The sequence below is a fragment of the Sphingomonas jinjuensis genome (genome assembly GCF_014197105.1).
GTDB classification, from domain to species: domain Bacteria; phylum Pseudomonadota; class Alphaproteobacteria; order Sphingomonadales; family Sphingomonadaceae; genus Sphingomonas; species Sphingomonas jinjuensis.
In genome coordinates, this window is record NZ_JACIEV010000002.1 from 388,154 (window position 1) to 444,924 (window position 56,771).

54 protein-coding genes and 2 tRNA genes (1 of these 56 cut by a window edge) are annotated in these 56,771 nt (G+C 67.9%); 25 read left to right on the plus strand and 31 right to left on the minus strand.

The window, feature by feature from the left end:
• The first annotated feature begins 105 nt into the window (after positions 1-105).
• A complete protein-coding gene (locus GGQ80_RS05255) occupies positions 106-927 on the plus strand; it encodes a class I SAM-dependent methyltransferase (RefSeq protein WP_183982822.1) in 822 nt (273 codons plus the stop codon).
• 60 nt (positions 928-987) lie between these two features.
• Here GGQ80_RS05255 and fabG read toward each other — a convergent pair whose 3' ends face one another.
• Genes fabG through fabD form a run of 3 tightly spaced genes read right to left on the minus strand, consistent with a single transcriptional unit; the run spans position 988 to position 3,154 of the window.
• Positions 988-1,728, minus strand: a complete 741-nt coding sequence (fabG, locus tag GGQ80_RS05260) for a 3-oxoacyl-[acyl-carrier-protein] reductase (protein WP_183982823.1) — start codon at positions 1,726-1,728, stop codon at positions 988-990.
• Positions 1,729-1,746: 18 nt separating this feature from the next.
• Positions 1,747-2,163, minus strand: coding sequence for a GxxExxY protein (locus GGQ80_RS05265; RefSeq protein WP_183982824.1), 417 nt, complete (start codon positions 2,161-2,163; stop codon positions 1,747-1,749).
• Between the two features lie 31 nt (positions 2,164-2,194).
• Complete coding sequence (gene fabD, locus GGQ80_RS05270; RefSeq protein ID WP_183982825.1) at positions 2,195-3,154, minus strand: ACP S-malonyltransferase; 960 nt, start codon at positions 3,152-3,154, stop codon at positions 2,195-2,197.
• A gap of 192 nt (positions 3,155-3,346) precedes the next feature.
• On the opposite strand from fabD, the gene GGQ80_RS05275 reads away from it, so the two are divergent.
• From GGQ80_RS05275 to GGQ80_RS05300, 6 genes are all read left to right on the plus strand, one after another.
• On the plus strand, positions 3,347-3,694 hold the full coding sequence (locus GGQ80_RS05275) for an RcnB family protein (protein ID WP_183982826.1): 348 nt from the start codon (positions 3,347-3,349) through the stop codon (positions 3,692-3,694).
• A gap of 146 nt (positions 3,695-3,840) precedes the next feature.
• Positions 3,841-4,209 (plus strand): 30S ribosomal protein S6, encoded by a 369-nt coding sequence (rpsF, locus tag GGQ80_RS05280; protein ID WP_183982827.1) that lies wholly within the window; start codon positions 3,841-3,843, stop codon positions 4,207-4,209.
• Entirely contained in the window at positions 4,209-4,433 is a 225-nt protein-coding gene (gene rpsR / locus GGQ80_RS05285; RefSeq protein ID WP_007403456.1) for a 30S ribosomal protein S18, read from the plus strand. The genes rpsF and rpsR overlap by 1 nt, the downstream gene beginning before the upstream one ends.
• A 12-nt stretch (positions 4,434-4,445) precedes the next feature.
• Positions 4,446-5,042, plus strand: coding sequence for a 50S ribosomal protein L9 (rplI, locus tag GGQ80_RS05290; protein WP_183982828.1), 597 nt, complete (start codon positions 4,446-4,448; stop codon positions 5,040-5,042).
• 361 nt (positions 5,043-5,403) lie between these two features.
• Positions 5,404-5,895: a hypothetical protein gene (locus GGQ80_RS05295; RefSeq protein WP_183982829.1), complete on the plus strand. Its 492-nt coding sequence runs from the start codon at positions 5,404-5,406 to the stop codon at positions 5,893-5,895.
• Complete coding sequence (locus GGQ80_RS05300) at positions 5,892-6,086, plus strand: helix-turn-helix transcriptional regulator (protein WP_343050867.1); 195 nt, start codon at positions 5,892-5,894, stop codon at positions 6,084-6,086. The genes GGQ80_RS05295 and GGQ80_RS05300 overlap by 4 nt, the downstream gene beginning before the upstream one ends.
• A gap of 91 nt (positions 6,087-6,177) precedes the next feature.
• Here the strand turns inward: GGQ80_RS05300 and GGQ80_RS05305 are convergent, their stop codons facing one another.
• Both GGQ80_RS05305 and mutL read right to left on the minus strand, forming a co-directional pair.
• Positions 6,178-6,930, minus strand: coding sequence for an SIMPL domain-containing protein (locus GGQ80_RS05305; protein WP_183982831.1), 753 nt, complete (start codon positions 6,928-6,930; stop codon positions 6,178-6,180).
• A gap of 11 nt (positions 6,931-6,941) precedes the next feature.
• On the minus strand, positions 6,942-8,828 hold the full coding sequence (gene mutL, locus GGQ80_RS05310; RefSeq protein ID WP_183982832.1) for a DNA mismatch repair endonuclease MutL: 1,887 nt from the start codon (positions 8,826-8,828) through the stop codon (positions 6,942-6,944).
• Between the two features lie 121 nt (positions 8,829-8,949).
• Here mutL and GGQ80_RS05315 point away from each other — a divergent pair, with 121 nt between their 5' ends.
• The 8 genes from GGQ80_RS05315 to GGQ80_RS05350 all read left to right on the plus strand — a co-directional run bounded on the left by GGQ80_RS05315 (position 8,950) and on the right by GGQ80_RS05350 (position 16,281).
• Positions 8,950-9,987, plus strand: a complete 1,038-nt coding sequence (locus tag GGQ80_RS05315) for a rod shape-determining protein (RefSeq protein WP_183982833.1) — start codon at positions 8,950-8,952, stop codon at positions 9,985-9,987.
• 21 nt (positions 9,988-10,008) lie between these two features.
• Positions 10,009-10,890, plus strand: coding sequence for a rod shape-determining protein MreC (locus tag GGQ80_RS05320; protein WP_183982834.1), 882 nt, complete (start codon positions 10,009-10,011; stop codon positions 10,888-10,890).
• Complete coding sequence (gene mreD / locus GGQ80_RS05325; protein ID WP_183982835.1) at positions 10,890-11,408, plus strand: rod shape-determining protein MreD; 519 nt, start codon at positions 10,890-10,892, stop codon at positions 11,406-11,408. Before GGQ80_RS05320 ends, mreD begins: the two co-directional genes overlap by 1 nt.
• Positions 11,405-13,486, plus strand: a complete 2,082-nt coding sequence (mrdA, locus tag GGQ80_RS05330) for a penicillin-binding protein 2 (protein ID WP_183982836.1) — start codon at positions 11,405-11,407, stop codon at positions 13,484-13,486. Before mreD ends, mrdA begins: the two co-directional genes overlap by 4 nt.
• Complete coding sequence (gene rodA, locus GGQ80_RS05335) at positions 13,483-14,595, plus strand: rod shape-determining protein RodA (protein WP_183982837.1); 1,113 nt, start codon at positions 13,483-13,485, stop codon at positions 14,593-14,595. The genes mrdA and rodA overlap by 4 nt, the downstream gene beginning before the upstream one ends.
• An 81-nt stretch (positions 14,596-14,676) precedes the next feature.
• A tRNA-Lys gene (locus GGQ80_RS05340) sits at positions 14,677-14,752 on the plus strand.
• Positions 14,753-14,855: 103 nt separating this feature from the next.
• A complete protein-coding gene (locus GGQ80_RS05345) occupies positions 14,856-15,695 on the plus strand; it encodes a D-alanyl-D-alanine carboxypeptidase family protein (protein WP_183982838.1) in 840 nt (279 codons plus the stop codon).
• A 61-nt stretch (positions 15,696-15,756) separates the two neighbouring features.
• Positions 15,757-16,281: a gamma carbonic anhydrase family protein gene (locus tag GGQ80_RS05350; protein ID WP_183982839.1), complete on the plus strand. Its 525-nt coding sequence runs from the start codon at positions 15,757-15,759 to the stop codon at positions 16,279-16,281.
• A gap of 146 nt (positions 16,282-16,427) precedes the next feature.
• On the opposite strand, the gene GGQ80_RS05355 is transcribed toward GGQ80_RS05350, so the two are convergent.
• From GGQ80_RS05355 to GGQ80_RS05375, 5 genes are all read right to left on the minus strand, one after another.
• A complete protein-coding gene (locus GGQ80_RS05355; RefSeq protein ID WP_183982840.1) occupies positions 16,428-19,016 on the minus strand; it encodes a M1 family metallopeptidase in 2,589 nt (862 codons plus the stop codon).
• Between the two features lie 135 nt (positions 19,017-19,151).
• A tRNA-Val gene (locus tag GGQ80_RS05360) sits at positions 19,152-19,226 on the minus strand.
• Positions 19,227-19,515: 289 nt separating this feature from the next.
• Positions 19,516-19,788 carry an HU family DNA-binding protein gene (locus tag GGQ80_RS05365; RefSeq protein WP_183982841.1) on the minus strand — a complete coding sequence of 91 codons (273 nt, stop codon included), beginning with the start codon at positions 19,786-19,788 and terminating at the stop codon, positions 19,516-19,518.
• A gap of 123 nt (positions 19,789-19,911) precedes the next feature.
• Positions 19,912-22,305 (minus strand): endopeptidase La, encoded by a 2,394-nt coding sequence (lon, locus tag GGQ80_RS05370; RefSeq protein WP_183982842.1) that lies wholly within the window; start codon positions 22,303-22,305, stop codon positions 19,912-19,914.
• Between the two features lie 136 nt (positions 22,306-22,441).
• Positions 22,442-22,963, minus strand: coding sequence for a GAF domain-containing protein (locus tag GGQ80_RS05375; RefSeq protein ID WP_183982843.1), 522 nt, complete (start codon positions 22,961-22,963; stop codon positions 22,442-22,444).
• Between the two features lie 192 nt (positions 22,964-23,155).
• Here GGQ80_RS05375 and gorA point away from each other — a divergent pair, with 192 nt between their 5' ends.
• A complete protein-coding gene (gene gorA, locus GGQ80_RS05380) occupies positions 23,156-24,505 on the plus strand; it encodes a glutathione-disulfide reductase (RefSeq protein ID WP_183982844.1) in 1,350 nt (449 codons plus the stop codon).
• Between the two features lie 33 nt (positions 24,506-24,538).
• Here gorA and GGQ80_RS05385 read toward each other — a convergent pair whose 3' ends face one another.
• A complete protein-coding gene (locus GGQ80_RS05385; RefSeq protein WP_343050868.1) occupies positions 24,539-25,294 on the minus strand; it encodes an enoyl-CoA hydratase/isomerase family protein in 756 nt (251 codons plus the stop codon).
• A 101-nt stretch (positions 25,295-25,395) separates the two neighbouring features.
• Here GGQ80_RS05385 and GGQ80_RS05390 point away from each other — a divergent pair, with 101 nt between their 5' ends.
• Positions 25,396-26,592 carry an acetyl-CoA C-acyltransferase gene (locus GGQ80_RS05390; protein ID WP_183982845.1) on the plus strand — a complete coding sequence of 399 codons (1,197 nt, stop codon included), beginning with the start codon at positions 25,396-25,398 and terminating at the stop codon, positions 26,590-26,592.
• 57 nt (positions 26,593-26,649) lie between these two features.
• On the opposite strand, the gene rarD is transcribed toward GGQ80_RS05390, so the two are convergent.
• The 5 genes from rarD to GGQ80_RS05415 form a co-directional block, all read right to left on the minus strand.
• Entirely contained in the window at positions 26,650-27,543 is an 894-nt protein-coding gene (rarD, locus tag GGQ80_RS05395) for an EamA family transporter RarD (RefSeq protein ID WP_183982846.1), read from the minus strand.
• Between the two features lie 76 nt (positions 27,544-27,619).
• Positions 27,620-28,978: a dihydrolipoamide acetyltransferase family protein gene (locus tag GGQ80_RS05400; protein WP_183982847.1), complete on the minus strand. Its 1,359-nt coding sequence runs from the start codon at positions 28,976-28,978 to the stop codon at positions 27,620-27,622.
• Positions 28,978-29,985, minus strand: coding sequence for an alpha-ketoacid dehydrogenase subunit beta (locus GGQ80_RS05405; protein ID WP_183982967.1), 1,008 nt, complete (start codon positions 29,983-29,985; stop codon positions 28,978-28,980). The genes GGQ80_RS05400 and GGQ80_RS05405 overlap by 1 nt, the downstream gene beginning before the upstream one ends.
• 59 nt (positions 29,986-30,044) lie before the next feature.
• Positions 30,045-31,331 carry a thiamine pyrophosphate-dependent enzyme gene (locus tag GGQ80_RS05410; RefSeq protein WP_183982848.1) on the minus strand — a complete coding sequence of 429 codons (1,287 nt, stop codon included), beginning with the start codon at positions 31,329-31,331 and terminating at the stop codon, positions 30,045-30,047.
• A gap of 147 nt (positions 31,332-31,478) precedes the next feature.
• A complete protein-coding gene (locus GGQ80_RS05415; protein WP_183982849.1) occupies positions 31,479-32,480 on the minus strand; it encodes a fumarylacetoacetate hydrolase family protein in 1,002 nt (333 codons plus the stop codon).
• A gap of 115 nt (positions 32,481-32,595) precedes the next feature.
• Between GGQ80_RS05415 and recJ the strand changes: the two genes are divergently transcribed.
• Positions 32,596-34,365 carry a single-stranded-DNA-specific exonuclease RecJ gene (gene recJ, locus GGQ80_RS05420; protein WP_221364196.1) on the plus strand — a complete coding sequence of 590 codons (1,770 nt, stop codon included), beginning with the start codon at positions 32,596-32,598 and terminating at the stop codon, positions 34,363-34,365.
• A gap of 37 nt (positions 34,366-34,402) precedes the next feature.
• On the opposite strand, the gene mobA is transcribed toward recJ, so the two are convergent.
• The gene (gene mobA, locus GGQ80_RS05425) at positions 34,403-34,960 is read right to left on the minus strand and encodes a molybdenum cofactor guanylyltransferase (RefSeq protein ID WP_183982851.1); all 558 of its coding nucleotides are present in this window, start codon (positions 34,958-34,960) and stop codon (positions 34,403-34,405) included.
• The gene (gene fdhD / locus GGQ80_RS05430; protein WP_183982852.1) at positions 34,957-35,730 is read right to left on the minus strand and encodes a formate dehydrogenase accessory sulfurtransferase FdhD; all 774 of its coding nucleotides are present in this window, start codon (positions 35,728-35,730) and stop codon (positions 34,957-34,959) included. The genes mobA and fdhD overlap by 4 nt, the downstream gene beginning before the upstream one ends.
• 128 nt (positions 35,731-35,858) lie before the next feature.
• Between fdhD and GGQ80_RS05435 the strand changes: the two genes are divergently transcribed.
• The 4 genes from GGQ80_RS05435 to GGQ80_RS05450 are packed head-to-tail and all read left to right on the plus strand — an operon-like array spanning position 35,859 to position 39,881.
• The gene (locus GGQ80_RS05435) at positions 35,859-37,352 is read left to right on the plus strand and encodes a circularly permuted type 2 ATP-grasp protein (RefSeq protein ID WP_183982853.1); all 1,494 of its coding nucleotides are present in this window, start codon (positions 35,859-35,861) and stop codon (positions 37,350-37,352) included.
• Positions 37,352-38,290, plus strand: a complete 939-nt coding sequence (locus tag GGQ80_RS05440; protein ID WP_183982854.1) for an alpha-E domain-containing protein — start codon at positions 37,352-37,354, stop codon at positions 38,288-38,290. The genes GGQ80_RS05435 and GGQ80_RS05440 overlap by 1 nt, the downstream gene beginning before the upstream one ends.
• Positions 38,290-39,114 carry a transglutaminase family protein gene (locus GGQ80_RS05445; protein WP_183982855.1) on the plus strand — a complete coding sequence of 275 codons (825 nt, stop codon included), beginning with the start codon at positions 38,290-38,292 and terminating at the stop codon, positions 39,112-39,114. Before GGQ80_RS05440 ends, GGQ80_RS05445 begins: the two co-directional genes overlap by 1 nt.
• 14 nt (positions 39,115-39,128) lie before the next feature.
• Positions 39,129-39,881, plus strand: coding sequence for a peptidase (locus tag GGQ80_RS05450; protein ID WP_183982856.1), 753 nt, complete (start codon positions 39,129-39,131; stop codon positions 39,879-39,881).
• Positions 39,882-39,911: 30 nt separating this feature from the next.
• On the opposite strand, the gene GGQ80_RS05455 is transcribed toward GGQ80_RS05450, so the two are convergent.
• The 4 genes from GGQ80_RS05455 to dgoD are packed head-to-tail and all read right to left on the minus strand — an operon-like array spanning position 39,912 to position 43,838.
• Positions 39,912-40,493 (minus strand): ClpP family protease, encoded by a 582-nt coding sequence (locus GGQ80_RS05455; RefSeq protein ID WP_183982857.1) that lies wholly within the window; start codon positions 40,491-40,493, stop codon positions 39,912-39,914.
• Between the two features lie 42 nt (positions 40,494-40,535).
• Complete coding sequence (locus GGQ80_RS05460; RefSeq protein ID WP_343050871.1) at positions 40,536-42,005, minus strand: sugar porter family MFS transporter; 1,470 nt, start codon at positions 42,003-42,005, stop codon at positions 40,536-40,538.
• Positions 41,962-42,669 (minus strand): SDR family NAD(P)-dependent oxidoreductase, encoded by a 708-nt coding sequence (locus GGQ80_RS05465; RefSeq protein WP_343050872.1) that lies wholly within the window; start codon positions 42,667-42,669, stop codon positions 41,962-41,964. The genes GGQ80_RS05460 and GGQ80_RS05465 overlap by 44 nt, the downstream gene beginning before the upstream one ends.
• A gap of 11 nt (positions 42,670-42,680) precedes the next feature.
• On the minus strand, positions 42,681-43,838 hold the full coding sequence (gene dgoD / locus GGQ80_RS05470) for a galactonate dehydratase (RefSeq protein ID WP_183982859.1): 1,158 nt from the start codon (positions 43,836-43,838) through the stop codon (positions 42,681-42,683).
• A 165-nt stretch (positions 43,839-44,003) separates the two neighbouring features.
• On the opposite strand from dgoD, the gene GGQ80_RS05475 reads away from it, so the two are divergent.
• The 3 genes from GGQ80_RS05475 to GGQ80_RS05485 all read left to right on the plus strand — a co-directional run bounded on the left by GGQ80_RS05475 (position 44,004) and on the right by GGQ80_RS05485 (position 46,383).
• Positions 44,004-44,759: a FadR/GntR family transcriptional regulator gene (locus tag GGQ80_RS05475; RefSeq protein WP_183982860.1), complete on the plus strand. Its 756-nt coding sequence runs from the start codon at positions 44,004-44,006 to the stop codon at positions 44,757-44,759.
• A 146-nt stretch (positions 44,760-44,905) separates the two neighbouring features.
• Positions 44,906-46,114, plus strand: a complete 1,209-nt coding sequence (locus GGQ80_RS05480) for a M24 family metallopeptidase (RefSeq protein WP_183982861.1) — start codon at positions 44,906-44,908, stop codon at positions 46,112-46,114.
• A complete protein-coding gene (locus tag GGQ80_RS05485) occupies positions 46,114-46,383 on the plus strand; it encodes a hypothetical protein (RefSeq protein WP_183982862.1) in 270 nt (89 codons plus the stop codon). Before GGQ80_RS05480 ends, GGQ80_RS05485 begins: the two co-directional genes overlap by 1 nt.
• 7 nt (positions 46,384-46,390) lie before the next feature.
• Here the strand turns inward: GGQ80_RS05485 and GGQ80_RS05490 are convergent, their stop codons facing one another.
• From GGQ80_RS05490 to GGQ80_RS05530, 9 genes are all read right to left on the minus strand, one after another.
• Positions 46,391-48,085 (minus strand): hypothetical protein, encoded by a 1,695-nt coding sequence (locus tag GGQ80_RS05490; RefSeq protein ID WP_183982863.1) that lies wholly within the window; start codon positions 48,083-48,085, stop codon positions 46,391-46,393.
• 19 nt (positions 48,086-48,104) lie between these two features.
• Positions 48,105-49,181, minus strand: a complete 1,077-nt coding sequence (locus GGQ80_RS05495) for a protein-glutamate methylesterase/protein-glutamine glutaminase (protein ID WP_183982864.1) — start codon at positions 49,179-49,181, stop codon at positions 48,105-48,107.
• A gap of 3 nt (positions 49,182-49,184) precedes the next feature.
• Positions 49,185-50,036, minus strand: coding sequence for a CheR family methyltransferase (locus tag GGQ80_RS05500; RefSeq protein ID WP_183982865.1), 852 nt, complete (start codon positions 50,034-50,036; stop codon positions 49,185-49,187).
• An 85-nt stretch (positions 50,037-50,121) separates the two neighbouring features.
• Complete coding sequence (locus tag GGQ80_RS05505) at positions 50,122-50,616, minus strand: chemotaxis protein CheW (RefSeq protein WP_183982866.1); 495 nt, start codon at positions 50,614-50,616, stop codon at positions 50,122-50,124.
• Positions 50,613-52,421: a methyl-accepting chemotaxis protein gene (locus tag GGQ80_RS05510; RefSeq protein WP_183982867.1), complete on the minus strand. Its 1,809-nt coding sequence runs from the start codon at positions 52,419-52,421 to the stop codon at positions 50,613-50,615. The genes GGQ80_RS05505 and GGQ80_RS05510 overlap by 4 nt, the downstream gene beginning before the upstream one ends.
• 17 nt (positions 52,422-52,438) lie before the next feature.
• Entirely contained in the window at positions 52,439-53,272 is an 834-nt protein-coding gene (locus GGQ80_RS05515) for a transporter (protein ID WP_183982868.1), read from the minus strand.
• On the minus strand, positions 53,269-55,200 hold the full coding sequence (locus GGQ80_RS05520) for a methyl-accepting chemotaxis protein (RefSeq protein ID WP_183982869.1): 1,932 nt from the start codon (positions 55,198-55,200) through the stop codon (positions 53,269-53,271). Before GGQ80_RS05520 ends, GGQ80_RS05515 begins: the two co-directional genes overlap by 4 nt.
• Positions 55,201-55,234: 34 nt before the next feature.
• Positions 55,235-55,738, minus strand: coding sequence for a chemotaxis protein CheW (locus tag GGQ80_RS05525; RefSeq protein WP_183982870.1), 504 nt, complete (start codon positions 55,736-55,738; stop codon positions 55,235-55,237).
• A 4-nt stretch (positions 55,739-55,742) separates the two neighbouring features.
• Positions 55,743-56,771, minus strand: the 3' portion of a protein-coding gene (locus tag GGQ80_RS05530) for a chemotaxis protein CheA (protein WP_183982871.1). 930 nt of this gene lie beyond the right edge of the window; 1,029 of the gene's 1,959 nt are visible here — the last part of the coding sequence; the start codon falls outside the window, past its right edge — the gene reads right to left on this strand; the stop codon is at positions 55,743-55,745.

The following is a 56,771-nucleotide window of genomic DNA, read 5'->3' on the forward strand; positions in this document are numbered from 1 at the left end:
CGTCCCTCTGCTTGGGTATTGCTGATTGATGAACGCCCGTAGAACGCCCTTTGCCTCGGCGCAAGCGGGGGTGACGAACGTTTCGCCGCCGATTATGGGCAGGCCATGACTTCCAGCAACCCCGTTTCGCTCGATGCGCTGCCGCCCTCCATGTTCTGGACGCCAGAGGATTTTCGCCCGTCCAGCTGGCTCGGCCACATCCCCTTCGCCTTCTGGATCGTCGACGCGCTGCGCCCGCGCTCGATCGTCGAACTGGGGACGTGGCACGGAATGAGCTATCTCGCCTTTTGCCAGGCGGTGAAGACTCTGGGGCTCGACACCTGGACGGTCGCGGTCGACACCTGGCAGGGCGATCACCAGGCCGGCTCGCTCGACCCGGAGGCCTACACGTCGCTGCGGGCCGCGCACGATCCCAAATACTCCGCTTTCTCGCGCCTGCTGCGCTGCACCTTCGACGAGGCGCTGAACCAGGTCGAGGACGGGTCGGTCGACCTGCTTCATATCGACGGGCTCCACACCTATGACGCGGTGAAGCACGATTTCGAAAGCTGGTTTCCCAAGCTGTCGGACCGGGCGGTGGTGCTGTTCCACGACACCTACGAAACCCATGCCGACTTCGGCGTGCATCGGTTCTGGGCAGAGGTGGCGGCGAGCTATCCCCACCTAGAATTCCATCACGAGCATGGGCTGGGCGTGCTCGGCGTCGGCGCCAACCTGCCTGACACGGTGCGCTCGCTGCTGACCGACGCGACGCGGCAGGATGCGGCGCGGGCTGCGTTCAGCCGGCTGGGCGAAGGGTTCGAGCGCCGCCAGGTCGAGAACGAGCTGCGCGGCAAGCTGCGCTACATCCGTAACCGCCGACTGATGCGCTGGGGCCGCACCGTGCGTGAAAAGGTGCTGCGGCGTCCCAGCACCGCGATGGAATGAGGCGATCAAGACGGGGTGCGGCACCATTTAGCGCCGCGCCCTCGTTCCGATGGCGACGGATCAGATCATCGCCATGCCGCCGTTGACATGAATCGTCTGGCCGGTGACGTAACCTGCCTCCTTCGACGCGAGATACACGACCGCGGCGCCGATATCCTCGCCCGTGCCCAGGTCGCCGGCAGGGATCCGCCCAAGCAGCGCGGCCTTCTGTGCATCGGGCAGCACGTCGGTCATCGCCGAGCGGATGAAGCCCGGCGCGACGCAATTTACCGTGATGTTGCGGCTGGCCAGTTCCTGCGCCAGCGCCTTCGACATGCCGACCAGTCCCGCCTTCGACGCGGCGTAATTCGCCTGCCCCGGGTTGCCCGTCTGGCCGACGACCGAGGTGACCGAGACGACACGGCCAAAGCGCTGCTTCATCATCGGCTTCGCTGCCGCGCGGACCAGCCGGAACGCCGCCTCCAGATTGACGCGGATCACCTGATCCCACTCGTCGTCCTTCATCCGCATCGCCAGATTGTCGCGCGTCACCCCGGCGTTGTTGACGAGGATGTCGAGCCGCCCGCCCAGCGCCTCGACGGCCGCAGGCACCAGCCCGTCGACCGAGGCGCCGTCCGACAGGTTCGCGACGACCGCGACGTGATCCCCGCCCAGCTCGTGGCGAAACGCCTCCAGCTTCTCGGCATTCGACCCCGACACCGCCAGCCGAGCCCCCTGCCCCGCCAACGCCTTCGCGATCGCCGATCCGATCCCCCCCGAGGCCCCGGTGACGAGGGCGGTCATGCCTGTAAGGTCGAACATCATTCTAGCTCCAAAGATTTATAATTCGCGCAGAGGCGCGAAGGACGCAGAGGGCTTATAGTTGTTGACGAGCCGACGAACGCCCTCTCTGAGCGTTTCACCGCCAAAGTTGATAAGCAACCCTAAGGGTTGCTTGGTCAGGCGCAGATAGGTGAGCAGCTGCTTGGCATGAATCGGCATGATCCTCTCAACGGATTTGATTTCCACGAGGAGGCGCTCATCCACCAGCAGATCGATCCGAAATGCGTTATCGATCTCGATGCCGTCGAAGCGCAGCGTGACCGCGCGCTGGCGCGCGATCCGGTATCCCATCTTCTCCAATCGCGCCGCAAGCAGCTGCTCATAAACGCTTTCGAGCAATCCAGGGCCGAGCTCGCGATGAAGGCGAAGCGCCACATCGATGACGTCTCCACTGATCGCATCGAGATCCCGCATCTCTGCGCTCTCTGCGCCTCTGCGCGAAAAATCAAAGCGTCTTCGCCAAAGCCTCGATATCGTCCATCGACACCACGCTGGTCACCGTTGCGTCGGGCGCGATGCGCTTGACCATCGGGCCGAGCACCTTGCCGCCGAATTCGACGAACTCGCTCACCCCCTCGGCCGCCATCGCCGCGACCGATTCGCGCCAACGGACCATCCCCGTCACCTGCGCCACCAGCGAGGTGCGGATCGCGCCGGGATCGCTTAGCGGTGCGGCATCGACGTTGGCGTAGACGGGTACCAACGGCGCACGCAGATCGGTGTCGACCAGCGCGTTGTCCATCGCATCGGCGGCGTCCTGCATCAGCGGGCAGTGGAACGGCGCCGACACCGGCAGCAGCACCGCGCGCTTCGCCCCCAGCTCCTTCGCCAGCGCCACCGCCCGTTCGATCGCCAGGCGATGGCCGGAGATCACCACCTGCGACGGATCATTGTCGTTGGCGACGGTGCACACCAACGGCTGCCCGCCCTCCGCCAGGATCGAATCGACCGCGGCACCCGCGATCGTCTGCGCCAGCGCCAGGTCGGCGCCCAGCAGCGCCGCCATCGCGCCCTCACCCACCGGCACCGCCGCCTGCATCGCCTGCCCGCGCAGCTTCAGCAGCCGCGCCGTCGTCGCCAGGTCCAGTGCCTCCGCCGCGCACAGCGCGCTATACTCGCCCAGACTGTGCCCGGCGACGTAATCCGCCTTGTCCGCCAGCCGGATACCGCCCTCGCCCGACAGCACGCGCAGCACCGCGATCGAATTCGCCATGATCGCCGGCTGCGCATTCTCGGTCAGCGTCAGCGCATCCGCCGGCCCTTCCCACATGATCCGCGACAGCGACTGGCCGAGCGCTTCGTCGACTTCCTCGAACACCGCGCGGGCCGCCGGCGAGGCATCGGCCAGCGCCTTGCCCATGCCGACCGCTTGGCTGCCCTGGCCCGGAAAAATGAATGCGCGCATGGATCTCTCCTGTTGAATGGCGCGAGGGCCTAGGTGCGCCGCACCGTCAACGCAACCTGAACGAAGCCGCCCGCCGTGCGACAATATGCGACCATTTCGCCGCCGTCATGCAACGGGTCTGCGACATGTGGTTTCCATCTTCCTATCAGGACGCCGCTTTCTCAGGCGCCTGAAGATTAAGGGAGAAATGTGATGAAGACGCTCATTCTCGGAACGCTGGCCGCGCTGGTCGCCGCCGCCCCGATCGCCACCGCTGCCGATGCGCAGGCGCGCCAGACCACCACGACGACGGTCAAGCGCGGCCCCGGCGGGCGTGAGGTCGTGACCCAGCGCACCGTCACCCGCGGCAACGGCTATGCCTGGCGTACCGGCGAGCGCTTCGATCGCAAGCGCGCGCAAAACTATCGCCGCATCACCGAATATCGCACCTATCGCCTCGCCGCCCCGCAGCGTGGCTGGTACTGGGCGCGTTCGGGCCGCGACGCGGTGCTGGTCCGTCCGAACGGCACGATCGCTCAGGTCCGCCGCGGCGCGTTCTAAGCGACCTTGCAAAATCGACGCGTTCGGGTAAGAGCGCGTCCACCGGGGCGGTAGGGCATGTTCCTGCCGCCCCGCTCTTATTGGAACGACAGCCGGAGGGGCATGGCATGGGGCCATGTCAGCGATCGGCCAACGAAGGACAGGACATGGCTCATTACGAGCACGTGTTCCTTGCGCGCCAGGACCTGGCACAGGCGCAAGTGGACGCGCTGGCGGAAGCCGCCACCAAGATCGTCGAGGATCATCAGGGCAAGGTCACGAAGACCGAGACCTGGGGCCTGCGCAGCCTTGCGTATCGCATCTCGAAGAACCGCAAGGCTCACTATGTGATGCTCGAGATCGACGCACCCGGCGATACCGTCGCCGAGCTGGAGCGTCAGGCCGGCATCAACGAAGACATCATCCGCTACATGACCATCAAGGTCGACGAGGCCGAGGCCGGCCCGTCGGTGATGATGCGCAAGCAGGAGCGCGATCGCGAGCGCGGTCGTCGCCGTGAAGAGGAGAACGCATAATGGCTCGTCCCTTCTTCCGCCGCCGCAAGTCGTGCCCGTTCAGCGCCAAGGATGCGCCCCGGATCGACTACAAGGACGTCCGCCTGCTCCAGGGCTTCGTGTCCGAGCGTGGCAAGATCGTGCCGTCGCGCATCACCTCGGTGAGCGCCAAGAAGCAGCGCGAGCTGGCCCAGGCGATCAAGCGCGCCCGCCATCTCGGCCTGCTGCCCTACGTGGTGAAGTGAGGAGATAGGCAGATGGACGTCATTCTGCTTGAGCGCGTCGAGAAGCTCGGCGCCATCGGCGACGTGGTGAAGGTGAAGGATGGCTTCGCCCGCAACTACCTGCTGCCGAACAAGAAGGCGCTGCGCGCCAACGAAGCGAACCGCAAGGTATTCGAGGCGAACCGCGCCCGCATCGAGTCGGACAACGCCTCGCGTCGTTCGGACGCGGAGAAGGAAGCCGGCACGTTCAAGGACGCGCAGATCACGCTGATCCGCCAGGCCTCGAACACCGGCCAGCTCTATGGTTCGGTCGCCGTGCGCGACCTGGTCGAGGCGCTCGTCGCCGACGGCCACAAGGTCACCAAGAGCCAGGTCGTGCTCGATCGCCCGATCAAGTCGATCGGCCTGTACGAGGTGAAGGTTGCGCTTCACCCCGAGGTGTCGGTGACCGTCAAGGTTAACGTCGCCCGCTCGCCGGAAGAGGCTGAGATGCAGGCGCAGGGCGTCGACATCATGGCGCAGGTCTTCGAAGAAGGCCGCGACCAGGGTGGCTTCACCGAGGATTACGATCCCAACGCCGAGCCTGGCGCGACCGCCGAGGCCCAGGACGACGAGCAGGCGCAGGGTTAACCCCCAGCGCCGTTCGCCGGCCAACGAAAAAGGCCGCCCGGAGCGATCCGGGCGGCCTTTTTCGTGTCTCGCACCGATCGGCTCAGCGATCGATCACGGACAGCTGACGCAGGCCCCGATGACCGCCGCAAGCGGGATCAGCGCGAAGACGACGGGAAGAACATGTTTCATGCCAGCACCTTGCGTGATTTCAGTGGCGGTTCGAGACTTAAAATGCGCGAGCGTGGCGAAGGTTTCCCTCTGCTGAACGACCGCACATGACAGGTGTTTCGCCGCGAGACACACTCCAGCCCAAGACAAATATACTTGACCTGAAAAGTCGCGTATGTTTGACTTCGTCTCAGCAGGGAGGAGTGACGGCATGTATGAATTCACGATGGGCGGCGCCTGGTTCAAATGGTCGCTGCTGGACGCCGCGTCGAAGCGGCTGGCGGCGGGCAGCTTCGCCGCGGCCACGATCGCCGCGGTTCCGCTGGGCATCTACGTCAGCAACATCGGCCATGCGGTCGGCTATCGCCTCGGCGCGGCGGCGGCAGGCGCGCCCGTCGAGCGGGCGCCCGCCAGCGCGATGCTTGCCGGGGCCGAACCGTGGATGGCGTGGATCACCCTGATCTTCGGGATCGTCTCGGCGGTGCTCTGGTGGCGCTTCAGCCGCCGGCAGGACGAGATGTTCAACCGCGTCCAGAACTGGGCGCTCGGCATGGGCGGCGGCTGGACGATGGCGGCCTGCTTCGTCTGGATCGCGCTCGCATCGGCGGGCGCTGTGGCGATGCCGAGCACCATCGCAATCGCCGCATTGTTCTACGTGCTGCTCTTCGCCTTCTGGTTCGTCGCGGTCAAACGATGGGCGTGACGACGACGCTGCCCGCGCTGCGGGCGGCGGGCAAGCTGACCCAAGCCGATCTGGCGCGCGCGGTGGGGGTGTCGCGCCAGACGATCAACTCGATCGAAACCGGCCGCTTCGAACCCAGCCTCAGCCTGGCGCTGACGATCGCCCGCCATTTCGAACGCCCGCTGGAAGAGATTTTCGCGCTCGAGGGCTAACGATGTGGTGCCTCGACTTCGCTCGGCACGAACGGGAAGTGTAAGCCCCCCGTCCGTTCGCCCCGAGCGACGTCGAGGGACCTGCCGAAGCCTACCCCCCGATCGCATACCGCACATACACCCGCGCCTGCGTCTCGATCGGCTGCGGCTTGATGTCTATCGCCACCGGCGGCGGGGGTGGAGGCGGCGGTGGCGGTGCGGAGGCCGAAACCGTTATCGGGATGAACACGCGGCCGTCGTCGCCGCTCTGGTCGCCGATCGACAGGATCGACCCCAGCCGCACGCCAGCGCCATCGGCGGCGGCCTGCGCGCGCTGCTTGGCATCGGCAAGCGCCGCCGCGGTGGCCCGCTGCTGCGCTGCCGGTCGATCGACGAGCGCGAAGCCGTCGATCCGGGCATTGCGCGCGCCCAACCGCCCGGCCAGCCCCACGGCAGTTCCAGCCTTCTCGACCGCGCGGGTTCGCACCTGGCCATTCAGGCTGACGATATAGCCGGTGACGGCACAGGCGCCCTCGCTCAGCTGTGATTGGCCGTAATAATTGCCGTTGCCCTGGCATTCACGCGACCGGGTTTGCGTCATCGACACCTGCCCGCTGGTCGCCTGTGCATCGCGGCCGAGCAGCGCGACCAGCTGATCGACCAGCGCCCTATTCTTGGTCGCCAGCTGCTGGCTGGCCTCGTCGCTGGTTCGCCCCTCGCCGACAAGATCATAGCCGATCGTCGCCACGTCGGGCGGCGTCTTCACCGAGCCGACCCCGGTCACCGAAATCGACGGCCTGACATCGCGGCCCTCAGCCACCGCTGGCGCCGCCAGCACCGCAGCCATCAATATCGCAAATCGCATCGTCTCTCTCCTTAACGCCGCCCGAACAGACGCTCGATGTCGCCATGTGCCAGCTTCACCCAGGTCGGACGCCCATGGTTACACTGGCCCGAGTGCGGCGTCGCCTCCATCTCGCGGAGCAGCGCGTTCATCTCGACGACCGACAGGATGCGGCCGGCGCGCACCGAGCCGTGGCACGCCATCGTCCCCGCCACCGCGTCGAGCCGTTCGCGCAAGCTCAGCGCCTCGTCGAAGGCGGCGATCTCGTCGGCGAGATCGGTCACCAACCCCTTGGGGTCCGCCGTCCCCAGCAGCGCGGGCGTCGTGCGCACCAGCATCGCCCGCGGCCCGAAGCGTTCCAGGTCCAGCCCGAACTCCGCCAGCTCACCGGCCCGCGCCTCGAGCCGGTCGCAGGCAGGCTCGTCCAGCTCGACCACCTCGGGGATCAGCAGCGCCTGCGCGGCGACCCGGCCGCCCGCCAGCGCCCGCCGCATCCGCTCGAGCACCAGCCGCTCGTGCGCCGCATGCTGGTCGACCAGCACCAGCCCATCCGCCGCCTCGGCGACGATATAGGTCTTCGCCACCTGCCCCCGCGCCACGCCGAGCGGATGCTCCGCGGTGTCGGGCGGCGGCGCCCACGCCGGCTCCGCGCGCGCGGCCGGCGGCGGCGTGAAGAAGGTGGTGCGGCGATCGTGCACCGCGCGTCCGTAAAGCCCCTCCCCTTCAGGGGACGGGTTGGGGGTGGGGGAGGTCTCACCGAGAGCAGCGCCCGCAGAAAGGCCCCACCCCAACCCAGCATCGGGTCGGTCAGGCTCCCAGCCTGACCTGAACTGCCCGGGGGGCAGTTCACCCGACGCTCCTGAAGGGGAGGGGCTTAAGCTCGGTTCCGGCCGCCACATCGCCATCGCGTCGGCCGCCGGCCGCTGCACGCTCCTGAACCCCGCCTCGTCGAGCGCCCGCCTCAGCCCCGACACCACCATCCCGCGCACCAGCGCCGGATCGCGGAATCGAACCTCGGTCTTGGCCGGATGGACGTTCACGTCGACCTCGCTCGGCGGCACGTCGAGGAACAGCGCCACCACCGCATGGCGGTCGCGCGGCATCATCTCGGCATAGGCGCCGCGGATCGCGCCGATCAGCAGCCGGTCCTTTACCGGCCGGCCATTGACGAACAGATACTGGTGATCCGCCACGCCGCGGTTGAACGTCGGCAGCCCGGCGACCCCGCCCAGCACCAACCCCTCGCGTTCCAGGTCGATCGTCACCGCATTGTCGGCGAGCGCGCGGTCGGTCAGCGCCGCGACCCGCGCCGGGCGTCCTTCGGCGCTGGTCACGACGAGCGCGCGCCGCCCGTCATGTTCCAGCGTGAAAGCGACGTCGGGCCGCGCCATCGCCAGCCGCCGCACCGCATCCAGGCAGGCGGCATATTCAGCGCGTGGGCTACGCAGGAACTTGCGCCGCGCCGGCACCCGCGCAAACAATTGCTCGACCACGACACGCGTACCGGGCGGCAGCGCGGCGGGCCCCTCACGCTCCAGCCGGCCATTGTCGACCGTCCGCGCCCAGCCCTCGGCGCCCCTCACCCGGCTCTCGATCGCGACCCGTGCGACGCTGGCGATCGACGGCAGCGCCTCGCCGCGAAAGCCCATCGTCACGACGTTCTCGATCGCCTCATCCGGCAGCTTCGACGTCGCATGCCGTTCCAGCGCCAGCGCGATCTCGTCCGCCGCCATGCCGCAACCGTCGTCGCTCACCTCGATCCGGGCGAGGCCGCCGTCCGACAGGGCGATGCCGATCCGAGTCGCCCCGGCGTCGAGCGCGTTCTCCACCAGCTCCTTTAACGCGCTGGCGGGCCTTTCCACCACTTCACCGGCGGCGATGCGATTGACCAGATGCTCGGGCAGGCGACGTATTGACACCGGCGCAGCCCTAGACCAAGCGACGGCCTCCCGCGACCCCTGCAAGACGGCGACGGACCGCATCCGGCACCGGACGGACGGGTGGCTGGGTGACACACGTCAGCACCGGAAACCGTTCTCGATGTTCTCCCGCTTCTTCAAGTTGATGTCGCACGACATGGCGATCGATCTCGGCACGGCCAATACGCTGGTCTATGTCCGGGGTCGCGGCATCGTCCTCAACGAGCCGTCGGTCGTCGCCGTGGAGACGATCAACGGCGTCAAGCGGGTGAAGGCGGTCGGCGACGACGCCAAGCTGATGATGGGCAAGACCCCCGGCTCGATCGAGGCGATCCGCCCCCTTCGCGACGGTGTCATCGCCGACATCGACGTCGCGGAGGAGATGATCAAGCACTTCATCCGCAAGGTCCACGGCACCCGCAAGTTCGCGCGCTGGCCGGAAATCGTGATCTGCGTGCCCTCGGGCTCGACCAAGGTCGAACGTCGCGCGATCCGCGACGCCGCGTCTAACGCCGGCGCCAGCCAGGTCTTCCTGATCGAAGAGCCGATGGCCGCCGCGATCGGTGCCGACATGCCCGTGACCGAGCCGATCGGATCAATGGTCGTCGACATCGGCGGCGGCACGACCGAGGTCGCGGTGCTGTCGCTGCGCGGCCTTGCCTACACCACCTCGGTCCGCGTCGGCGGCGACAAGATGGACGAGGCGATCGTCAGCTACGTCCGCCGCAATCACAACCTGCTGATCGGCGAAGCGACGGCGGAGCGGATCAAGCAGGAGGTCGGCATCGCCAAGCCGCCCGCCGACGGCATCGGTACGGTCATCCACATCAAGGGCCGCGACCTCGTCAACGGCGTGCCCAAGGAAATCCAGATCAATCAAGGCCAGATCGCCGAAGCGCTGTCGGAGCCGGTCGCGACGATCGTCGAGGGCGTCCGCGTCGCGCTGGAGAATACCGCGCCCGAGCTCGCCGCCGACATCGTCGACCAGGGCATCGTCCTGACCGGCGGCGGCGCGCTGCTCCAGGGGCTGGACGAAGTGCTGCGCGACGAGACCGGCCTGCCCGTTACCGTCGCCGAGGATCCACTGACCTGCGTTGCGCTTGGCACCGGCCGCGCTCTTGAAGACCCCCTCTTCCGCGGCGTACTGCAAAACGGTTGATCTAGCTTAAGGGAGCGGCGCATGGCGCCTGCCCGCGACCGCCGCACCGGGTTCTCGCGGCGGCGTCAATATGGAGCTTTCCTGGGCTACGTCCTGATGGTCGCTGGCACGTTGGTCGGCGCCGTGTTGCTCGTCGTGTCGACATTCGACCCGCCGTTGTTCGCCGCGATGCGGATGGCGGCGGCATCGATCACCGCGCCGGTGTCGTCGGTACTCGATGCGGGGGTCCGGGGCGTTGCATCGGTTCCCGAGGCGATCGGCACCTGGTTTCGCGTCCATGGCGAGAATGCCGAGCTGCGCGCCCAGCTGAAACGCCAGCAGGCGCTGCTGACCCGCGCCCGGATCATCGCCTATGACAATTGGCGGCTGCGCGGCCTGCTCCAACTCCGCGATCGCGGCGCCGAGCCGGTCGTGACCGCGCGACTGGTCAGCTCCACCGCGTCGAGCGGACGCCGTTTCGCGATCCTCAACGCCGGCCGTTTCCAGGGGGTGTTGCCCGGCATGCCGGTGATCGGCCCCACCGGCATCGTTGGACGGGTGCTGGAAACCGGGCCCATTGCCGCCCGCGTCCTGCTCGTCACCGATCCCGAAAGCCTGATCCCGGTCCGCCGCACGCGCGACGGCCTGCCCGCCATCGCAGCCGGGCGCGGCGACGGCAGTGTCGACATCCGCTCGGTCAATGCCACCAACGTCCGCTTCGCGATCGGCGACATGTTCGTGACCTCGGGCACCGGCGGCCTCTATCCGCCGGGCGTTCCCGTCGCGCGGGTCAGCGCCAACGGCATCGAGAGCGCTACCGCCATCCCCTTCGCCGCGCCCGATTCGCTCGACTTCGCGCTGGTCGAGAAGCCGTTCATGCCGGTCCCCGCCCGCCCGCCCGCCGCAGCGACCGCGCGTCCGTGATGGTCGAAACCGTCAGCTATCGCCCCTTCGCCAAGGCGCTGCCCCCCGGCCGCGCCCGCGCGCTGCCGTGGGCGACGGTGATCGCCGGATCGATGGTCACTGCCGTGCCCGTCGTCGCCAGCCTGCCGCTGCTGCCGCCGTTCGGGCTGCTGATGCTGCTCACCTGGCGTCTCCTCGCCCGCTTCGCGCTGCGCCCCTGGGCGGCGGCGCCGCTCGGGCTGGTCGACGATCTCGTCAGCGGCCAGCCGCTCGGCAGCGCGATGCTGCTCTGGTCGGCGTGCTTTCTCGTCATCGACCTGATCGAGCAGCGGCTGGTGTTCCGCGACTTCTGGCAGGACTGGCTGATCGCCGCCGGCGCGCTCGCCTTCTGCCTCGTCGTCGGTCGCCTGATCGCGGTGCCGATCGGCGCGCACGTCGACTGGGCGATCCTGGCGCAGGTCGGCATTTCGATCCTGCTCTTCCCCACCTCGGCGCGGCTCGTCGCCTGGATCGATCGCAAGCGGGGCACCCCGGCATGAGGCGGCCGCCCAAGGTCGTTACCGAGGCGATGCAGGCGTACAGCTTCTCGCGCCGGGCCTGGCTACTCGGCTCGGCGCAGCTCGGCGTCGGCGCGCTGCTGGCGGGGCGGATGGCGTGGCTGTCGATCGCGCAGAACGAGAAATACAACACGCTGTCCGAATCGAACCGGGTCAACACCACGCCGATCCCGCCGCGCCGCGGATGGATCGTCGATCGCCACGGCGCGCCGCTGGCGGACAACCGCACCGACTTTCGCATCGACATCATCCCCGACCGGCTGGAGGATGAGGAACGCGTCCTCGCCCTGCTCCAGCGCCTCCTGTCGCTGCCGCCCGAGGAAATGGAGCGTATCCGCCTCGACCTGAAGGACGCACCCGGGTTCCAGCCCGTCCAGGTCGCCGAGAACATCGATTGGGACCGCTTCGCCGCGGTCAGCCTGCGCCAGCCCGAACTGCCTGGCGTCGCCCCCACCCGCGGTTTCGCGCGCAACTATCCCGCCGGCGCCGCGGTCGCTCACCTGACCGGCTATGTCGGCGCCCCCACCGCCGAACAGTATAAGGCGACACGCGACCCGCTGCTCGTCACCCCCGGCTTCAAGATCGGCAAGGACGGCCTCGAAAAGTCGCTCGAGCCCGTACTGCGTGGCCAACCCGGCGCCAAGCGGGTCGAGGTGACCGCGCGCGGCAAACTCGTCGCCGAACTCGCCACCCGCCCAGACGTGCCGGGGCGCAACCAGCGGCTGACGATCGACACCGGCCTGCAGGAATATGCCGCCCGGCGGCTCGGCACCAATTCGGGCTCGGCGGTGGTGTTCGACGTTCGCACCGGCGAGATGCTGGCGATGGTGTCGATGCCCGCCTACGACCCCAACAGCTTCTCCGACGGGATCAGCCATTGGGAATGGCAGATGCTGTCGGACAACGACCACGTGCCGCTGATGAACAAGGTGACGCAGGGCCTCTACCCGCCCGGCTCCACCGTGAAGCCGATGAACGCACTGGCGCTGCTCCACGCCGGGGTCAGCCCGTCGGAACGCATCTTCTGCTCAGGCGCGCTGCGCGTCGGCAACGGCATCTTCCACTGTCACGCGCGGCGCGGCCATGGCCCGCTCGATATGAAGAACGCGGTGATGCAGAGCTGCGACATCTATTTCTACGAGATGGCGCGCCGGCTCGGCTATGACGCAATCGCCCCGACCGCGAAGCTGCTCGGGCTGGGGCAGAAGTTCGAGCTGCCGTTCGGGTCGCAACGCTACGGCACCGTTCCCGACAGCGCGTGGAAGCTGCGCAAGTACAAGACGAAATGGACCGTCGCCGATTCGCTCAACGCGTCGATCGGCCAGGGCTATGTCCTCGCCAATCCGCTCCAGCTGGCGGTGATGGCCGCGCGCATCGCCTCGGGCCGCGACCTTCAGCCGAGCCTGCTGGCCGACCGCGTCCACCTCGACAGCCCCGCCCTGCCCTTCCAGTCCGAGCATCTCCAGATCGTGCGCGAGGCGATGTTCGGCGTCGTCAACGCCGGCGGCACCGGCGGCGCTGCGCGCATGTACGTCCCCAACGTCGCGCTCGCCGCCAAGACCGGCACCGCGCAGGTCCGCCGCATCACCATGGCGGAGCGGCGCGGCGGCGTGCTCAGCAACGGCCAGCTGCCCTTCAAACTGCGCGATCACGCGCTGTTCGTCTGCTTCGCGCCGGCCGACAATCCGCGCTATGCCGCCGCTATCGTGCTCGAGCATAACGGCCACACCGTCCGCAACCTCGACACGCCGATGATCGGCCGCGACATCATGACCTATCTGTTCGACCGCGACCGCGCGATGACGTCGCTGGCCGAGGTGGAGCCGACCTGGGGCGGCGACATCCGCACCCGCATGGCCGCCGAAGCCGCCGCTTATCAAGCCGCCCGCGCCGCCCCGCCCCAGGCGGTGGCGACCAAGACCGACGCCGTCGTCCCCAGCGATTCGGCCTCGGTCGAGCGCGCCACCGACCTGGCCAACGCCACCCAGGCGGCGGTGCAGGGCAGCGAGGCCAACGGCACCACGATCGCCGAGGAAGGTACGACGGAGCGCAATCCATGAGCCGCCGCTTGCCTGTCCCCGAACCCATCGCGCGGCTGCCGTGGAAGGTGCTGTTCCTCGTCGTCGCGATCGCCACCTTCGGGCAGGTCGTGCTCTACTCCGCAGCTGGTGGCAGTCTGAAGCCCTGGGCATTCTCGCAGGGCTTGCGCTTCTACGTCTTCTTCGTCGGCGCGATCGTGCTGTCCTATGTGCCGACGCGCTGGTGGCGGGACATGGCGTTGCCTGCCTATGCGGTCATCACGCTGGCGCTGGTCGCGGTGGAATTGATCGGCGCCGTTCGCGGTGGGTCGCAGCGCTGGCTCGATCTCGGCTTCATCCGCCTTCAGCCGTCCGAATTCATGAAGCCGTGCATCGTCCTCGCCTGCGCGCGCTTCTACGACATGCTGCCGCCCGGTGAGACGCGGCGCTTTTCCGCGATCTGGCCAGCGGCGCTGCTGATCGGCATTCCCGGCGCGATCGTGATGAAGCAGCCCGATCTCGGCACCGCCCTGATGATCTGCGCAGGCGGCGCGACCGTCATGTTCCTGGCCGGTATTCCCCTGCGGCTGTTCGTCGGCGGGGCGCTCGCCGCCGCGGTCGCGATACCGCTGGCGATCAACTACGCGCTTCACGATTATCAGAAGAACCGCATCCTCATCTTCCTCGATCCCGAAAGCGATCCGCTCGGCACCGGCTATCACATCAGCCAGTCGAAGATCGCGATCGGATCGGGCGGCATTACCGGCAAGGGCTTCCTTCAAGGCACGCAAAGCCACCTCGACTATCTGCCCGAGGGCCAGACCGACTTCGTCTTCGCGACCATGGCCGAGGAATGGGGCCTGATCGGCGGCTGCCTGCTGATCCTCGCCTTCCTGCTCGTCATCCGCTGGGGCATCAACGTCGGCCAGGCCGCCTCTACCCGGTTCGAGCGCCTGACCGCCGCCGGGCTCGCCACGACGATCTTCTTCTACGTCGCGATCAACCTGATGATGGTGATGGGCCTCGCCCCCGTCGTCGGCATCCCCCTGCCGCTCGTCAGCTTCGGCAGCTCGGCGCAGATGACGGTGCTGCTGTGCCTGGGCATCCTCATGTCGATCGATCGCCAGAACCGGCGATCGGCACGTTGGTGAAAAAAGCGGTTGCATCGTGCGATCGGGATGCTAACAGCCCGGCTCCCGATCGGGAGCGGCTTCGCCGCCAACCGCCGGAATGGACGCATAGCTCAGTTGGTAGAGCAGCTGACTCTTAATCAGCGGGTCCTTGGTTCGAGCCCAAGTGCGTCCACCACCCTCTCCCATCGCAGGTTCCCTTACGCCCTGCACGCGAGCGGCGGCGTGATGGTCGATCCACGGCTGGCTGTCATCCGATCCCCACCCTATACGCGCCCGCGATGAGTATCTGGCGTCGACCGACCACGCTCCTGCTGGCCCTGCTGGCGGCAATCACCCCGACCGTGCCGGCGATGGCGGCGACGAAGCCGGTGTCGGAGATCGTCGTCGATGCCGGCACCGGCCGCGTCTTCTACGCCGCGCAGGCCGACCGGCGGCGGCCGCCGGCGTCGCTGGCCAAGATGATGACGCTGCTGCTCGCCTTCGAGGCGCTCGATGCCGGCAAGCTCAGGCTCGATCGCTCCATCCCCGTCAGCCGCCGTGCCGCACGCCAGGCGCCGTCGAAGCTTGGCGTGGCACCCGGGCGCTCGATCACCGTCCGCGCCGCGATCCGCGCGGTCGCGATCATCTCCGCCAACGACATCGCGGTCGCGCTCGCCGAGAAGCTGGCGGGCAGCGAATCGTCATTCGTGGCCCGGATGAACCGCCGCGCCGCGCAGCTCGGCATGACGGCGACCCGCTTCAACAACGCCAGCGGCCTGGCGCCGGCCGGCGGCACGACCAGCGCGCGCGACATGGCGACGCTGGCACGCTACATCATCCGCCGCCATCCCGATCGCTACAGGCTCTTTTCCCGCCGCTCGCTGCGCTGGAAGGGCGTAACCCGGCCGAACCACAACCGGCTGCTCGGCCATGTTCGCGGCGTCGATGGCGTCAAGACCGGCTATACTGTGCCCGCCGGCTTCAACCTCGCCGCTTCGGCAATGCGCGGGGGCAAGCGGGTGATCGTCGTCGTGCTGGGCGCGCGGACGGGGGCGGCACGCGATCTGCTGGTGGCGAACCTGTTGGAAAGCGGCTTCTCGTCGCCGCGCGCCCGCCCGCAGCGCCGCTCCCGACGCTGAGCAGCGGTTGCGCCGCCGTTGCTGTCGCCGCAAGATCGCTGGCGACCAGCAAGGAACACCGATGCCGCTCTACGAACTCGCCGGCCAGCGCCCGACCGTCCACCCCGACGCCTGGGTTGCGCCGAGTGCGGACCTGATCGCCGACGTCGTGCTCGGCGCCGACGCCAATGTGTGGTTTGGCGCCGTCATTCGGGCCGACAACACTACCATTGCCGTCGGCGCGCGATCGAATATCCAGGAAGGCGCGATGCTCCATTCCGACGCCGGCGTGCCGCTGACGATCGGTGAGGATTGCACGATCGGCCATCACGCCATCCTCCACGGCTGCACCGTCGGCGATGCAACGCTGATCGGGATGGGCGCGATCGTGCTCAACCGCGCGGTGATCGGCGCCGAATGCATCGTCGGCGCCGGTGCGCTCGTCACCGAGGGCAAGGTGTTCGAACCGGGCCAGCTGATCGTCGGCTCACCGGCCCGCGCGGTTCGCGCGCTCGACGATCAGACCCGCGCCTTCCTGCGCGCCTCGGCGGCGCATTACGTCGACAAGGCCCGCGCCTGCGCGACAGGCCTTAAGCGCGTGGACTGAACGCAAAATCCTCACCCGCCAGGGGGAGGTGGCAGCGAAGCTGACGGAGGGGAGGACTTCCACGCCGAGCGGTCGCCTACCGCCCCCTCCGTCTTGCTGCGCAAGCCACCTCCCCCTGGCGGGGGAGGATCAGAAACCGCCAATCCTCACTTCGCCGCCAGCCATGCCTCGGTCGCCGGCCGCAACCGCGCGGCGGTCGCCTTGCGCACCGCCATCAGCCGCAGCGTCCGATCCGCACCGCCACGCGATCCCGCGTCGAGATACTTTTGGGCATAGGCGCTGATCTTGCCCGGCATCGCCGGATCGCTCGATCCCGCACCCAGCCCAACGATATAGCCCGACTGCGAGCTCGCCTCGACGAAGCTGTTGACGAGATCGCGGTTCGCCACCGCCCAGTCGAACGCCATATCGGGATGGCCGTTGGCGACCGAGCGCAGCAGTGTCGCCTTCTGCGGGGCCGTGATCGTGTCGGTCTTCAGCAGCTCCAGCGCCCGCGCCGCCGAGGCATCGTCGCGCACCGCGCCCAGCAGCGACACGAAGCGATTCTTCGCCACCGGGCTCTTCTCCGCCTTGGTCAGCGTCAGCAGCTGGTCCCACTCCGCCGGCGTCGCATTGACCGCATAGGTCGAGAGGATCGGCTGGCGAATCGCCGGGGGAATCGCGGTCGGATCGGTTGCCAGCTTGGCGACATACTGGCGCGCGCGGGCGATCACGTCGGGGTCGCCGTCGGCGCCCAACCGCCCGACCAGCGCCTCGCGCAGGTTCGACACCGCAGGCGCCTCGCCCGGCTGCGGGGCATAGCCGATCCGCTTCAGCTGCGGCCCAAGGATCGCGATCGTCCGCTGGCGCAGCGGCTTTTCCAGCGGCGTCTGCGAAAAGCTGCCGCGCAGCGATGCCAGGTCGCCCGCCAGCAGCGCCCATTCCAGCGGGTCGGCGCCCGCCCCGATCTTGTCGACCAGCTGGAAATAGCGCGACAGATCCTGATAGCCGCCCGCCGCCAGCGCGAAGTCATCGCCCAGCGTACCCAGCCGGTCGGTCAGCGGCAGCCTGGCATAATCGCGAACGATCGCCGCATGGCCGGCGTCGTCGTACATGACGCGGGTGTAGCTCGCCTTGCCGCGATTGAGGATCAGCGTCCCGCACCCGCGCACCGTCATCTGCGTCGACGGACCTGTCACGACGCCGCGCGCCTCGCCGCCACCCAGCGCCGCTGCGACCAGCGGCACGTGCCAGGTCTGCGACTTCTTCGATGCCTCGTCCAACCCGAAGCGGCCCTGCTCCAGCGTCGCCGTGGTGCTGCCGCCGCTGCACGTCGCGCTCTTCAGCGTCACCAGCGGCACGCCACCCTGCAAGGTGAAGTCGTGCGCGATGGTCGTCACGTCGCGCCCCGCCGCCGCCGACAGCTCAGCCCACAGCTGGTCGGTCACGGTGTTGCCGTACTTGTACTTCGCCATGTAGCGGCGGATGCCGTTTCGGAACGTGTCGGCGCTCAGCGTCGCCTCCATCATCCCGATCACCTGCTGCCCCTTGGAATAGGTGATGCCGTCGAACGCCTCGCTGATCTGCGCGACGCTGGTCACCGGGCGGATGATCGGGTGAGTCGCCGCGGTCGAATCGATGCCCATCGCCCCTTCGCGGTCGAACGCCACCGCGGTCGCATCCGCCTGCCACGTCGGGTTGAGGTCGGTCGCCGACTTGTTCTCCATCCACGAGGCGAAGCCCTCGTTCAGCCAAAGATCGTCCCACCACGCCATGGTGACGAGGTCGCCGAACCACTGGTGCGCCATCTCGTGCGCGACGACGGTATAGATGCGCTGGCGGTTGCTCTCGGTCGCGCGCTTCGGATCGAACAGCAGCTCGTTCTCGAAATAGAAGATCGCGCCCCAATTCTCCATCGCGCCGAAGAACTGGCTGGAGCCCGGCCCCGCGATCATGTCCATCTTGGGCAGCGGATAGGGCTGGCCGAAATAATCGTTGTAATAGGTCAGCAGCCGCTTCGCCTCGGCAAGCGCATAATCGCCCTGATCAACGACGCCCTTGCGCGAGATCACGCCGATCTCGACGTTGCCCGCCTTTACCGTCTTGCGCTCCATGTCCCCCATGCCGAGGAACAGCAGATAGCTCGACATCACCGGCGTCTCGGCGAAGCTGTACAACTGCTTGCCGTCGCCTTGAGTCACCACGCCGGCGGCGGGCATGTTCGAGAAGGCGAGCTGGCCCTTGGGCGCCACGGCCTTCAGCTTGAATTTGGCCTTGAACGACGGCTCGTCCCACATCGGCGCGAAGCGGCGCGCGTCGGGCGCCTCGAACTGGGTCGCGAGCATCCGCGCCTTCGACCCGTCGTTGTTGGTGTAGTCGATCGCGAACAGCCCCGCGGCCGAGGTGTTGATCGTCCCCGTCCATTGCAGCGCGACGTCGTGCCGGCCGGCCTTCACCGCGGTGGGCAGCGACAAAGTCAGCGTCTGCGCCTCGGCATCGAGCTTGTAGCGCACCGCCTTGCCGTCGACCTTGGCGCTGACGATCGTCAGGTTGGCCGCGTTCAACGTGATCGTGCGCACCGGCTTGGCGACCTCGACCGTCACCGTCTCGGCGCCCGAAAAGGTCATGGTCTCGGCATTGGGCACCACCTGAATGTCGTAGACCAGCGGACGGACGTCGGTCGGCAATCGACCGGCCGCCGCCAGCGCGGGCGTGGACACGGTCAGCGACAGGGCAGTAACCAGGCCGAGCTTCATCAACGAACACCTTCCAGTATCAAACGATACCGGGTGGCTTACGCCTCCGCCACGCCATGGCAAGGGTGGCTGGCCGGCCACGCGAAAAAACCCGCCGGCACTGCGCGCGCCGACGGGTCTGAACCATCGAAGGGATGGTGGGCGCGACAGGGATTGAACCTGTGACCCCACCCGTGTGAAGGGTGTGCTCTACCGCTGAGCTACGCGCCCGGTAAAACCGGAAGCGGGCCACTAGCCGGGCCCGCGACGGCTGTCCAGAGGGTTTGCGGCGGTGAACCGGCCCCGCCGCGTCGGAGCTTTGCGACGGGATCGCAGGTGAGGTCCGCCCTCACCCCACAACCGTCATCCTGAACTCGTTTCAGTATCTCCGTCCGGCTCGCCCTGCCCTCTCGAGAGAGATGCCGAACCAAGTTCCAGCATGACGAGGGGAGGTGCGGACGGGTGTTCGCTACCTAAAACGAAAAACGCCGGCCCATTGGACCGGCGCATCGCGGGGTTATCAGTTCACCGAATCCTTCAACCCCTTGCCCGCCTTGAACTTCGGCTGGGTCGAGGCCTTGATCGTCATCGGCTCGCCGGTGCGCGGGTTGCGGCCGGTCGAGGCCTTGCGCTTGGAAACCGAGAAGGTGCCGAAACCGACCAGCCGAACCTCGTCGCCCTTCTTCAGGCTGGCGGAGATGGCGTCGAACACTGCTTCGACGGCCTTGGACGCATCGCCCTTGGCCAGTCCCGACGTGTCCGCAACCGTAGCGATCAGTTCCTGCTTGTTCATCAATTCCCCCTGTCGAATCGCGCCTCAGACTCGCGCGCATAGATGTCAATCAGTAAGGCCCCGCTTCGGCCCTGAGTCAAACGAAACCGCCGCCGCCGTACCGAGCAGCGGTTTCTTTTGCGATCAATGGTGTAGTTCGCCTCCCGCAGGTGCGATCGGCGCCGGCGGCAAGGCGGCAAGTTCGTCCGCATCGGTCCAGTCGATCGCTTCCAGCGGCTCGGTCAGCGCCAACGCCAGAACCTCGTCAACATGCTTGACGGGCACGATGTTCAGCCCGTCCTTGATGCTCGACGGCACGTCGGCGAGGTCCTTCTCGTTCTCGTGCGGGATCAACACCGTCTCGATACCGCCGCGCAGCGCCGCGAGCAGCTTTTCCTTCAGGCCGCCGATCGGCAGCACGCGGCCGCGCAGCGTCACCTCGCCGGTCATCGCGATCTCGCGACGCACCGGCACGCCGGTCAGGGTCGAGACGATCGACGTCACGATGCCGATGCCCGCGGACGGCCCATCCTTGGGCACCGCGCCCTCGGGCAGGTGGATGTGGACGTCCTTGCGATGGAATAGCGACGGCTTGATGCCATAGCTGGGACTGCGTGCCTGGACGAAGCTGTAGGCCGCCTGGACCGATTCCTTCATCACGTCGCCCAGCTTGCCGGTGGTCTTCACCGCGCCCTTGCCCGGCACCGTCACGCTCTCGATCGTCAGCAGCTCGCCGCCGACCTCGGTCCAGGCGAGCCCGGTCACCGCCCCGATCTGATGCTCGGTTTCCGACAGCCCGTGGCGATACTTCAGCGTGCCTGCGAACTCGTGGAGGTTGTCGGGCGTGATCGTGACGCTCGTATCCTTGCCCTCTAGGATCCGGCGCAGTGCCTTGCGCGCCAGCTTGGCGATCTCGCGCTCCAGCGTGCGCACGCCCGCCTCTCGCGTGTAGCGCTGGATCAGCGCACGCAGGCCCTCATGGGTCAGCGTGAACTCGCCATCCTTCAGGCCATGGTCGCTCACCACCTTGGGCAGCAGATGCTGCTCGGCGATATGGACCTTCTCGTCCTCGGTATAACCCTCCAGCCGGATGATCTCCATCCGGTCGAGCAGCGGCTGCGGCAGGTTCAGCGTGTTCGCGGTGCACACGAACATCACGTCGGACAGATCAATGTCGATCTCGAGATAGTGGTCGTTGAACTTGCCGTTCTGTTCGGGGTCGAGCACTTCGAGCAGCGCCGACGCCGGATCGCCGCGGAAATCCTGTCCCAGCTTGTCGATCTCGTCGAGCAGGAACAGCGGGTTCGACGTGCCGGCCTTCTTCAGGTTGGTCACGATCTTGCCCGGCAGCGAGCCGATATACGTCCGGCGATGGCCGCGGATCTCGGCCTCGTCGCGCACGCCGCCCAGCGACTGGCGGATGAACTCGCGCCCCGTCGCCTTGGCGATGCTCTTGCCCAGCGACGTCTTGCCGACGCCCGGCGGGCCGACCAGGCACAGGATCGGGCCCTTCAGCTTGTTGGTGCGCGCCTGGACCGCCAGATATTCGACGATCCGGTCCTTCACCTTCTCCAGCGCATAGTGATCCTCGTTCAGGATCGCCTCGGCGGCGGGGATGTCCTTCTTGATCTTCGATTTCTTGCCCCACGGCAGGCCGAGCAGCACGTCGAGGTAGTTGCGCACGACGGTCGCCTCGGCGCTCATCGGCGCCATCGTCTTCAGCTTCTTCAGCTCGGCGGTCGCCTTGGTGCGCGCCTCCTTCGACAGCTTGAGCGTCGCGATCTTCTGGGTCAGTTCGGCGACCTCGTCACCCTCGCCGTCCTCGCCCTCGTTACCCAGCTCGCGCTGAATCGCCTTCAGCTGCTCGTTGAGGTAATATTCGCGCTGCGACTTCTCCATCTGGCGCTTGACGCGGCTCTTGATCTTTTTCTCGACCTGCAGGACGCCAAGCTCGCCCTCCATCAGCGCATAGGCCATCTCCAGCCGCTTGGCCGGGTCGAGCTCGACCAGCAGCGCCTGCTTGTCGGCAACCTTGATCGAGATGTTCGCGGCGACCGCGTCCGACAGCCGGCCCGGCTCGGCGATCTCGCCCAGCTGCACCGCGGTCTCGGCGGGCAGCTTGCGGTTGTGCTTGGCGTAATTCTCGAACTGCTCGATCACCGATCGCATCAGCGCCTCGGTCTCGGTGCCCTCGGCGACCAAATCCTCGACCGGCTCGATCGTCGCGGTCAGATGCTCGCCGCCCTCGTTCAGCTCGCCCAGCCGACCGCGTGCCTTGCCCTCGACGAGCACGCGAACGGTGCCGTCGGGCAGCTTCAGCAGCTGGAGAACGGTGGCGGTGACGCCGACTTCATACAGGTCGTCGCGCGCCGGATCGTCGTTGGCGGGATCAAGCTGCGCGACGAGGAAAATTTCCTTGTCCGCCGCCATCGCCGCTTCCAGCGCCGCAACCGATTTGTCGCGGCCGACGAACAGCGGCACGATCATATGCGGAAACACGACGATGTCGCGCAGCGGTAGAACGGGGTAGTTGGTCATGGATACTCCGGCGGGGCGTCATACGGCCGCCCCTTCCCGCCTTATATGGGGATCGTTGCGATCCCATCAATCGGGCATGGCCGGCGTTAACGACGAACCGTCAGCACCCCTGGCCGGCGGACGGCTCGTGGCGCGATTAGTGCGCCTGACCCTTCAGGACACGCAGTCGCTCGATCACTTCCGCGGCATTCGCCAGCAACTCCTCCGTCGCCGCGGCACTCAGCGGCGGGCGCACGCGCCAGTCGAACACGCATAGCGTCCCCAACGCCACACCCTCGTCGTCGAGCAGCGCCGCGCCGGCGTAGGAGCGGATGCCGCCATCCTCGGTCACGACGGGATTGCCCGCGAAGCGGTCGTCGCGCGACGCATCCGGAACGTCAAGCACCACGCCCGGCATACGGACCACATGCCCGCAGAACGACGTCCGGCGGCTGTATGCGCCCTCGCTCAGGCCATCGGCGGCGATCAGATACTGCCAATCCTCGTGAACGATCGATATCGCCGCCATTGACGCGCCCAGATGCCGCCGAGTCATACGGACGATCCCGCGCAGTGCATCGTCCCCGGTGGCCTGAAGCGCGCCCGACGCATTCACTGCTGCATGGCGCCGCGCCTCGTCAGCGAGCGGCTCGGCAGGTTCATAGACCGAAATACCCAATGTCTTTGGCTCCCGCAGCGATCCCCCAACCGCCTTTCTGTTGTAAGCGCGTCGCAGTAAGCCGCCACAACTATCCGAACAACAATGGTTCTGTCGGCACATGACGGCGAACGTACGGTGGCGATCGCGCCACTTGCCGCTAGGGGATGCAACGTCCAGATGGACGCCACACCGCTTCACGGGACCATCAGCATGACCGATTTCGACTATGACCTCTTCGTGATCGGTGCAGGCAGCGGCGGCACCCGTGCCAGCCGCGTCGCCGCCGCGCATGGTGCGCGGGTCGCGGTGGCGGAGGAATATCGCGTCGGCGGCACCTGCGTCATCCGCGGCTGCGTGCCCAAGAAACTGCTCGTCTACGGCGCGCATTTCGCCGAGGATCTAAAGGATGCTCGTCGCTTCGGCTGGGACGTGCCGGGCGATTGCGCGTTCAGCTGGCCCGTGCTGCGCGACAATGTGAAGGCGGAAGTCGCGCGGATCGAGGGCGCCTATACCGACACGCTCGAGAGCAATCACGTCGACATCTATCACAGCCGCGCGGTCGTCACCGGCCCCAACAGCGTCCGGCTCGACGACGGGACCGAGAAGACGGCCGGCAAGATCCTCGTCGCGGTCGGCGCCCACCCCGCCATTCCGATCTGCGAGGGCCGCGAATTCGGCATCACCTCGAACGAGGTGTTCGATCTGGAGGCAATACCCAAGCGCATCCTGATCGCCGGCGCGGGCTATATCGCCAACGAATTCGCGGGCATCTTCCACCAGCTTGGCGCCCACGTCATCCTGATGAACCGGACGAAGGACATCCTGCGCGGCTATGAGCTCGCGATCCGCGACCGGCTGCTGCAGATCTCGATGATGAAGGGGCTCGAGTTCAAGTTCGACGCCAATTTCGAGAAGATCACGAAGGGCGACGACGGGTGCCTCACCGTCCATATGTCGGGGCACGAGCCGGTCACCGTCGACCTGGTCCTGTTCGCGACCGGGCGCGTCCCCAATACCAAGGACCTGGGCCTGGAGAGCGCCGGGGTCGAGCTGGACGACAAGGGCGGGGTCATCGTCGACGAGGACAATCGATCGACCTGCCCCTCGATCTTCGCGGTCGGCGACGTCACCAACCGCATCCAGCTGACCCCCGTCGCGATCCGCGAGGGCCAGGCCTTTTCCGACACCTTCTTCGGCAACAAGCCGACCCGCGTCGACTATGGCTGCATCCCCAGCGCCGTCTTCAGCCACCCGCCGATGGCCGGCGTCGGCATGACCGAGGCGGAGGCGCGGCAGAAGCTGGGGTCGGTGAAGGTCTATTCCTCGGACTTCCGCCCGATGAAGAACGTCCTCGCCAACCGCGACGAGCGCGCGCTCTACAAGATGGTGTGCGACGGCGAAACCGATCGCGTCGTCGGCATCCACCTGATCGGCCCCGACTCGCCCGAGATCATCCAGGGCGCTGCGGTGGCGGTGAAGGCCGGCCTCACCAAGGCCCAATTCGACCAGACCGTCGCGCTCCACCCGACGATGGCCGAGGAACTGGTCCTGCTGAAGTAACTGATCCTCCCCGGCACGGGAGGACAAATGGTCTCACCGCCCCACGAATCGCCCCGGCCGCCGCTCGTTCACCGCCCTCACGCCTTCGGCGAAATCCTCGGTCTGCTGCAGCACTGCCTGCTCCGACAGCTCACGGTCGGTGGCCGCCTCGACCAGCGCCATCAGGTCGCCGCGCGTCGTCGCGCGCGTCGCCTGGACCGCCAACGGCGCCGCCGCGGCGATTTCCTGCGCCAGTGCCATCGCTTCCGCGTCCAACGCCTCGGGCGCTACCACCTTGTCGGCGAGCCCCCAGGCCGCGGCCTCCTCCGCTCGAATCCGCCGCCCCGTCAGGTTCATCAGCAGCGCCCGCTGCTTGCCGACCACCCGCTCCAGCACCGCCGAGATGCCGAAGCCAGGGTGGAAGCCGAGCTGGACGAAGTTCGCCGCGAACTTCGCGCTGGTCGAGGCCACGCGAAAGTCGGCCACCAGCGCCAGCCCCAGCCCAGCGCCGACCGCCGCCCCCTGCACCGCAGCGATCACCGGCTTGCGGACGCCGAACAGGTTCGCCGCCGCGACGTAGAAGGGATTACGCGCCCCCTCGACCACCCCGTCGCGCACCGGATTGTCGCTGACGAGATCAGCGCCGGCGCAGAACACCCGTCCTTCGGCGCGCAACAGGATCGTGCGGACCGCCGGGTCCGCATCCGCCTGGGCAAAGGCGCGCCCGATCGCCTCGATCAGCGCCAGGTCGGCGAAGTTGGAGGGCGGCCGATCGATCGTCACGATCATCACCGCCCCGTCACGGTCCACCGCCGCTCCGTCTGCCATTCCCATACCCGTCATCGCGTCCCGCTTTCCTAATGCCGTCGTCTGGCGCATACATCCCATACCCGATCCTCGAAAGGCCAGTCATGCGCGAAGCCGCCATCGTCTCTACCGCCCGAACCGGCATCGGCCGGGCCTATCGCGGCTATTTCAACGCGACCGAGGCGCCTGTGCTCGCCGGCCATGTCATGAACGCCGCGGTCGAGCGCGCCGGCATCGATCCGGCGCGCATCGACGACGTGTTCTGGGGTATCGGCAACCAGTGGGGTGAGCAGGGCGGCAATGCCGGCCGTATGGCGATCTTCGCCGGCGCGCTGCCGCAATCGGTCCCGGCCTTCACGCTCGATCGCAAATGCGGCTCGGGCCTTACCGCGCTCGCGCTGGCGGCGCGCTCGATCATCGCCGGCGACATCGATGTCGCACTCGCCGGCGGCATGGAATCGATCAGCCACACGGTGACCAAGGATGCGCCGCGCTACGTCAACCAGAGCGTCATCGCCAACGAGCCTGCCGCCTATATCCCGATGATTGAGACAGCGGAGATCGTTGCCAGCCGCTACGGCATCAGCCGCGCCGCGCAGGACGACTATGCCGCGACGAGCCAACGGCGCGCCGCCCGCGGCCTCGACACCGGTGCCTTCGCCGAAGAGATCGCGCCGATCACCGTCGAGAAGGCGCTGTTCGACAAGGAAGGCAATCGCACCGGCACCGAGACGGTCACCGTCACCCAGGACGAGGGCATCCGCCCCGGCACCACCGTCGAGGGGCTGGCCGGCCTCAAGACCGTCTGGCCCGGCGGCCAGTTCACCGGCCCCGGCGAGAACGTCACCGCCGGCAACGCCAGTCAGCTGTCCGACGGCGCCGCCGCGCAGATCGTCATGGACCGCGCCACCGCGCTCGCCGAGGGCAAGGAAATACTGGGCATCTATCGCGGCTTTCAGGCAGCGGGCTGCGCCCCCGACGAGATGGGCATCGGGCCGGTCTTCGCCATCCCCAAGCTGCTCGACCGCGCCGGCCTGTCGGTCGCCGACATCGGCCTGTGGGAACTGAACGAGGCGTTCGCCAGCCAGTGCCTCTATTGCCGCGACCACCTCGGCATCGATCCCGAAAAGTACAACGTCAACGGCGGCGCGATCGCGGTCGGCCATCCCTTCGGCATGACCGGCAGCCGCCTCGTCGGCCATGCCATGATCGAGGGTCGCAAGCGTGGCGTGCAGTGGGTGGTCGTGTCGATGTGTACGGCAGGCGGCATGGGTGCGGCGGGCTTGTTCGAGCTGGTCTGATCCCCCTCCGTTCGGGCCGAGCGAAGTCGTGGCACCGGCACCCGCCGTGACCTTCGACTACGCTCGGGGCGAGCGCGCCTCCCGCACGCTCGCCCACGCATACACCGCGCAGCCAAGCCAGATCAGCCCGAACACCACGCCATGGACTGGCCGCAGCGGCTCACCGAACAACAGCACCGCCTCCAGGAACTGCAAGGTCGGCGCGATATATTGGAGCAGCCCCATCGTCGTGTAGCGCAGCGTTCGCGCCGCCGCCGCGAACATCAGCAGCGGCGCCGCGGTGACCGCGCCCGCCACCACCAGCAACACGTCGAGCCGAGTATCGTGGCCGAACGCACCCTGCCCCTGCGCCCCGGCCCAGCCGATCACCGCCAGCGACGGCCCGGCGAGCAGCGCCGTCTCCACCGCCAGCCCGCCCAGCGCATCGATCGCCGCCACCTTGCGGATCAGACCGTAGCCGCCGAAGCTCGCCGCCAGCGTCAGCGAAATCCACAGTTCCCCGCCGCCCGCGACCGCCATGACCAGCACGCCTACCGCCGCGATGGCCACCGCGACCATTTGCACCCGGTCGATCCGCTCGCGCAGCACCGCGATGCCGAGCGCAACATTGACCAGCGGATTGATGAAATAGCCGAGGCTCGCCTCGAGCACATGGCCGTGCTGCACCGCCCAGATATAGACCAGCCAGTTGATCGCGATCAGCACCGCCGATCCGCACAGCAACAGCAAGGTCCGCCCCCGTGCGGCGCGTAGGATGGTCCCAAGCTGCCGCCTCACCAGAATGATCGCGGCGAGCAGCAGCAGCGACCACACCACCCGATGCGCCAGCACCTGAAGCGCCGGCACGCCGCGCAAGAGGCGCAGGTACAGCGGCAGCACACCCCACAGGGTATACGCGCCCACGCCGAGCATCAGCCCGGCGCGGACGTTCGGCGAAACGGACGACGTCATCGCCGCCGCGTGTCGCGGCTTACCGCGCATCGGGCAACCAACTTCAGCTTGGGACGCCCCAAACCCTCGTCGCCGTTCAATCCGCGAACAGCAGGACTGGCGTCTCGAGCATCTTCTTTAAAGCCTGGACATAGCTGGCTGCGTCCCAGCCATCGACGACGCGATGATCGCAGCTGATCGACAGGTTCATCAGCTTCGCGCGCCGGATCTCGTCGCCGCGCCCAGTGAACACCGGCCGCTCGACGATCTTGTTCGGGCCGATGATCGCGACCTCGGGCCGGTTGATGACCGGCGTCGTCGCGATGCCGCCGAGCGGCCCCAGCGAGGTGACGGTGATCGTGCCGTTGCCCAGCTCGTCGGGCTTCAGCTTATTGGCACGCGCCGCCTCGGCCAGCCGCGAAATCTCGCGCGCCAGCTGCCAGACGTTCTTGTCCTGCGCATCGCGGATCACCGGCACGGTCAGCCCCGCGTCGGTCTGTGCTGCCATGCCCAGATGCACACGGCCCGATCGCGTCACCACGCCCGCTTCGTCGTCGTAGCGTGCGTTGAGCATTGGAAAGTCGGGCAAGGTGCGACAGATCGCGACGATCATCAGCGGCAGCATCGTCAGCTTGGGCCGCTCGCCGCGGTTGTCGTTCAGGTCGGCGCGGAAGCGTTCCAGTTCGGTCACGTCGATCTCGTCGACATAGGTGAAGTGCGGGATGTTGCGCTTCGCCGCCGCCATGTTCTCAGCGATGCGGCGCCGCATGCCGATGACACGGACCTGCTCGTCGTCGCGCGCCCGGCTGCGCCCCGGCGCGGCATAGCCCTCGCCCGAGCCATAGCGCAGGAAGGCGTCGAGATCGGCATGGCGGATGCGGTCGCTCTCCGCCTTCACCTGGGAAAGATCGACGCCAAGTTCCTTCGCCCGCGCGCGGACGGCGGGGGATGCGAGGACTGGCTTGTGCTCTCCCCTCCCTGCAAGGGAGGGGTCGGGGGTGGGTGCCGGCGCGCCAGCGCCGGCGTCCTCGCTCGCGGCAGGCGGAGGAGCCGATGCTTGTGCATCGGCACCCACCCCCGGCCCCTCCCCTGCAGGGAGGGAAGCGGGCGCAACCACCTCCTCCACGCCGGGATTCTCAGCCTCGTACTGCTCCGCCGTCTCGGCCTGCGCAGCCGTCTCCGGCGCCGCGACGACCTCGTCGGTCCCCGCATCGACGTCGGTCTCAATCACCACCAGCGCCGCGCCGATCGCGACCTGGTCGCCGACCTCGCCGGCCAGCTCGACGACGGTGCCCGACACCGGCGACTCCATCTCGACCGTCGCCTTGTCGGTCATCATGTCGGCGATGTTCTGGTCTTCCTCGACGCGGTCGCCGATCTTGACGTGCCAGGCGACGATCTCGGCCTCGGCGATCCCCTCGCCGATGTCGGGAAGCTTGAAGGTATAGCGAGCCATCAGACGTCCTTCATGATCTTCTCGAGCGCCTGGCCGATGCGGACCGGCCCCGGGAAATACGCCCATTCCAGGCTGTGCGGATATGGCGTGTCGAAGCCGGTCACCCGCTCGATCGGCGCCTCCAGATGATAGAAGCACCGCTCCTGCACCAGTGCCGACAGCTCCGCGCCGAAGCCGCCGGTGCGCGTCGCCTCATGGACGATCATGCAGCGTCCGGTCTTCTTCACCGACGCCTCGATCGTCTCGATGTCGAGCGGCACCAGCGTGCGCAGGTCGACGATCTCCGCATCGACGCCAGCTTCCTCGACGACCGCACGGCACACGTGCACCATCGTGCCATAGGCCAGGATCGTCAGCGCTTCGCCTGGGCGCACGACCTGGGCCTTGCCCAGCTCGACCCGATAATAGCCGCTCGGCACCGCGCCGCCGGGATGCTTCGACCAGTTTTCCGCCGGTCGATCCCAGTAGCCGTTGAACGGGCCGTTATAGATGCGCTTGGGCTCCAGGAAGAGCACCGGGTCGTTGTCCTCGATCGCCGCGATCAACAGCCCCTTGGCGTCATAGGGCGTCGACGGGATCACCGTCTTGATGCCGGAAACGTGGGTAAAGATGCCCTCGGGCGACTGCGAGTGGGTCTGCCCGCCGAAGATGCCGCCGCCATAGGGGCTGCGCACCGTGATCGGCGCGGTGAACTCGCCTGCCGAGCGATAGCGAAGCCGCGCCGCCTCGCTGACCAGCTGGTCGAGCGCCGGATAGATGTAATCGGCGAACTGGATCTCCGGTACCGGGCGCAGACCATAGGCGCCCATGCCGATCGCGACGCCGATGATGCCGATCTCGGTGATCGGCGTGTCGAACACGCGGGTCTTGCCGTATTTTCCCTGCAACCCCGCGGTCGCGCGGAACACGCCGCCGAAATAGCCGACGTCCTCGCCCATCACCGTCACGGTGGCATCGCGCGCCATCATCACGTCGAGCGCAGAATTGATCGCCTGGATCATGTTCATGCGAACGGTGTCGGTCTCAACGGCGGCGGTTTCGATGGTGTCCACGTCGCTCACCTCAGTCACTTGCGCGCCCATGGCCGGCCGCTTGCGGTTTCCTCGTCGAGCATCTGCTGGCGCTGTTCTTTCAGATGCCACGGCATCTCCTCGAAGACGCCGTCGAACAGGCTGTCGAGCGGCTGGTGAAGGCCATGGCCGAGGATGCCGTTCTTCTCGGCTTCCTTCTGCGCCGCCTTCACCTCCTCGGCGACTTCCTTGTCCTGCGCCGCATGACGTTCCTCGTCCCACTCGCCGACCGCGATCAGATGGTCCTTCAGGCGGCGGACGGGATCGCCGAGCGGCCAGGCGTTCGGCTCGCCAGCGCTGCGATACTGCGTCGGATCGTCGGAGGTCGAGTGACCTTCGGCGCGATAGGTGAAATGCTCGATCAGCGTCGGCCCTTGGTTGGTCCGTGCCCGCTCGGCCGCCCATTGCGTCGCTGCATAGACCGCCAGCGCGTCGTTGCCGTCGACGCGCAGGCCAGCGATGCCGTAGCCGACCGCGCGGGCCGCGAACGTCGTCGCCTCTGCCCCCGCGAAGCCGGAGAAGCTGGAGATCGCCCACTGATTGTTGACGACGTTCAGCACCACCGGTGCGCGATAGACCGCGGCGAAGGTGCAGGCGGAGTGGAAGTCGCCTTCCGCGGTCGACCCCTCCCCGCACCACGTCGCGGCGATGCGCGTGTCGCCCTGCGCGGCCGAGGCCATCGCCCAGCCGACTGCCTGGGGATATTGAGTCGTCAGGTTGCCCGAGATCGAGAAGAAGCCGAAATCCTTCGCCGAATACATGATCGGCAACTGCTTGCCGCCCAGCTTGTCGCCGCTGTTCGAGTAGATCTGGTTCATCATCTCGACCAGCGGATAGCCGCGCGCGATCAGCAGCCCCTGCTGACGGTACGACGGGAAGCACATGTCGTCGCGGTCGAGCGCATAGGCCGCGGCGATCGCCACCGCCTCCTCGCCCAACGCCTTCATATAGAAGCTGGTCTTGCCCTGGCGCTGCGCCCGGAACATCCGTTCGTCGAACGCCCGCAACTGCACCATGCTGCGCAGCATACGGCGCAGCATATCGGGACTGAGCTTGGGATCCCACGGCCCCACCGCCTGCCCGTCGTCGTCAAGCACGCGGACCAGCGTATAGGCCAGTTCGTGGAATTCGCCCGCCGGTGTCGCGGTATCGGGGCGCCGTGCCGACCCTGCCGCGGGCACGTCGACGGCGGCGAAATCGACCGGGTCGCCGGGCCGGAATCGCGGCTCCGGCACGTGCAGCGACAAGGGGGGCAAATTGGCGCGCGGATGCTCGCTGGCCACGATGGTCCTCTCAATTTCGCGTGCCTCGGATCAGGCCAACGCTTCGAACCGCCTCTTGCCTCGTTGTAATAAAATTTCAAGTGACTGATCGACTATTCCGCTGTGCCGAGGCGGCGATCCTCCCCGACACGGGGAGGATCGTGGTCCCTATTCCACCACCTGCTCGATCGCGCCGAAGATCGAATGATGCCGGTCGTCCTCCGCCCAGATCCGCACCGTGTCGCCCTTCTTCAGGAACGGCGTCTTGGCCTCGCCGCCGTTGATCGTCTCGACGGTGCGCACCTCGGCCAGGCACGAATAGCCGACGCCGCCGTCGGCGATCGGCTTGCCGGGGCCGCCGTCGCCATCGCGGTTCGACACCGTGCCCGACCCGACGATCGTGCCGGCGCCCAGCTTGCGCGTCTTCGCCGCATGCGCGACCAGCGTGCCGAAGTCGAAGGTCATGTCCTCGCCCGCCTCGGCCCGGCCGAACGGCTGGCCGTTCAGGTCGACCATCAGCTTGCGATGCAGCTTGCCGTCCCGCCACCAGTCGCCCAACGCATCGGGCGTCACGAACACGGGCGAGAAGGACGACGCCGGCTTCGACTGGAAAAAGCCGAAGCCCTTGGCCAGCTCGCCGGGGATCAGGTTGCGCAAGCTGACGTCGTTGGTCAGGCCGATCAACCGCACCGCCGCCAGCGCCTCGTCCCGGCTCGCGCCCTGCGGCACGTCGCCGGTCACCACGACGACCTCCGCCTCCAGGTCGCAGCCCCAGCTTTCGTCCGCCAGCGGGATCGGATCGCGAGGGCCAAGGAAGCCGTCGCTGCCGCCCTGGTACATCAGCGGATCGTGCCAGAAGCTCTCGGGCATCTCCGCCCCGCGCGCCTGCCGCACCAGTGCGACATGGTTCACATAGGCCGATCCGTCCGCCCATTGATAGGCGCGCGGCAAGGGCGCCGCGGCGTCATGCTCGTGGAAACGCTCCAGCGGGATCGCCTGGTTGCGCACATCGGTCGCCAGGACGATCAGGTCGGGCAGCACCCGGTCCCACTCGTCGAGCGCCGCCTGCAGGGTCGGCGCGATATGCCCCGCGTCGGCATACCAGGCGAGGTCGTCGGACACGACGACGAGCTTGCCGTCACGCCCATGCTTCAGGCTGGCCAGTTTCATGCGCTCTCCTCGTGTTGGTTTGGATGGGCACCGTAGCCAGCCGCAGGCGACGCGTCACCCCCGGCCAAAGCTGGACGACGCGGCAGGACGCTTGCAATCCCACCCCCGCCGATTCATGGCTCCCCGCGTGACCCCAGTCCTCGGCGTAACCTCTTCGATCCTCGGCCAGCCGTGGCGCTGGCGCGCGCTGGCCGCCGATGGGCGACAGGGTTGGGGCGACGACGATCTCGTCACCCAATTGTTGTTAGCCAGAGGCGCACCGCGCGAGGCGCTCGACCTGCATCGCACGCCGTCGATCCGCGGGTTCATGCCCGATCCGTCGGTGTTCCGCGACATGGATCGCGCCGCGCAGCGCCTCGCCGACGCGGTCGAGGCGCGTGAGAAGATCGCCGTGTTCGGCGATTACGACGTTGACGGCGCCACCTCCGCCGCGCTGATGATCCTCGTCCTGCGCGCGTTGGGGGTCGAGGCGATCGCCTATATTCCCGACCGCTTGCTCGAAGGCTATGGCCCCTCGGGCGATGCACTGGTCCGGCTAGCGCGCGAGGGGGCGTCGCTGATTGTCACCGTCGATTGCGGTGCCCAGGCGTTCGAAGCGCTCGAGGCCGCGCATGCCGCGCCGGTCGACGTCGTCGTCGTCGACCATCATAAATGCGCGAGCGCGCTTCCCGTCGCCCACGCGCTGGTCAATCCTAACCGCCTCGACGAGGCGGAGGACGCCGCCGCCCACGGCCACCTCGCCGCGGTCGGCGTCTGCTTCCTGCTCGCCGCCGCGCTCGTCCGCACCCTGCGCGCACGTGGTTTTTTCGCCGACCGGCCGGAGCCGAAGCTGATCGATCATCTCGATCTCGTCGCGCTCGGCACCGTCGCCGATGTCGCCCAGCTGCGCGGCCTCAACCGCGCCTTCGTGACTCAGGGGCTGAAGGTGATGGCGCAGCGTCGCAACATCGGCCTTGCCGCGCTGATCGAGGCATCGCGCCTCACCCGCGCGCCGACGTGCAGCGACCTCGGCTTCGCGCTGGGTCCGCGGATCAATGCCGGTGGCCGCGTCGGCCGCGCTAATCTCGGCGTTCGCCTGCTGACGACGCGCGATCCCGAGGAGGCGCGCACCATCGCGGTCGAGCTCGACCGGCTTAACGACGAGCGCCGCCAGATCGAGGCCGGGGTGCAGGAAGCCGCCGAGGCGATGGCCGACACCGGCCGCCGCGTCGTCGTCGTCAGCGGCGACGGCTGGCACCCCGGCGTGATCGGCATCGTCGCCGGGCGGCTGAAGGAAAAGCTCGGCCGCCCCGTCATCGTCATCGCCGTGGACGAAAAGGGTGTCGGCAAGGGATCGGGCCGTTCGATCACCGGCGTCGACCTGGGCAACGCGGTGATCGCCGCCAAGGAGGCCGGACTGCTCGCCGCCGGCGGTGGCCATGCGATGGCCGCCGGGCTGACGATCGGCGCTGGCGACATCGCCGCCTTCGCCGACTTTCTCGAAGACAAGCTCGCCGTCACCGTCGACCGCGCCCGCGACGATCGCGCGTTGTTGGTCGACGCCGTCCTCGCGACCGGCGGAGTTAATCCCGCGCTGGTCGAGTCGCTCGAAGTGGGCGGTCCCTATGGCACCGGCTGGCCCGCGCCGCGCGTCGCCGCCGGTCCGGTGCGGATCATTCGCGCCGATGTCGTCGGCAACGGCCACGTCCGCTGCATCGTCGCCGGGGACGATGGCCGCAGCCTGAAGGCGATGGCCTTCCGCGCCGCGGAAACGCCATTGGGCCAGGCACTGCTGGGAGCGGCGCCGCACCGCAAGCTGTGGCTTGCCGGGCGGGCCAAGCTCGACGACTGGGGTTCACGACCGGCCGCCGAACTCCACATCGACGACGCCGCCTGGGCCGACTGACCGGGGTACTTTTCACCAGCGGTACGCCCGTGGCGCCCTACCCCTCCACCATGGCGTTGTCGCGGCCCTCCTCCCCCTCCGGGGGAGGATCGAGCGTTGCCAGATCCTCCGGGCGATTGACGTTTACCAGTTCCCCCTCGACCGCCGGTACGCCAGCCGCCTGCGCCCAGCGGCGGATCGACCGATGCCCGCCCGCCGCCAGGTGCGCGTCGAGCCCATTCGCCAGTCGCGCCGGCCACAGCCCCACCACCGGCGATCCCGCCAGATACCCCCCGCCGGCCAGTCGCGCCGCCAGATCGTCCGGCACCACCGGCCCATCGCACGGCAGCGTCAGCACGGCCGCGAAGCCATGCGCCGCGGCATGATGCAATGCCGCCGCGATGCCGCCGAGCGGTCCCAGCCCCGCCTCTGGCCGATCGGACACCCCGACCAAGCCTGGATGCTGGCGGCCACAGACGATCACCGTGTCGACCTGCGGCGCCAGGCCCACAGCGACATGATCGATCAATGCCCGCCCCCGCCACTCGGCAAGTGCCTTGTCGCTGCCGAACCGCCGCGCCTCGCCGCCCGCCAGTATCGCGCCGAGCAAGCTCATCGCAGCAACACCGCATCGGATCGCGCCAGCACCGCCAGCCGCACCCCCGCCTCCTCCGCCCGCCGCACCGCGAGCGCGGTCGGTGCCGAGATCGTCGCGAGAAGCGGGCAGCCCGCCAGCGCCGCCTTCTCGACCAGCTCATAGGAACAGCGCGACGTCAGCAACGCGAAGCCGCCCTCCCATCCGTCGCCGGCGCGCAGCATCGCCCCGATCAGCTTGTCGAAGGCGTTGTGCCGACCGACATCCTCGCGCACCAGCCGGATCGTACCATCGGCGCCGTAGGCGGCAGCGGCATGCACCGCGCCCGTCGCGCGATGGAGCGGTTGATGCTCGCGCAACGCGTCCAGCGCCGCGAACACCGCGGACATCTCGCCCGAATATCCGGCCTTCGCCCGGGGCAGCGGGCGGATCGCCTGCTCCAGATTTTCGATCCCGCACAAGCCGCACGACGATTCGGACACGCGATGGCGCACCCGCTCGACCGCCCGCGCCGCCGCCCCCTCGACCAGCGTCAGCCGCACCAATACGCCCTCGTCGTGCGGGTGGATCAGGCACTCGACGATCTCGTCCGCCGTCGTAACCAAACGCTCCGACAACGCGAAACCCCAGGCCAGATCCTCCAGATCGACGGGCGACGCCATCAGCACCGCATAGCCGATGCCGTTCACCTCGATCGCGACCGGCGTCTCCAGCGCGATCGACCGTTCGACCTCCTCGACGCAGCCATCGGCGCCAAGCCGCTCGAATATCAGCCTCGTGCTCGCGTCCATCCACTCACTCCGTCGCCCTCGCCAGCCATAAGCGCCCCGGCCTAGAACGACACCACGGAACAATCCTGCGCACGCCCGCTTGTGCGTTGCAACAAACTTATGCAGTCTGCCAGCATTACGGGGGGTCCATGGCATCACGCGGCGCATTCGACGAACTATATGGCGCCGGCACGGCGCCACGCCCGGAATTCGCCGCTCTCCATGATTGGATCAATGCGACGTCGGTCGAGGAGCTGCGCGCTCGCCAGGGTCAGGCAGAGCTCGCCTTCCGCCAGATCGGCATCACCTTCTCGGTGTACGGCGAGGATGAGGCGGCGGAGCGGATCATCCCGTTCGACATTCTGCCCCGCGTGTTCAGTCAGGCGGAATGGGCCAGGCTGACCAAGGGCCTGGAACAGCGCGTCGAGTCGATCAACGCCTTCCTTCGCGACATCTACGGCAAGCGCCAGATCCTGAAGGACGGCATCATCCCCGCCGACCTCGTCCTGCGCAATCCGCAGTTCGCCGCGGGCATCGCCGACATCCGTCCGCCCGCCGGCATCTTCGCGCACATCTGCGGCATCGACATCGTCCGCACCGGCCCCGACGACTTCTTCGTGCTGGAGGACAATGCCCGCACCCCGTCGGGCGTGTCGTACATGATCGAAAATCGCGAGGCGATGCTGCGCCTCTGCCCCGAGCTGTTCTCGATCTTCCCCGTGCTGCCGGTCGACGGCTATCCCGATGCGCTGCTGGCGACGATGCAGTCGGTCGCCCCGCGGCAGGCAAGCCGCCAGCCGGTATGCGTCCTCCTGACCCCCGGCCCGTTCAATTCCGCCTTCTACGAACACAGCTTCCTCGCCGACAACCTCGGCATCGAGCTGGTCGAGGCGGCGGATCTCGAGGTGCGTGACGACACCGTCTACATGCGCACCATCTCCGGCCCGGTGCGCGTCGACGTCATCTATCGCCGGATCGACGACGACTTCCTCGACCCGCTCGTCTTCCGCCCCGATTCGATGCTCGGCGTCCCCGGCCTGATCGCCGCCTATCGCGCGGGCAACGTCGCGCTGGTCAACGCGCCCGGCACCGGGATCGCCGACGACAAGGCGATCTACAGTTACATGCCCGATATCGTCCGCTATTATTCGGGCGGCGAGGCGATGCTGCCCAACGTCGAAACCTATCGCTGCCGCGAGCCACAGGCGCTGCAATATACGCTCGACCATCTCGACGAACTGGTCGTGAAGCTGGTCGACGGATCGGGCGGCTACGGCATGCTCGTCGGCCCAACCGCCAGCCGCGACGAGATCGACCGGTTCCGCGCTGTGCTGAAGGCCGAGCCGCATCGCTACATCGCCCAGCCGACGCTCGCGCTCTCGACCTCGCCGACGCTCGCCGACCAGGGCCTGGCGCCGCGACACATCGACTTCCGCCCGTTCGTCCTCACCGGCGCCAACGGCATCACCATCATTCCCGGCGGGCTGACCCGCGTCGCGCTGCGCGACGGATCGCTGGTCGTGAACTCCAGTCAGGGCGGCGGCACCAAGGACAGCTTCGTGCTCGGCGCCCCCGGCATGCGCCAGCAGCAGTCGATGGGCGGGATGACGCAAAGCCAGTCGATCCGCGGAGGGCTTGCCTGATGCTCCTCTCCCGCACTGCAGCCCAGCTGTACTGGCTCGGCCGCTACGTCGAGCGCGCCGAATTCACCGCGCAACTCGTCGAGGCGACTTTGCGGCTCGACCAGCTCGCCGCCCGTCCCGCCGGCAACGACGCCTGGGCCTCGGCGCTTGCCGTCGCCTCGCAAACCCAAGGATTTGCCGCGACGGGCGCCGAACTCAGCGATACCGCCGTCACCCAATATCTCCTGCTGGCCCAGAACAACCCCAGCTCGATCCGATCGTGCATCGACGCCGCGCGCCACAACGCCCGCGCCGTCCGCACCGCGCTCAGCCGAGAGGCATGGATTTCGATCAACCGCAGCTGGATCAGCCTGCGCGGTCGCCAGCGCCTCGACGACGCCCAGTCGATCCTCGCGCTGATCGAAGAGCTGAAGGCCGATGCCCGCGGTTTCGAAGGTGCGCTGAACCGCATGCTCCGCAACGAGTCGCGCTTTCTCATTTCGCTTGGCCAGGCGATCGAACGAGCCAACGGCACCGCCCGGCTGCTCGACGTGAAATACCACCTGCTGCTGCCCGCCGGCGAGTCGGTGGGCGGCGCGATCGACCGCGATCAATGGACCGGCATCCTGCGCACCGTGTCGGCGGTGACCGCCTATCGCTGGCTCTACCGCGAAGGGCTGAAGCCCTGGCTGGTCGCCGAATTCCTCGTCCTGCGTGAAGAATTGCCGCGTTCGCTCGTCGCTTCGACCGAGCAGATCGTGAACCTCCTTACCCGGATCGGCCACCGGACCGGTCAGCAGGGAGAGGCCGACCGCCTCGCACGGCGCAAGCGCCAGCAGCTGCGTCAGATCACCGCCGAGACGTTGATCCAGGGCGGCCTTCACGAATTTCTCGGCCGCTTCCTAGGCGAGATCGCTGATCTCGATCGGGCCATCTCTCAGCAGTTCCGGTTCAACTGATGCGCCTCCAGATCCGCTACCGCACGAGCTACGTCTTCGACGTGCCGCAACAGCGGCTTGTCCAGCTCGCCCGGCTGACCCCGCAAAGCTTCGCCGGCCAGACCGTGACGCAGTGGTTCATCAACGTCGATTGCGACGCGCGGATCAACGCCACGCACGATGGTTATGGCAACGACGTGTCGATGATCTACGTCGATGGCCCGCTCGCCGCGCTGACGATCGAGGTGACCGGCGAGGTGCTGACCGAGAATCGTGCCGGCGTGGTCCGCGGCATCGCCGAGCCCCTGCCGCCCGAGGTGTTCCTGCGCCCCTCGCCGCTGACTGAGGCCAATGACGCGATCCGCGCGCTCGCCGATCAGGCCGCGGCGCGCGGCTCGACGCCGCTGGAGCGGCTGCACGCGCTCAACCAGTCGATCTACGCGACGATGCGCTTCGACACGGCCGGCACCGACGTTCGCCGCACCGCCACCGAGGCGATGGAGCTGGGGCACGGCGTCTGCCAGGATTTCGCCCATATCTTCTGCGCCGCCGCCCGGGCGATCGACATCCCCGCGCGCTACGTCTCGGGCCACCTGTTCCGCCGCGACGGTGCGGGCGACCAGCCCGCCGCTCATGCCTGGGCGGAGGCGTATGTCCCCGACCTCGGCTGGGTCGGCTTCGACAGTGCCAACGCCATCTGCCCCGACGACGCCTATGTCCGCGTCGCCGCCGGACTGGACTATCGCGAAGCGGCGCCGGTCGCCGGCGCGCGCACCGGCGGGGGTAGTGAGACGCTGGACGTGTCGGTATCGGTGGTGCAGGCGGGGCAGCAGCGACAGAACTGAGGGACGGGCCGGGGGTGACGTACGGGTTGGGGATGCTGATCGGCGACGGGTTGGTGATGATCGCCGACACCCGGACGAACGCGGGCGTCGACAATGTGTCGATGTACCGCAAGCTCCATGTCGTCGCCGACACGCTCGATCGCACGCTGGTGATCGCGACCGCCGGCAACCTGTCGGTCACGCAGATGATCCTCTCGACGCTGGTCGAGGGGCTGCCGGGGCTGAACGAGGGCGATCCCCCGCGCCGCCTGTCCGACGTGCCGACGATGTTCCGCGCCGCGCAGCTGGTGGGCGAGGCGGTCGCCTATGCCCGCAACAACCTGGCCGCCGGTCTCGCCGCGGAGGGGATCGCGTCAGGCGTTTCGCTGCTGCTCGGCGGGCGGATCGGCGTCGACCGGCTGCGGCTGTACCTGTTCTACGCCGAGGGCAACTTCATCGAATGCCAGCGCGATCAGCCGTTCCTGCAGATCGGCGATATCAAATATGGCAAGCCGATCCTCGATCGCTCGCTGCGCCACGACCTGGCGTTCGACGAGGCGGTGAAGGTGGGGCTCATCAGCTTCGATTCGACGATGCGATCCAACCTGTCGGTCGGTCGCCCGCTCGACCTGATCGCGATCCCCACCGATCACGCGCTGCCCGCGATGTTTAGGCGGATCGAGAAGGATGATGCCTATTTCAACGACCTGTCGACGCGCTGGTCGTTCCTGCTCGACGAGGTCCGCGCCACCATTCCACCCCCGCCGTTCATGGTGCGGGACCAGTAACCTTCCCCGCTCGCGGGGAGGATCGCCGCGTCACATCACCGCTTCGACCAGCCCCAGCTCCAGCGCCTCGTGCGCCTCCAGATACCAGTTGCTCGGTGCGCGTTGCAGCACCTCGTCCATCGTCACCTTCGACCCGCGCACCAGGTTCTCGAAGCCCTCGTTCTGGATCGCGATCGACGCGCGCAGCTCGTTCAGCTTCGCCTCGACCCCGGCGACGCACGTCGTCAGCGGCCCGCTGATCGTCAGCGTCGAATCCATGTTCCGCTCGTGGATCATCAGCCGCGTGCCCCGGGTGAGGAAGCGGTTCTCGCGCGCGAAGAAGCTCATGAAGGTCGTGCCGGCTGAATAGATCGCCGCCTTGCCCAGGAACACGAAACGTCGCTGCGGCTCGGTATCGCTGTGAAAGCGGATGTCCTCGCCCATCATCCGCGCGACTTCGGGATCGCCGCCCAGCGTCGACAGCTCGACGACGCACAGCCCATCCGTCGGCGCCTTCGCCAGCTGCTGGCGGAAGTTCGCGTACATGGTCTCGTCGACAGGACCGTACAGCAGCATGGCCGGATGCAGGAAGTCGCCCGGCGATAGCGGATTGGCGGGGGGAGTATCAGTCATGGCGCCGCCAACGCCCTCGTCACGGTACGGTTGCGCCCTATTTCACCAATCTTGCTCAATCTGCTCGAGCGTCTTGCCCTTGGTTTCGGGCAAGGTACGGTGGATGAAGACAAATCCTGCCGCGCAGACGATGCCGTAGAGCCAGAAGGTCAGTCCCGTCCCCGCCGCGGCATTGAGCAGGGGAAAACTGTAGGTCAGCAGGAAGCACGCCGCCCACAATGCCGTCGTCGCCACCGCCATGCTGGCCCCGCGCGCCTCGCCGGGGAAGATCTCCGCCAGTGCGACCCAGGTCACCGGCGCCAGCGTCATCGCGTACACCGCGATCGCCGCGATGACGAGCAGCAGCAGCGGCCATCCCTGCACCCCCATGACATAGGCGGCGCCGACCGCCGCATAGATCACCGCCAGCCCCGCACACCCGATCAGCAACAGACGCCGCCGTCCCAGCTTTTCGACGGTGCCGAGCGCGACCAGCGTAAAGACGCAGTTTACGACGCCGGTGATGACGATGTTGAACAGCGTGTCGGACACCGCATAGCCCGCACCTGCGAAAATCTCCTGCGCGTAATTGAAGATCACGTTGATGCCGCACCATTGCTGCAACACCGCCAGCGCGACGCCGATCATCAGCACCTTGCGGAAGCGCGGCTCGCGCAGCACGGCGCCCAGGCTGCGCCCCGGCGCCGCATCCAATGCCCGGCGGATATCGGCCAGCGCCGCATCCGCCTGCGCCTCGCCGCCGAAGCGGGCGATCACGCGGCGTGCGGCATCCCAGCGGCCCTTCAGCGCCAGCCACCGCGGGCTTTCGGGGATGAGCAGGCATCCGACGACGAACGCCACCGCCGGCAGCGCCGCCGCCGCGAACATCCAGCGCCAGCCGGTCGTGCCGTTCCAGCTTTCCGCGATAACCGCCAGCGAGGCGCCCGGCGGCACCGGTGCCGCGATCAGCCAGTTGACGATCTGCGCCGCGAGCAGGCCGATGACGATCGCGATCTGGTTGAGCACCACCAGCCGCCCACGACTGTGCGGCGGCGCAATCTCGGCGATGTAGAGCGGCGACAAGCCGCTCGCCATGCCGATCGCGACGCCGCCGATCATCCGCCAGGCGACGAAACCCGAAAAGCCGCCGGTCAGCGCCGTGCCGATCGACGACACGGCGAAGATGATCGCCGCCAGCAACAGCGCAGGCCGCCGTCCCAGCCGATCCGCCAGCGCCCCCGACGCCATCGCACCGGCGAGGCACCCGACCAGCGCGCAGCTGACCGCCCAGGCCTGGTCGGTCGGCGCGGTCAGCCCGAACGCCGCCTCGTAGAAGGGCTTGGCGCCGCCGATCACCACCCAGTCATAGCCGAACAGCAGCCCGCCCAGCGCCGACACCGCCGCCGCCAACCACACCGCCCCCGAAGCGCCCGCCGGCGCTTCCCCGCCGCTGATCGCCGGATTGCCGGCATCGACCATGTGCATCGTGTCAGAGCCTTCCCATTCGGCCGCCGTCGGCGACGACGTCCTCACCGGTGATGAACCGCGCCGCATCCGACGCGAGGAACCCGACCAGCGCCGCGATATCCTCCGGCTGGCCGAGGTCGGCCGGATCGACAACCTCCGCGCCCGAGGCGATATTGGGGCTGGCATGGAGCATCGGCGTATCGATCGCACCGGGAAGCACCGCATTGACGCGGATGCCGAGCGGCTTGCCCTCGATCGCCGCCGACCGCGTCAGGCTGACGAGCCCCGCCTTCGCGGCCGCATAGGGCGCGACGAGCGGCGAGGTGCGCCGGGCATGGACGGAGGCGACATTGACCACGCAGCCGCCCTCACCCATCCGCTTCAGCGCCTGCCCCGTGAACAGCGCCGCGCCGATCAGGTTGACGTCCAGCAGCCGCCGCCAGTCACCGACGTCGAGGTCGGCGATCGGCTTGTAGATCATCATGCCGGCGACGTTGACGATCACGTCGATGCGCCCGAACGCCGCCACCGCCGTATCGACCGCCGCAACGATCTGGTCGCCATCGCCGACGTCTGCGACGATCGACCGGACCGCAGCGGCCCCGTCGGCAATCAGGGTTTCGGCCGCACCGCCCTCGTCCGCCCTGGCATCGACCAGCAACAACGAGGCGCCCTCGCGCGCGAACACCCGGGCGCAGGCCAGACCGATACCGCCGAGCCCGCCGGTCACGATCACGCTCCTCACCATTCGCGCAGCTCCCCGTCGCGTCCCCGCCATGCCGGGTTACGCCAGCGGTGCGGCGACTTCGCCATCTCGCGCACCGCCGCCTCGTCGACCTCGACCCCCAGCCCCGGACCCTCCGGGATCGCCATCGCGCCGCTCTCGATCCCGAACATGGCGGGATTGCGAACCAGGGTCGTCAGATCCTCCGCCGGGCGATTATAGTGGATGCCGAGCGACACCTCCTGGATGACGAAATTGGGCGTCGCCGCGCCGACGTGCAGGCACGCCGCCAGTGCCAACGGACCGATCGGACAATGCGGGGCGAAGGCGACGTCATAGACTTCCGCCATCGCCGCGATCCGCCGCGCCTCCGAAATGCCGCCGGCGTGCGCCAGATCGGGCTGGATGATGTCGACCACGCCCTTTTCGAGGAAGGGCCGGTAATCCCAGCGCGAATACAGCCGTTCGCCAAGCGCGATCGGCACTGCGCTGCACCCCGCGAGCTGCGCGACGACGTCGACGTTGTCGCTCAGGACGACTTCCTCGGCGAACAGCGGGCGCAGCGGCTCGATCGCCTTCAACGCGGCCCGCGCCAGCGGTCGATGGACGCGGCCATGGAAATCGATGCCGACGTCGATCCCCGCCTCGCGGACCTGCCCGACCCGCTCGACCAGCGCGTCGATCTGGCGCATGCCCTCCAGCCAGCCGATATCCTCGGTGCCGTTCATCTTCACCGCGGTGAAACCCTGCGCCGCGCGCTGCTTCGCCGCGTCGGCGATATCGGCGGGACGGTCGCCGCCGATCCAGGCGTAGACGGAGATGCGATTACGCACCCGTCCGCCCAACAGCTGATAGACCGGCACGCCCAACTTGCGGCCGCGCAGGTCCCACAGTGCCTGATCGATCCCCGCGATCGCCGACATGAGGACCGGGCCGCCGCGATAAAAGCCCAATCGATGAAGCAGTTGCCAAGCGTCTTCGATCCGGTCGGGGTCGTGGCCGATCAGCCGGTCGCGCGCCGCGTCGATCGCGCCCGCCACCGCTTCGCCATGACCTTCCAGCGTCGCCTCGCCCCAGCCGACGGCGCCCTGTTCGGTTTCGATGCGAACGAACAGCCATCGCGGCAGGACGGGGAAGCATTCGATGCGACCGATCCGGTCCGCGGCTGACGACACTGGCCCCCTCCCTGTTCACCAACCAGCGGCCATCGACCATCGGCGGCAATAGAATGACGTCTATAAACCAGTCCGGCCCTCGTCAATAAATATCATATTTTTTCTAGGACAGCCGTCATCGTATATTCTTCGACAGCACGAGCCGTTACGGTGTATATCATGTCGATGAGCATCGCAGACGTGGAGTCCAGACCGGCGGTCGACGGTGGCCGCACGATGAACCTGACGAAGCGCATCGTTCAGGATCTTGGCCAGGCCATCGTCACCGAACAGTTCACCGAGGCGACGGGCTTCCCCTTCGAAGCGCAGCTCTGCGAGCAATATGGCGCCAGCCGGTCGGTGGTGCGCGAGGCGGTGAAGATGCTGACCGCCAAGGGCCTGTTGCGGGCGCGCCAACGCGCCGGCACCATCGTCCAGCCGCAGAGCAAGTGGAGCCTGCTCGACCCCGACGTGCTCAAATGGCTGCTGGAGCGCGAGTTCTCGATCGACCTGCTGATCGAATTTACCGAGATGCGCATGGCGATCGAGCCGCGCGCGGCGGGGCTGGCGGCGGAGAGTGCGACGGGGCGCCAGCGCGCCGCGATCGTTACGGCGATCGAACGCATGTTCGCCGCCGAACGCGGCGAGGACGACCCGCTCGAAGCCGACATCGTCTTTCACCGCGCGGTGATCGAGGCGAGCAACAACCGCTTCATGCAGCAATTCACCGAGCTCTCCGAGGCGACGCTTCGCTTCAGCATCCGCCGCACCAACGCCTATGCAGGCGTCAGCCGCGCCAGCGCCATCGACCATCGCAACGTCGCCAACGCCATTGTCGAAGGCCAGCCGGCCGACGCCTCGCGTCTGATGCACGACCTGATCCAGGGTGCGCTCAACCTGCTGCTCGAAGCGGGGCGGCACGCGACGCGGTCGACCTTCTAGGGCAACACGCCCGGATCGGGACGCCGAGCGCCGGCTGGGCACGAAAAATCTGATATATAGACACCGGTCGTGCCAGCGATGAGGGCGACTTTGCTTATCCGTATATCTTATCTACTAGTCGGTCGAGCTTTCGAAGAGGGTGATAGATGAGCGTTGGGATCGGCGGATCGACAATCGAGAAGCAACTCGCGGCGATCACGCCATGGGCGGCGATCGCTGCCCCGATCGATGCCAGCGAGCGCGCCGACCGGCTGGAGAAGGCCCGGCGCCTGACCCGCGATGCCGGGGCCGCCGCCCTGCTGATCGGCGCGGGCGACAGCCTTCGCTATTTCACCGGAATCGCCTGGGGGGCGAGCGAGCGGCTCGTCGCCCTGCTGTTGCCGGTCGATGGCCGCCCCGTCGTCGTCGCTCCGGCGTTCGAGCGCGATACCCTCGCCGCCGACCTCAAGATCGATGCCGATGTCAGGCTGTGGGAAGAAGACCAAAGCCCTGCCGTGCTCGTCGCCGATGCGCTTCGCCAGGCGGGCGGGGATACGCTGGCGGTCGACCCCGCCATGCCCTTCGTCTTCGCGGAGCGGATCCGCGCCGCCGCGCCCTCGCTGTCGCTGGTCCACGCCGCGCCGATCGTCGACGGCTGCCGCATGATCAAGTCGCCGGCCGAGCTGGCGCTGCTCGCCCAGGCGAAGCAGATGACGCTCGAGGTGCAGCGTCGCGCCGCGCAGGTGCTCGCGCCCGGCATCCGCGCGTCGCAGGTGATCCGCTTCATCGACCAGGCCCATCGCGCGATCGGCGCACCCGCCGGTTCTTATTTCTGCGCGGTACAGTTCGGGCGCTCTACCTCCGTGCCGCATGGCCTGCCGCAGGACGATGTGCTGGCCGAGGACGATCTCGTCCTGATCGACACTGGCTGCCGCGTCGACGGTTATCATTCGGACATCACCCGCACCTATGCCTTCGGCCGCGTCGACGCCGACCAGCGCGCCGCCTGGGACCTGGAGCACGAGGCGCAGGCCGCCGCCTTCGCCGCGGTCGAACCCGGCCGTCCCTGCGAGGATATCGACGCCGCTGCGCGTGTCGTGCTCGAACGTGCCGGGCTCGGCCCCGACTATCGCCTGCCCGGCCTGCCCCACCGCACCGGGCACGGCATCGGCCTGTCGATCCATGAGGCGGCCTATCTGGTCCGCGGCGATCGGACCCCGCTGGCGCCCGGCATGTGCTTCTCCAACGAGCCGATGATCGTCTTCCCCGGTCGCTTCGGCATCCGGCTGGAAGATCACTTCCACGTCACCGACGACGGCGCGGCCTGGTTCACCCAGCCCTCGCCGGCGATCGACCGGCCCTTCGCCGCCAGCTGATGGCGGCGGTCGCCCCGCCGCCGGCGATCGGCTATAGCGGTCGCGCCGTGCCCAACGCCACGACGCGCCTCCTCGCCCGCTCCTGGGCCCGCCTTCGCTGGCTCGTGTCGCTGATCGTCAGCGCGCCGTTCCTGTTCGCGCTCGTTCTTGTCCTCTATGCCGTTGCGGGTTCGCCGCGCGGCTGGGCGCGGGCGAAGCGACAGGCGTGGCGTGGTCGCACCTTCCGCCGCACCGACCGGACCCTCCCCGCCCCTACCGACGCACCATAGCCGCGGGTCAGAACAGGCCGTCGTCGTCGTCGAAGTCGGACATCGCCACCGCGGCCGTCACCGGCGGCACCATGCCCGGCAACAGGAAACCGGTATGGATCAGCCGTTCGCTTGCCATCGTGTAGAGCTTGGCCGCCCAGGGCAGCAGTTCCTCCAGCGCTTCCTCGTCGGCGGGTGTCCGCACCTCGCTGTCGGGCGAGCGGGTCTGCGCGCTCAGCAACAGGCTGTCGGCGGCCGCGCCCAGCGTCTGCACGAACACGCGCTGATCGTTGAGGTTGGCCGCACTCGATCGCAGCGACGCGATGATGTGCTGCGCTTCCTCGCCGCCGCGCGACATCGCGGTCGCCGAGCTCGCACAGCCGTTGCGCACGATGGCCAGCGCATCGCTGAGCACGGTGCCGCTGTTGATCGTCGACCCGTCCTGGACCAGGTCGATCGCGGTCAGCGCATCGATCTGCCGCCCGATCGCGGTGCCAAGCTGCGTCAGTCGCGACGCGCACGGCGCCACTTCCTTCGCGATCACCGCCACCGCGCGGCCGTTGTCGCCGTGGCGGCGGGACAGCAGCCGGGTGTTGGTCGATATATCCTGCACGTCGACAGCGATGTTCTGGATCCGGGTCAGCCCTTTGGTGAGATCGGCCAGCGTCCTGCCGACGAAGCCGGTCAGCGACGCCAGCTGGCCGTCCGCCTCGCCGAGCTGACTCATCACCGCGGTAAGCTTGGCGATGCCCTGCTCCAGCTGGAGCAGGATCTGGCCGTCCTTGCCACCGACCTGCGAGGCGATCAGCCCGCGCAGCTCCTCGGCGAGCGGACTGACGCGATCGAGCGATTCGACGATCGCGGCGATCTCCTGCTGGAACTCGTCGGCCATCGCGCGCAGGTGCGCCTCAACGAGCCGCTCCATGTGCGCCACCGCGCCGGCCGGCAGCAGCGCGTCGGGCGCGTGAAGGCGGCGCAGCATCGTGATGCAATGCTCGGCGCGCTGGCGAACGCTGTCGCCGATCTGGATCGCGCCCAGGACGCGGGCGACTTCGCCCTGCACGGTGCGCACGATGCCGCTGACCTGGTCGGTCGTCCGCACCACGCCCTCGACGTGCAATTGCAGCGCATTGGCATTGGCGGTCAGCTCGGTGGGCACGCTGTTGCCGGCGCGCGCGGTTTCGTCGGACAGCAGGCGATCCGCCTTGCGGACGTCGGCGATCACCTTGCCGAACTGATCCATCTCGCCGGTGATGTGCACCACCTCGCGCCGCCCGCTCTCCAGCTTGCGGTCCATGCCGCTGACGAAGCTGAGGAACGCGGGCTCGCCCGACGACACGATCTTGATATTGATGCCATAGATGCCGAGCAAATCGAGGATCGTGCCGATCTCTGCCAGCATCGCGCGCAATTCGCGCGTGCGGCCGGTGAGCGTCTCGACCTCGACGGCGCGGCGACGCTGCAGCGTCGGCAGCGTCGTCAGGCGATGAGCGACGTCGCGCAGCCGGCCGACCGCTGCGCCGGCCGTCTCGGGCGCGAGTGCCACGCGGACGTCGGCCAGCCCGGTCGCCATCTGGTCGATCGTGCCGATCGTCGCGGCGAGCGCCTCGCCGACTTCGCGGAAGCAGGCCTCCAGCCCGGTGATGCTCGTCTCGAGCAGGTTGGCGGTGTCGGTCGATGCCGGCAGCGGCGTCGCCGCGGTCAGGGTCGATGCGTGTTTCATGTCCATGGTCGGTCCCCGATCAGCGAGCGGAAGCGTGAAGAAGTTCGCGGGCTACCGCGGTCAGGGGGATCACCTTGTCGGCAGCGCCCCGGGCGATCGCCTCCTTGGGCATCCCGAACACGACCGATGTCGCCTCGTCCTGCGCGAAGGTGCGTGCGCCGGCCTGTTTCATTTCGAGCAGTCCGCGTGCGCCGTCGTCGCCCATTCCGGTCAGGATGATGCCGACCGCGTTGGCGCCTGCGTTGCGCGCGGCCGAGCGGAACAGCACATCGACCGACGGCCGGTGCCGCGACACCAGCGGCCCTTCGCGCACCGATACGACATAGCGCGCGCCCTGGCGTTCGAGCATCGTGTGGCGAAGCCCACCCGGTGCGATCAGCACACGGCCGCGCATCACGGTATCGCCGTCCTCGGCCTCCTTGACGTCGACCTGGCACAGTCCGTCGAGCCGCTTGGCGAAGGCGCGGGTGAAGCTTTCGGGCATGTGCTGGACGATGACGATGCCGGGCGAATTGGCCGGCAGCGCTTCCAGCACTTCGCGCAGCGCCTCGGTCCCGCCGGTCGAGGCGCCGATGCAGACGACCATCTCGGTGGTGCGGCTCATCGCCTTGCCGCTCGGCGGCGGCAGCACCGCGTCCGCCGTCAGCTTCGTTGCCGGGGCATTCGGACGAATCGCGCGCCGCGCGCCGAGCCGGGCGCTGGCGGCACCCTTCACCGTCTCGCGGATCATCAGATGCGCCTCGGCCAGGTGATCGGCGACACCGACCCGCGGCTTCAGGATCACGTCAACCGCCCCGGCCTCGAGCGCCTGGAGCAGCGTTTCCGAGCCTTCCTCGACCAGCGACGAGCACATGACGACCGGGATCGGGCGCTGCGACATCAGCTTGCGCAGAAAGGTGATGCCGTCCATCCGCGGCATCTCGACGTCGAGCGTGATGACGTCGGGAATCTCTTCCTGGATGTAGCGGGCGGCGGCGAACGGATCGGCCGCGGCGGCGATCACCTCGATCTCCGGATCGGCGGACAGGATCGACGTCATCGCCTGGCGGACGCTGGCGCTGTCGTCGATCACCAGCACTCGGATACTCTTTGCCATCGGTCAGGTCCGCGCGAAGACGGTGTTCGCCACCGTGGTGAGGGGAAGGTCGAAGCCGGTGATCGACTCCGAATGACCCAGGAACATCAGCCCGCCGGGCCGCAGGCATTCGGCGAGCCGCCGCACCACCCGCTCCTGCGTCGGTTTGTCAAAATAGATCAGCACGTTGCGACAGAAGATGACGTCCATCGGATCGCCGACCTGATAGCGCTCGTCCATCAGGTTGAGCTGGCCGAAGCCGACCGCGGCGCGCAGCTGCGGGACGATCCGCATCTCGCGGCGCTGGGGGTCGGCGGCCTTCATCGCATAGCGGTTGCGCAGATGGATCGGCACCGGATCGAACATGTCCGCCGGATAGATGCCGCGCCGCGCGGTGCGCAGCACCTCGCTGTCGAGGTCGGTCGCCAGGATGCCGTAATCGGGGCCGCCGTGATCGCGTGCATAGGCGTCGAGCAGCATCGCCAGCGTATACGGCTCCGCCCCGGTCGAGCAGGCCGCGCTCCACACGCGCAGCTTCGTGATCCCCTCCCGGCGCATTGCCGGCAGCGCTTCCTTCGTCAGATAGTCGAAGTGCGTCGGCTCGCGAAAGAAATCGGTCTTGTTCGTGGTGACCGCGTTCAGCAGGTGCTCGCGCTCGGCCTCCATATTGTCGCCCTCGAACAACCAGCCGCAATAATCGCGCAGGCTGGCAAGGCCGTGAGCGCGGACCCGGCGGCGCAGGCGGCCTTCGATCATCGTGAGCTTGGCCGGCGGCAGGCGGATGCCCGACTCGTCGTAGATATAGGCGGCAAGACGATCGAAGTCGCGGCGGCTGAGCGCATCGTCGGAGACCACCGCATGGGCCAGATTGGTCAAAGGGAAAGCTCCACGTTCATCCGCGTCGACGGATCGGAAAGGACCGGCCGCCGCCCCCACGGAGGCGGCCGGTAGGGGGAGAGGATCAGGCGGCCATCGCGAACGAGGCGATGATGTCGTCCCCGTCGTCGCCCGCCCCGAAGAGGCGGGCGACGTTCAGCAACGCCACGAAGTCGGCGCCTCGGCGAAGGATCGCCTCGATCTGCGACGACTGCCACCGGCCGCCGATGCCCGGCGATGCCTCGACCGAGTCGGCCGCGAAGGTGCTGACGTCGAGCACCCGGTCGACGACCAGGCCAAGCGACAGCGGCTCCGACCCCCGACCCGGCAGGTCGACGACCAGGATACGCGTCGCGACCGTCGGCTCGGACTGCATCATGCCCATCCGGGCACGCAGGTCGACCATCGGCACCGACAGGCCACGCACGTCGGTCAGTCCCAGGAACCAGGAGGGTGCGTCGGGCACCCGATAGGCGGGACGGTGATCCAGGATCTCGCGGACCGAGGTCACGGGGAGGCCGAATTCCTCCTCCCCGAGGCCGAAGACCACGACCTGGATGTCCTGGCCGGCGGCGGTCATGCTGCGCGTCCGAATTCGGCATCCTCGCCGTCCGGCCCGCCCGTCGTCAGGTCGAGCGCGAAGCCGCGGACCCGCGCCTGCTGATCGGCCACCGAATTGGCCTTCGCCGTCGGCTTCTTCGCGACCGGCTTGCTTGCCGTTGCAGGACGCGGCGCCGGCTTGCGGGCGGCGGGTCGGGCGGCGCCACGCTGGTTGCCGTTGTCGACGCGGAAGAAGGCGATGCCTTCCTGCAGTTCCTCGGCCTGGCTGGACAGTTCCTCCGACGTGGCGGAGATCTGCTCGGATGCCGACGCGTTCTGCTGCGTCACCTTGTCGAGCTGCTGGATCGCCTCGTTGATCTGGACCGCACCGATGTCCTGCTCGCGGCAGGCGGCGCTGATCTCGGAGACGAGTTCGGCGGTACGACGGATGTCGGGGACCAGGCGGGTCAGCATCTCGCCAGCCTCGGTCGCCGCAGCGACGGTGTCCGACGACATGCCGCTGATCTCGGCCGCCGCGGTCTGGCTGCGCTCGGCCAGCTTGCGGACCTCGGCCGCGACCACCGCGAAGCCGCGGCCATGCTCGCCGGCGCGCGCCGCCTCGACGGCCGCGTTCAGCGCCAGCAGGTCGGTCTGGCGGGCGATCTCCTGGACGATGCCGATCTTCTCGGCGATCGTGCGCATCGCGACGACGGCCTTCTGCACCGCCACGCCGCTCGTCTCGGCATCACGCGACGACTGGCGGGCGATCTTCTCGGTCTGCGTCGCGTTGTCGGCGTTCTGTTTGATGTTCGCCGCCATCTGCTCCATCGACGCAGACGCTTCCTCGGCCGCCGCGGCCTGCTCGGTCGCGCCCTGCGAGACCTGCTCGGACGACGACGACAGCTGCTGGCTACCGGCCGCGACGTTCTGCGCCGCGATGGTGGAGTCGCCGACGACACCGCGCAGGCGCTCGACCATCGACACGAGCGCATGGCCCAGCTTGTCCTTGGCCGACAGCGGCGTGTGCTCGACGGTCAGGTCGCCGCTGGCGATGGTATCGGCCAGCTGGGCGCTCTGACGCAGATTCTCGGTCATGCGGTTCACCGTCGTGACCAGATCCTTGATCTCGTCGTTGCTGGTGACCACCACTTCCTGGTCGAGATCGCCGATGGCGACCGCCTCGACCGCGACGCCGATCCGCTTGAGCCCGCGCGACACCAGCAGCGAAATCCATAGCGCGCCGCCCACTGCCATCAGCAGCGCCACGACGCCCGCACCGATCAACACCGAACGGCTCGACGAATAAACCGCGTTCGTCTCATCGTCGGTGTCGGCCATGATCTTCACCTGAAGATTCTTCAGCGTGTTGATGTCGTTCTGGAACCGCTCCATCATCTTGTTCTGCGACGCGTTGGTCAGCCGGGTCGCCTCGTCGTTGCGATTGGCCGCACCCAGATCGCGGATCTGATCGAACGTCGGCTTGATCTCGGTCCACGTACGCCGGACGGCCTCCCAGGCGTTGCGGTCGCGATCGGTGGCGATCGAGAGGCCGCTGGCCATCAGCTTTTCCATCTCCGCCTCTTCGCGGACGACGCGGTCGTTATAGGTGCGCATCAGGGCGGCGTCTGTGTTGAGGATCAGCGACTGCTGGTCGGCCAGCGACTGGCTCTGCATCGTGTCGACGTCCTGGGCGATCGACAACCGCTTTGCCGGCCCGTTGATGACGTCGGTGATCGCAGAGTTGAGCGTACCCAACCGCAGCACGCCGATGGTTACGACGGTGAGCATCAGAACGACGAGCACGCCGAACGTCACCCCTAATTTCATCTTGATCGTTGCACGCATGAAAACCCCCTCAAAAGTTAGAATTGATGCGACACGCCGGCGTACAGCCGCGCGTCCGGTGAATGCTCGTTGAGGCCGAAGACGGCACCAACGTCGAATTGAAAGTAATTCCTGGTAGTATAGGCGACCGACATGGCCGCAAACGACTGGACGATGGTGCGACCGTCGTCGCGCTGCCGCCCGATACTCAACTCTGGCGTCAGCGAGACACCGTCGCTCAACGCCACACCCAGCCCGCCGATCACGCGTGCGGACAACTGAGACTGTTCTTCGCCAACCCCCGATTCCAGCGTGATCTGCGGCGTGGCCTGCAGGCTGAACGGGCCACCCAAGGCATAGCTGGCGGGGATCGCGACGCCCGTCGCCCATTGCCCTGAACCCAGCGCCGTCCCGCCGATCGGCAGGCCCAGGAAGGGCTGCACCGCGACCGAGAAACCGCTGCCGTCGGGATGGCGAAGATTGACCTTGGTCGACACCGTCAGGTCGCCGGTGCCGAGGCCGCGCGTCGTCGGCAGTCCGCTGCCCGCGACCCAGGTTTCGCCGAACGGCGTCCATTCGATCGACAGCTCGCTGTTCTGTGCCAGGCCGATCCGGGCGGCGACGCCACCCAGCAGCATGGTCTCGGAATGCACGCCCGGATGCGCATCGCGCTCCCAGTCCGCCACTGCGACCTCCAGCGACACGCGATGCGGCGCGATCGTGCAGGGCGTCGTCCCCATCCCCGGCCGGGCGGCGCAATAGGGCCGCTCGTCCTTGGCATCCTCGGCCGCAGCAGAGGATGCCAGGGTGGCGACGGGAGCCATCATCAGCCCCGCGGCGCCCTGCATCATGATGCGGCCGACGCCGGTCATGCGGCGTGTCCGAAATCGAGGTCTTCGCTGTCGGGGCCACCCGTCGACATGTCGAGCGCGAAGCCGCGGGCGCGCGCCTGCTGATCGATCACCGAATTGGGCTTGGGCGCCGGCTTCCTGGCCAGGGGACGGACGCCATTGGCCTTGGCGACCGGCTTGCGCACGGCGGGCTTGGCGGCGGCGACCATCGGCCGCGCGCTGTCGGCGACGCGGAAGAAGGCGATGCTGCCTTGCAGATCCTCGGCGCGGCCGGCGAGCTGGGTCGAGGTGCTGGAAATCTGGTCCGATGCCGACGCGTTCTGCTGCGTCACCTTGTCGAGCTGCTGGATCGCCTCGTTGATCTGCGAGGCACCGATGTCCTGCTCGCGGCAGGCGGCGCTGATTTCGGCGACGAGTTCGGCGGTACGACGGATGTCGGGGACCAGGCGGGTCAGCATCTCGCCCGCCTCGGTCGCCGCGGTGACGGTGTCCGACGACATGCCGCTGATCTCGGCCGCCGCGGTCTGGCTGCGCTCGGCCAGCTTGCGGACCTCGGCCGCGACCACCGCGAAGCCGCGGCCATGCTCGCCGGCGCGCGCCGCCTCGACGGCCGCGTTCAGCGCCAGCAGGTCGGTCTGGCGGGCGATCTCCTGGACGATGCCGATCTTCTCGGCGATCGTGCGCATCGCGACGACGGCCTTCTGCACCGCCACGCCGCTCGTCTCCGCATCACGCGACGACTGGCGGGCGATCTTCTCGGTCTGGGTCGCGTTGTCGGCGTTCTGTTTGATGTTCGCCGCCATCTGCTCCATCGATGCAGACGCTTCCTCGGCCGCCGCGGCCTGCTCGGTCGCGCCTTCCGACACCTGCTCCGATGCGCTCGACAGCTGCTGGCTGCCGGCGGCGACCTGCTCGGCCGCGCCCGACACGTTCGTCGCGAAGCTGGTGAGGTTGTCGACCAGGTTGTTGATCGCGTCCTTCATCCGGCGATGATCGCCCTCGCAGTCGATCTCCACCCGCTCGATCAGCGACCCCGTGCTGACGAGGTTGAGCACGCGATTGCCCTCGCCAATCGGCAGCAGGATCGCGTCGAGCATGCCGTTGATCCCGCCGATCAGCCGGCCGAAGTCACCAGCGAAGCGCGTCGCATCGCCGCGCTCGCTCAGCTGGCCGGCGGTCGAGGCCGTGATCAGCCGCTGGATCTCGCCGATGATCGCCTGGAAATTGGCACGCAGCAGCTCGATCGTATCGTTGATGAAGGCCTTCTTGCCCGGCAGCTGCTCCATCGGCGCGTTGAAATTGCCTTCACCGAACTGCTTGATGCAGGCCATCGCCTTCTTCTTCGCGGCGATGTGGTTGGTCACCATCGTGTTGATGCCCCTGGCCATCTCCGCGAAGCTGCCGTTGAATTTGTCGACGGGCACGAACACGTCGATGTCACCGCGGTCGTGCTCGACCGACATGTGGTTCATCTCGGTGATCAGACCCTTCAGGTTGCCGCGAAGCTGCTCGATGATGTCGTTGATGAACGCCTTCTTGCCGGGCAGCTGATCCATCGGTGCGTCGAAGTTGCCCTCGCCGAACTGCTTGACGCAGCTCATCGCCATCTTCTTCACCGCGATGTGAGCGCCGACCAGCGCATTCACTGTCCGCGCGGCGGTGGCGAGATCGCCGTGGAAATCTTCCACCGGCACGACGACGTCGATGTCGCCGCGTTCATGCTCCGCCGACATGCGCGCCAGGCTCTTGGTGAAGGCGACCGTGGGCGCGGCAGCGGCGTCGAGCATCTCGTTCACCGAAGCCAACAGCTCGCGCACCAGTCCGCTCGCGCCCGACAGGTCAGCGCGCTGCGTGATATCTCCGCTGGCGAATAGGCGCTGGAGACGACGGACTTCGGCGGTCGCGGCGTCGACATGCGCCGACTCCTTCAGTGAAACGTGAAAACGCATCGAACGGGTCCTCGGGGAGAAGCAGCGGGGGAAATCAGTGGACGGTGGGCGCGTCGGCGACGTTCGTTGTCAGACGGGCGAACAGCTGAGGCAGGTCGGGCAGGACGACGACATCGCCGTCGCGTCTCACCAGGCAGCGGACGTTCTCGCGCGGCCAGCGCATGCCAATCACGGGCGTGTCCTCGGCGTCTTGCGCCTTCAGCACGGTGACCTCGTTGACGCGGTCGGCGGCGAGTCCGATCAGGGTCGGATCGCCGTCGAGCTCCAATTCGATGACGATGATGCGGCTCTCCGCGGTATGGGCGGTCGCATCCATGCCGAACGACATGCGCAGATCGGCATAGGGGACGATCCGCCCGCGGAAGTTGATGACCGCCGCCGCCATCGGATCGGCGCCCGGCACCTGGGTCAGCGGCATCACGTCCAGGATCTCCCGAACGATGCCCGCTTCCAGGGCGAAGGTCTCGACGCCCAGGCCGAAGGTCAGGACCTCCAGGCCCTGATCAGGCGTCCAATGGGGGATTTTGTGATATGGCATGGGCTTATCCAGCGGCGAGACGCCGCTCCTCCTTGGGCTGGCCGAGCGCGACGAGCTGGGCGATGTCGAGGATCAGGGCGACCGAGCCGTCGCCGAGGATGGTCGCGCCGGCGAAGGACGCGACGTTGCGATGCAGCGGCGACATCGCCTTGATGACGGTCTGGTGGTTGCCGATGATCTGGTCGACGACTAGGCCGACGCGTTCCGCACCGATCCCGACGACGACGATCTTCTGATAGGTGTCGGGCCGGGTGTCGGTGGCGAACAGGTCGCGCAGCCGCAGGAACGGGATCAGCCGCTCGCGCAGAGTGATGATGCTGCGTCCGCGCGACCGCAGGTCCTCCTCGAGCGACAGCTCCAGGCATTCCTCGACCGCAGACAGCGGGATGACGTAGCGACCCTCGCCGACCCGCACGAGCAGGCCCTCGATGATCGCCAGCGTCAGCGGGATGCGCAGCGTGATCGTCGAGCCCTCGCCAGGCTGGCTCTTCACGTCGATCGATCCGCGCAGGCTTTCGATCGTCCGCTTGACGACGTCCATGCCGACGCCGCGCCCCGACAGGTTCGTCACCTGCGCGGCGGTCGAGAAGCCGGGATGGAAGATCATGCCCAGCAGCTCGTCCTCACTGACCGCCTGCCCCGGCTGGATCAGGCCGTTCGCCTCCGCCTTGGCGCGGACGCGTTCGCGGTCGATGCCGCGGCCGTCGTCGGTGATAGTGATCAGCACCTCGCCGCCCGCCTGATGCGCGCTGAGACGAATCAGGCCGCTTTCCGGCTTGCCGGCGGCGACGCGATCCGCGGCTTGCTCCAGCCCGTGGTCGCACGAGTTGCGGATGATATGGACCAGCGGATCGAACAGCCGCTCGATCACCGTCTTGTCGACCTCGGTCGTCTCGCCTTCGGTGACCAGCTCGATCGCCTTGCCGGTCTCGATGGCGAGGTCGTGGATCAGGCGGCGGAAGCGGCCGAACAGCGTCGACACCGGCACCATGCGCAGCACCATCATCGTGTCGCGCATCTCGCCGGCGAGTCG

Coding starts and splice junctions, on each gene's coding strand:
- GGQ80_RS05255 (WP_183982822.1), top strand. CDS start 106: ATGACTTCCAGCAACCCCGTTTCGCTCGATGCGCTGCCGCCCTCCATG.
- fabG (WP_183982823.1), bottom strand. CDS start 1,728: ATGTTCGACCTTACAGGCATGACCGCCCTCGTCACCGGGGCCTCGGGG.
- GGQ80_RS05265 (WP_183982824.1), bottom strand. CDS start 2,163: ATGCGGGATCTCGATGCGATCAGTGGAGACGTCATCGATGTGGCGCTT.
- fabD (WP_183982825.1), bottom strand. CDS start 3,154: ATGCGCGCATTCATTTTTCCGGGCCAGGGCAGCCAAGCGGTCGGCATG.
- GGQ80_RS05275 (WP_183982826.1), top strand. CDS start 3,347: ATGAAGACGCTCATTCTCGGAACGCTGGCCGCGCTGGTCGCCGCCGCC.
- rpsF (WP_183982827.1), top strand. CDS start 3,841: ATGGCTCATTACGAGCACGTGTTCCTTGCGCGCCAGGACCTGGCACAG.
- rpsR (WP_007403456.1), top strand. CDS start 4,209: ATGGCTCGTCCCTTCTTCCGCCGCCGCAAGTCGTGCCCGTTCAGCGCC.
- rplI (WP_183982828.1), top strand. CDS start 4,446: ATGGACGTCATTCTGCTTGAGCGCGTCGAGAAGCTCGGCGCCATCGGC.
- GGQ80_RS05295 (WP_183982829.1), top strand. CDS start 5,404: ATGTATGAATTCACGATGGGCGGCGCCTGGTTCAAATGGTCGCTGCTG.
- GGQ80_RS05305 (WP_183982831.1), bottom strand. CDS start 6,930: ATGCGATTTGCGATATTGATGGCTGCGGTGCTGGCGGCGCCAGCGGTG.
- GGQ80_RS05315 (WP_183982833.1), top strand. CDS start 8,950: ATGTTCTCCCGCTTCTTCAAGTTGATGTCGCACGACATGGCGATCGAT.
- GGQ80_RS05320 (WP_183982834.1), top strand. CDS start 10,009: ATGGCGCCTGCCCGCGACCGCCGCACCGGGTTCTCGCGGCGGCGTCAA.
- mreD (WP_183982835.1), top strand. CDS start 10,890: ATGGTCGAAACCGTCAGCTATCGCCCCTTCGCCAAGGCGCTGCCCCCC.
- mrdA (WP_183982836.1), top strand. CDS start 11,405: ATGAGGCGGCCGCCCAAGGTCGTTACCGAGGCGATGCAGGCGTACAGC.
- rodA (WP_183982837.1), top strand. CDS start 13,483: ATGAGCCGCCGCTTGCCTGTCCCCGAACCCATCGCGCGGCTGCCGTGG.
- GGQ80_RS05345 (WP_183982838.1), top strand. CDS start 14,856: ATGAGTATCTGGCGTCGACCGACCACGCTCCTGCTGGCCCTGCTGGCG.
- GGQ80_RS05350 (WP_183982839.1), top strand. CDS start 15,757: ATGCCGCTCTACGAACTCGCCGGCCAGCGCCCGACCGTCCACCCCGAC.
- GGQ80_RS05355 (WP_183982840.1), bottom strand. CDS start 19,016: ATGAAGCTCGGCCTGGTTACTGCCCTGTCGCTGACCGTGTCCACGCCC.
- GGQ80_RS05365 (WP_183982841.1), bottom strand. CDS start 19,788: ATGAACAAGCAGGAACTGATCGCTACGGTTGCGGACACGTCGGGACTG.
- lon (WP_183982842.1), bottom strand. CDS start 22,305: ATGACCAACTACCCCGTTCTACCGCTGCGCGACATCGTCGTGTTTCCG.
- gorA (WP_183982844.1), top strand. CDS start 23,156: ATGACCGATTTCGACTATGACCTCTTCGTGATCGGTGCAGGCAGCGGC.
- GGQ80_RS05390 (WP_183982845.1), top strand. CDS start 25,396: ATGCGCGAAGCCGCCATCGTCTCTACCGCCCGAACCGGCATCGGCCGG.
- rarD (WP_183982846.1), bottom strand. CDS start 27,543: ATGACGTCGTCCGTTTCGCCGAACGTCCGCGCCGGGCTGATGCTCGGC.
- GGQ80_RS05400 (WP_183982847.1), bottom strand. CDS start 28,978: ATGGCTCGCTATACCTTCAAGCTTCCCGACATCGGCGAGGGGATCGCC.
- GGQ80_RS05405 (WP_183982967.1), bottom strand. CDS start 29,985: ATGAACATGATCCAGGCGATCAATTCTGCGCTCGACGTGATGATGGCG.
- GGQ80_RS05415 (WP_183982849.1), bottom strand. CDS start 32,480: ATGAAACTGGCCAGCCTGAAGCATGGGCGTGACGGCAAGCTCGTCGTC.
- recJ (WP_221364196.1), top strand. CDS start 32,596: ATGGCTCCCCGCGTGACCCCAGTCCTCGGCGTAACCTCTTCGATCCTC.
- mobA (WP_183982851.1), bottom strand. CDS start 34,960: ATGAGCTTGCTCGGCGCGATACTGGCGGGCGGCGAGGCGCGGCGGTTC.
- fdhD (WP_183982852.1), bottom strand. CDS start 35,730: ATGGACGCGAGCACGAGGCTGATATTCGAGCGGCTTGGCGCCGATGGC.
- GGQ80_RS05435 (WP_183982853.1), top strand. CDS start 35,859: ATGGCATCACGCGGCGCATTCGACGAACTATATGGCGCCGGCACGGCG.
- GGQ80_RS05440 (WP_183982854.1), top strand. CDS start 37,352: ATGCTCCTCTCCCGCACTGCAGCCCAGCTGTACTGGCTCGGCCGCTAC.
- GGQ80_RS05445 (WP_183982855.1), top strand. CDS start 38,290: ATGCGCCTCCAGATCCGCTACCGCACGAGCTACGTCTTCGACGTGCCG.
- GGQ80_RS05455 (WP_183982857.1), bottom strand. CDS start 40,493: ATGACTGATACTCCCCCCGCCAATCCGCTATCGCCGGGCGACTTCCTG.
- GGQ80_RS05475 (WP_183982860.1), top strand. CDS start 44,004: ATGAGCATCGCAGACGTGGAGTCCAGACCGGCGGTCGACGGTGGCCGC.
- GGQ80_RS05480 (WP_183982861.1), top strand. CDS start 44,906: ATGAGCGTTGGGATCGGCGGATCGACAATCGAGAAGCAACTCGCGGCG.
- GGQ80_RS05485 (WP_183982862.1), top strand. CDS start 46,114: ATGGCGGCGGTCGCCCCGCCGCCGGCGATCGGCTATAGCGGTCGCGCC.
- GGQ80_RS05490 (WP_183982863.1), bottom strand. CDS start 48,085: ATGAAACACGCATCGACCCTGACCGCGGCGACGCCGCTGCCGGCATCG.
- GGQ80_RS05495 (WP_183982864.1), bottom strand. CDS start 49,181: ATGGCAAAGAGTATCCGAGTGCTGGTGATCGACGACAGCGCCAGCGTC.
- GGQ80_RS05505 (WP_183982866.1), bottom strand. CDS start 50,616: ATGACCGCCGCCGGCCAGGACATCCAGGTCGTGGTCTTCGGCCTCGGG.
- GGQ80_RS05510 (WP_183982867.1), bottom strand. CDS start 52,421: ATGCGTGCAACGATCAAGATGAAATTAGGGGTGACGTTCGGCGTGCTC.
- GGQ80_RS05515 (WP_183982868.1), bottom strand. CDS start 53,272: ATGACCGGCGTCGGCCGCATCATGATGCAGGGCGCCGCGGGGCTGATG.
- GGQ80_RS05520 (WP_183982869.1), bottom strand. CDS start 55,200: ATGCGTTTTCACGTTTCACTGAAGGAGTCGGCGCATGTCGACGCCGCG.
- GGQ80_RS05525 (WP_183982870.1), bottom strand. CDS start 55,738: ATGCCATATCACAAAATCCCCCATTGGACGCCTGATCAGGGCCTGGAG.